We start from the raw sequence: 57,671 nt of genomic DNA, 5'->3' as shown, positions 1-57,671 counted from the left end.
CCCGATGCACCGAAGAGCAGGAAAGGGGAAAGGCGGGGTCTTTTCGCCCGTGCATCATGGGGGATGGACTATCATACGCTTTTAAATAACAGGCTGGAAAAACTCGAGGAGTATATCAAGTCGCTCGACCCGGATGTCAAAACAAGATCCATGGTGGATACAGGCGTGCTGAGCGACAGGGAAGTGGCCAGGAGAAGCGGTCTCGGTTACATCGGCAAAAACGGTTTTATGATCAATCCGAAACTCGGCACCTACTCCTATCTGGGTGAAATGATCACCAGTTATCCGTTTCCGCCGGATGAGGAACTGATCGATTCGTGCGGTGACTGCAACCTTTGTGTAGACCGCTGTCCCACTGGTGCGCTTACGGGTACGGGTCAGCTCGATTCACAGAAATGCATCTCGTTTCTGACACAGACCAAAGGCTTCCTCCCTGAGGAATACCGCGGCAAGATCGGAAACCGGCTCTATGGCTGTGATACCTGCCAGCAGGTATGCCCGAGGAACAAAGGCATAAACACCGACCATCACGAGGATATCGTGCTGGAGCCGGAAATACTGAAGCCGGAACTTACAGGGCTTCTGGAGATCTCCAACCGGGATTTCAAGGAAACATACGGTCATCTGGCCGGTGTGTGGCGAGGCAAGAAACCGATCCAGAGAAATGCGATTATCGCGCTCGCCCATTTTAAAGAAAAGGAATCGGTGGAGGTTCTGAAGCGCGTGGCTGAGAACGATCAGCGCCCTGTGATCAAAGGGACGGCATATTGGGCCATCGGGCGCATCATGGGTAATGATGCGCTTGAATATATTAATGAGAGATTTCAGATCGAAACGGACGGGCAAGTGAAAGAAGAGATGCTGAATGGCATCCAGGAAGCAGTTTAGGAGCGAATAGATATGGCAAATCACATTGTACTCTATCAGCCGGAAATTCCGGCGAATACGGGCAATATTGGCAGGACATGTGCCGGGACGGACACGACCCTGCATCTGATCCGCCCGCTGGGATTTTCGACAGATGACAAAATGCTGAAGCGGGCGGGGCTCGATTACTGGAATCATATGGATATCAGATATTACGATTCGGCTGAACAGTTTTTTGAGAAGACGGAAGGCATTTATTATCTTCTGACAAAATTTGGAGGGAAACTCCATTCAGATGCGGATTTCAGCAATACAAACAAAGCACATTACTTCATATTCGGACGCGAAACATCCGGGCTTCCTGAATGGATCATGGAAAGCTATGCAGATAATGCGCTAAGGATTCCGATGAATGATAAGATAAGATCATTGAACCTTTCCAATACTGCGGCGATACTTCTGTATGAGGCATTGAGGCAGCAGGGGTACCCGGGACTACATTAGGAGGAGCATGAAGATGAACGAAACTGTTGATATTCTGAAAAACCACCGCTCGATCAGAAAGTTCAAAGATGAAAGACTGGACGGTGAGACTGTCAGGGAATTGGTGGAAGCAGCACAGAGTGCGAGTACATCAAGCTATGTACAGGCCTATACGATCATGGGAGTGACGGATTCTGCCAAGAAAAAGGCACTGAGTGAAATAAGCACGCAGAGCTATGTTGAAAATAACGGCCATCTGTTCGTCTTTCTCGCAGACTATCACCGGCACTATGAACTGTCGAAAGATAAAGGGACGCCGATTGCATATGACAAGACGGAACAGCTGATTGTCGGCACAGTCGATGCGGCGCTTGCGGCACAGAATCTTGCGGTGGCGGCGGAGAGCATGGGGCTTGGCATGTGCTACATCGGCTCACTCAGGAACGATATGGCCAAAGTGATCGAAATACTTGAATTGCCAAAAGGCGTGATACCGTTGTTCGGCATGGTCGTGGGCAAACCGGATCACGCGGGCAGCCGGAAGGAAAGACTGCCGTTTGATGTCATATATCATGAAAATGAGTATAAACCTGTCGAGGATGTGAAAGGCAGTATTGACGCGTATGACAAGGAGATAAGTGAATACTACAAAGAGCGGAGCGACGGCAGGCGGGATGATGCGTGGAGCGACCAGGTCATCGGCATGCTGTCGAAGAAACAGAGGCTTGATGTGGACGCAGTCATCAAAGGACAGGGATTTTTAGGACAGTAAAAAAAGAAGTCATGCAGAATATGCATGACTTCTTTCCATAGGAATCAGTTGAGTTTCTCTTCCCCGTTATCCTTATAACCCCACTCAGACTCGCGGCATGCTGTCATGATAGCGGTCATAAAGGAGATACAAACCATAAGTATAAGAAATGCTTTCATATTATTGGCCTCCTGTGTTAAATACATATGTCTATTATAAACTAAAGTGCGGCAGGAAAAAAGCCGTATACGGATAAATTTTATTGTTAGAAACTGTATCGATAAGGGTACAATAGGACTGACAGTGAAGAAACTAGGAGGAATCATCATGGCTATGAATTTCAAAATCTACAAAGACAACGAACTGCTCAGCATATATGCTGCTGATATTCTAAGAAAACAGGTCCATAACAATCCGACCAGCATCATGGCTCTGCAGCTGGATGAAGACCTTGCATGGACATATGAGAAATTTGTCGGGGAGGCGAAGCAGCATCCGGCTGATTTTTCCCAGGTATATCTTGTCGGTGTCGGCAAAGGGGGGGATGCCGATGTATTCAGCAAACTGGATATACCGGACAGCCAGCTGAGAACCGATGGCACAGCGGAGGCACTTAATGATGTGCTGGACAACAAAAAGCGGGTGAACCTTGCATTCCTTACAATTGATCAGGACGGCCGTGTAGGATACGGTGATTCCGGAAGCAACGATGCTTTATTCGATGCGAGGGAAATGATACTTGTCGCATCAGGGAAGGATAAGGCGAAGGCGGTCAGGGAGCTGTACAACGCAAAGGAAAATGGCGGGGATGCCTTCGGCAGCATCAAGCAGCACCGCATGGTGACCGTGGTGCTTGATGAGGAAGCCGCATCTGAACTGGATCAGGATATCGTAGGCTATTACACGTCGGAATTTGCTTAAAGAAGGTGGAAGGATTGAAAAAGGAAAAGGATTTTGACTACAGGAAAGACGTCGAGCCGGAAGAGAACGAGATGACTGAAGATATGGAAGATGTCAGGGCACTCGGTAAAGAGATGGAACAGATCTCCCAAAATGAGGACTATCCGGTTGATTCATCAGATGATGAGTCGCACGGTATGGACCCAAAGGAAAATGAAAAACAACAATAACAGATGAATCCTCCTGGAAATTAGTATAAAATATTCAATGAATACTAATTTTTCAGGAGGTTTTTTAATTGGCATACAGAATAGAAAAAGATACTATCGGTGAAATCAAGGTGCCGAGTGAAAAATACTGGGCTGCACAGACAGAGCGGAGCAGACAGAACTTTCCGGTGGGCAAAGAGAAGATGCCCATGGAGGTCATTGTAGCTTTCGCACATCTGAAAAAAGCTGCAGCGGTAGCGAACAATGAATTGGGAAAACTTTCAGGTGATAAAAAAGATGCGATCGTCCATGCATGTGACAGAGTCATTGCACGTGAACTGGATGAGCACTTCCCGCTCGTAGTGTGGCAGACGGGCAGCGGTACCCAGAGCAACATGAACGTCAATGAAGTGGTCAGCTATGTGGCAAACGAGTACCTGTCTGAAAAAGGGATTGATGAGAAGGTCCACCCGAATGATGATGTAAATAAGTCCCAGAGTTCGAATGATACCTATCCTACAGCAATGCATGTCGCCCTCTATCAGTCTGTCGAAGAGCAGCTGGTTCCGGCACTTGAGAACCTCAAGGGAACATTCCAGAAAAAAGAGGATGAGTTCCAAAATATCATCAAAATCGGAAGAACCCACCTTCAGGACGCTACACCGCTCACACTCGGACAGGAAATCAGCGGCTGGAGATATATGCTTGAAAAATGTGAGACGCTGATCGGCGAGTCAAAAGAGCAGCTTAAGAACCTGGCAATCGGCGGCACAGCTGTAGGCACGGGCATCAACGCGCATCCGGAATTCGGTGACAGGGTTGCCAAAGAGATTTCCGGCCAGACGGGATATGAATTCGTCTCTTCACCGAACAAGTTCCATGCGCTCACTGCACATGATGAAGTCGTCTATCTCCACGGTGCACTGAAGGCGCTGGCCGCAGACTTGATGAAGATTGCGAATGACGTCAGATGGCTGTCCTCAGGCCCAAGAGCAGGTATTGCGGAAATTGAGATCCCTGCAAATGAGCCGGGTTCGTCAATCATGCCGGGAAAAGTCAATCCGACACAGTCCGAAATGCTGACAATGGTTGCAACACAGGTGTTCGGCAATGATGCATCAGTCGGTTTTGCTGCCTCCCAGGGCAATTTTGAACTGAATGTATTCAAACCTGTAATCTTCTATAATACACTCCAGTCCATCTACCTGCTCGCAGACGGCATGCAGACATTCAATGACAAGTGTGCTGTCGGCATCGAGCCGATCGAGGAGAATATCGGGCGCTTCCTGAAAAATTCACTCATGCTCGTTACAGCACTCAACCCGCATATCGGCTATGAGAATGCAGCCAAAATCGCCAAGAATGCACACGAAAAAGGACTTACATTGAAAGAATCTGCAATCGAATCCGGGCTGCTGACTGAAGAACAGTTTGATGAGTGGATCAAACCGGAAGACATGATTCAATCCAGAGATTAAGGGGTATTTTATGAAACGAATCGGTTTAGTGGATATAGGTTCAAATACCATCCGTCTGGTACTTTTCGAATATGATGAAAGTACCGGACTTAAGGAACTGCAGAATATCAAGACGCCTGCCAGACTGGCACAATTTTTGAATGAAGATTATGAGATGGAAGATGAGGGAATAGACAACCTCATCTCCATCTTGAACAGCTTCAAACAGATTGCCGCAAAGTATGATGTTTCAGACATCTATCCTGTTGCCACAGCAGCCATCAGGCAGTCTGTAAACGTTGACGGAATACTGGAGAAGGTCCAGTCGGAAGTCGGTATGAAACTCAAGGTCATCACCGGTAAAGAAGAGGCGTATTACGGATATCACGCGGTCGCTCATACGATCAGCAACACTGATGGCGTGACGATTGATATCGGCGGTGGAAGTACTGAGCTCACTTATTTTGAAGATAAGAAGCTCATACATTCCATCAGCCTGCCTTTCGGTGTTGTGACGTTGAAATCGATGTTTTTCGAAGACAGTGACCATAATGATAAAAAAGCCATTGCCGAGACAGAAAAATACGTCAAGGAACAGCTGAAGGGTGTCAAATGGCTTGCGAAACGGAAAGTACCGATCCTCGCCATCGGCGGAAGTGCGCGTAACATTGCCAGAATCCATCAGTCAGAGACGAATTATCCCATTGCAGGGGTCCATGGGTACTCCATGTCCAAAGGGGACCTGAAGGATGTATACAGCCTGCTGAAGAATACCGACAGTGATGATCTCGATGATATCGACGGACTCAGCAAAGACCGCAGTGATATCATTCTGCCGAGTCTCATCGTGTTCAGGACGCTCTATGATGTCGTCAAAGCGGACGAGTTCAAATTCAGCCGGAAAGGGATACGTGAAGGGATGGCGATTTCAATCATCTCAAAAGATTTTCCGGATGCATTTGACAAGCATGAAGTGTTCAAGGATTCGCTGATTGAACTGGCAAATGACTTCAAAATCAAACCGTCCGCAGCGCAGCGGCGGACCGAACTGGCTGAGAGGATCTTTCATGAGCTGGAAAAACATCAGTACATCGATTTTAAGAAACATGAGAAGAACCTGATGAAAAATGCGGCCTATCTCTTCTATCTGGGGGATTTCATAGATCGTGATGCCACGAGTCAGCATACCTATTATCTGATTTCCAACAGTAACATCAACGGCATTGTCCATAAGGACAGGGTCAGGCTTGCACTGATGGCCAGTTATAAAAACAAGACTCTGCTAAAATTCTACGCGGATGAGACGGATTGGTTTGATGATGATGAAGTGGAGGATATACAGGCCCTCGGCAGCATACTGAAATTCGCAAATGCGCTTAATGTCTCCGACACCGGAGTGGTCAAAGAACTCTACCTTGAGGAAGAGGATGATGAGATGGTGCTGACTGTCGAGTACCAGGGCGACCCGATTGCCGAAGAGTACCAGGCAAACCGTCAGAAGAAGCATATCGAGAAAATAATGGATGAAGATATGGAACTGAGATTTACAGAAACTTAATATTCAGATTGTATAATGTTAAAGGGGAGGATTGAGATGGCATACAAATTGAATGATCGAAAGTATTACAACAACAGGGAGATGAGCTGGCTCCAGTTCAACTACAGAGTAATCCAGGAAGCGATAGACCCGAATAATCCTCTTCTGGAACGTCTGAAGTTTCTGGCCATCACCAGCTCAAACCTGGATGAGTTCTTCATGGTCCGTGTCGCCGGACTGAAGGACCAGGTGAAGATGAACTATCATGAACCCGATACAAAAACACAGTTGACCCCGGGACAGCAGCTGAGGGGGATAGGAGAACTGAACAGGGAAAACAGCAAGGTGCAGTATGAATATTATCATAAGTTGAAAGATGAACTCGGGAAGTACAATATATATTTCAGACGCCCGCAGGAGCTGCCTGAGCATCTTCGTCTTGAGCTTGAGGATATATTCGATTCAGAAATCTACCCTTCACTCACTCCGCTCGGTATTGATGCCTATCGCCCATTCCCGAAACTGAAGAACAAAAAGATAAATATATTCGTTAATCTGTCGGACGATCTCGGTGACCAGACAGCAATCGTCCAACTGCCGACAGTCATCAGACGATTCTATGAAATGCAGGACGGGGAGGACACATACTTCGTCCTCACAGAAGATATCATCGAAACGTATATCGAAAAACTGTTCAAAGGCTACCGGATCGACAGGACCTTCCCGTTCAGGATAACAAGGAATGCCGACCTGACAATCCATGAGGAAGGGGCGGCAGACCTCCTTATAGAGATAGAGCGCTTTCTGAAAGAACGGACGAAAGGGGCGGCTGTCCGTCTTGAAATCGATATCAGCAAAGATCCGACGATAAATGGATCGTTTCTCAGAAGCGAACTGGATCTGCATGATGACGATGTGTACAAATTCGACGGTCCGCTTGACTTGACATTCCTATTTGAATTGTCATCCAGGCTTAAAGAACGGCTGCCGCATCTTGTATATCAGCCATTCGTGCCCCAGGAACCGAAGTTCCTCGGTTCACAGAACATCTATGAACAGGCGCTGGATGAAGATATATTCTTCCATCATCCGTTTGAAAGTTTCGAACCTATTGTGGGTTTCATGAAGGAAGCGGCGGAAGACCCGGATGTACTTGCCATCAAGCAGACACTGTACCGGGTCTCAAGCGATTCCCCCATCATAGAGGCATTGAAGCGCGCTGCCGAAAATGACAAACAGGTCACCGTCCTTGTCGAGCTGAAGGCCCGTTTTGATGAAGAGAATAATGTGCAGTGGGCGAAAGAACTGGAGGATGCTGGATGCCATGTCATCTACGGCATGCATTATCTCAAGACCCACAGCAAAATCACACTTGTCGTCAAAAGGGTGAGGGGCAGGATAGTGAGGTATGTCCATCTGGGTACAGGAAACTACAATGACTCAACTGCGAAGCAGTACACTGACATGGGGGTCATTACTACAGATCCGGACATCGGAATCGACGCAATCAATTTCTTCAACTATCTGAGCGGCTACTCGCTGAAACCGGAATACCATTCACTGCATGTTGCGCCGTTTGAAATACGGGATCTGTTTGGTGAATCCATCGACAGGGAGATAGAACTCCACAAGGAAAACGGCAATGGTTACATTTTTGCCAAGATGAATTCCCTTACCGATAAGAAAGTCATCAATAAACTGCTCCAGGCCTCCCAGGAAGGCGTGAAAGTGGACCTTGTCATCAGGGGCATATGCTGCCTGAAACCGGGGATTGAAGGCGTCAGTGATAACATCCGTGTCATCAGTATTGTCGGACGCTTCCTCGAACATTCGAGAATCTATTATTTCAATCATAATGGAGAGGAAAAGATGTATCTGTCCTCTGCCGACATGATGACACGTAACATGATCAAACGGGTTGAAATACTCTTTCCGATAAACGATCCAAAAATACTTGATGAGCTGAAGTCCATCAACCGGCTCTACCTTATGGATAATATCAAGGCCCGTGTCCAGAAATCCGACGGGACATATGAATACGTGAAAAATGCATATGAACCGGTCAGCGCCCAGGACGAACTTATGAGAAGGGCTGAAAGCTACGGCCGCGAGCAGCAGGTCCAAAAAGAGAACGAACTTCTGCTGAAAGTGAAACGGCGTTTCAAAAAGAAAAGATGATAACTTAAAGGTCAGTATTGGTTTCAGTGAGTCCTCCTGATATACAGATGTCCCAGCAGATCTGTATATCAGGAGGCTTTTGTATTGGATTGACTTTGTTTTCTGAATTGTGTAGACTATTCACATGTATTTCAGTCAATATGAATGAGGTGATGAATTGACCACGTATGAATCGTTCGCACATGATGCTGCGAATTACAGGACAGTGCCGGTGGTACAATCTTTCTATACAGATGTACTGACGCCGGTCCACATGTTCCATGCCCTTAAAGATGAGGCTGTATATATGCTTGAAAGCCAGGAGCCCGAATCACCGTGGTCCAATTTTTCATTTATCGGTATAAATCCGATAATGGATGTGGTGGAAACAGCAGGAGAGTTCATAATCAGTGATCTGCAGTATGGTTCGAAAATGGGAGCGCCTTCCTTCAAAGAGGCATTCGAGCGCGTGCTTCTTGAACTGGACGTGAAAATCCCCGAAACCGATATTCCATTCAAGGGAGGAGGGGTTGGGTACATCAGTTATGATGCCATTTCGGACTATGAACCGGTGCCGGCGAGAACCGGAGCTGAGAAAAAACTGCCGAATTATCATCTTTTATTCTGTCAGACCTTGCTTGCCTACAACCACCGTACGGGAAAGATAACGATACTCACATTTGCCAGGATCGATGACGAAACTGACAGACGGGAGGTGTTTGACAGGTCGCTCCAGCACATCCGGCATATCAGGGAGCGGCTGGTCAAAAAAAGTGGGCTGACCGATATAATGATGCCGGTTGGCCTGTATGATAGTCCGGTCCAAAAAATGGACAGCAACTATACCAAAGAAAAATTCAAGGAAGATGTCGGCAGAGTAAAGAAATATATCAAGGAAGGAGACATTCTCCAGGCGGTCCTGTCGCAGCGTTTCCAGACGAAGACCAGGCTTGACGGATTTGAACTGTACAGAGTTCTGAGGAATGTAAACCCGTCACCCTATATGTATTATTTGAAATTCGATGACGTGGAAGTCATCGGCAGTTCACCTGAAAGGCAGCTCCAGGTCCAGGACAGAAGACTTGAAATCCATCCGATTGCCGGCACCAGGAAGCGCGGTGAGACCCTGGAAGAGGATGAGAGGCTTGCAGAAGATCTTCTGAGTGATGACAAAGAAATCGCCGAACACCGCATGCTGGTGGACCTGGCCCGAAACGATATCGGACGGGTTGCAAAATACGGCTCTGTTGCAGTCAGCGATTATATGACAATAGGACGATTTTCAAAAGTCATGCATATCATCAGTAAAGTGAATGGGGAACTGAGGGAAGGGGTGTCGCCAATCGACGCGTTCATATCATCATTTCCGGCCGGTACACTTTCGGGGGCTCCAAAGGTGCGGGCCATGCAGATTTTGAGAGAACTCGAGCCTACGGCCAGGAACCTGTATGGAGGCAGTATCCTCTATCTCGGTTTTGACGGTAACATGGATTCCTGCATAACTATCAGGAGCATGACCCTTATGGGAAGTGATCTTCATGTCCAGGCGGGCGCCGGTGTTGTCGCAGATTCCGATCCGGAAATGGAATATCAGGAAACGATCAATAAGGCGAGTGCACTTGCAAAAGCCGTCCATCTGGCGGAGCTCGTGTTCAGGGAAAAGCCACTGTCCTTAAAATCTGCGGGAGGAAGATAATATGATATATATGATCGACCACTATGACTCCTTTACCTACAATATCGTCCAGTTTCTTGGAGAGCGCGGCGAAGATATTACAGTCAGAAGGAATGATGCGGTCCGGCTCAATGAAATAGAGGCGCTGCAGCCCGGGCTTATACTATTGTCCCCGGGACCGCGTACACCCGAACAGACAGGGATGACGCTTGAAGTGATAGAAAAATTCAAAGGAATCATTCCGATTTTCGGGGTATGCCTGGGACATCAGTCGATCGCCCATGCCTTTGGTGGTGATATCGTAAAAACAGGCAGGCTGATGCACGGGAAGACTTCACAGCTCCATCATGACGGGAAGGGAATATTCCGTGGGATGCCGCAGGGGACAGAAGTCATGAATTACCATTCACTTGTAGTAGATAGAATTTCACTGCCGGATTGTTTTGAAGTGAGCGCAGAGAATGAGGAAGGGGAGGTAATGGCCATAAGGCACAGGAACCTGCCTCTTGAAGGCGTGCAGTTCCATCCGGAATCCATCGGCTCGGCCGATGGCAGAAAGCTGCTTGAAAATGTCCTGGAAAGTATAAAAGTGCAAATATGACAAAAGGCAGATCTGATTGATCTGCCTTTTGTCATATTGTTTCCCTGTCCAGTTGGACAAGGATTTCCTGTTGTGTTATCGGATGGATGAATGTGATCCTGTAGCTGAAGAGCTGCAGGTCGCGGAGTGTTGCGCCGCCGTACAGTGTATCTCCGATGACGGGCAGGCCGATGTGTTCAAGGTGGACTCTTATCTGATGGGTCCTTCCTGTTTCAAGCTCGATTTCAATTTCGCAGTAATCCTGATGCACTTTGGAACCAAGGATGTGGGTGACCGCCTCTTTGCCTTTCTCCGTTACATGGTACCTGTTGCGCTCTTTCGGATTTTTGGCAACCGGCTGGCTGATCGTCTGCGGTTCAATCAGCTTCTTAGTATCGACCCTTGCAATGTATGTTCTTTTTATCTCCCTTGCGGCAAGCATGTGATCGAGCATCTTTTTGATAAGTGGATGTTTCGCCACGAGCAGTACACCCTTTGTCTCCTGATCCAGCCTGTGGACCGGCTCAAGATAGGGGATATCGAGCGTGTAGATTGCATGATTCATCAGAGTGTTTGTTTCATGCATCTCATTCGGATGGGTTTTGACACCTCTCGGTTTCAGAAGGACTGCCAGGTATCTGTCTTCATACAGTATCTCGCAGGCGCGGTAGCTCGGTTTATAGCTGCTCGGACCGTGATCATCGGGCAGAATCACTATGTCACCTGCCGACAGAGTGCTGTCGAGCGGCATTTTTTCGTCATTGATAACGATGTCCTTTGACATCCTCAGAAGGTGCATTTCTTTTTTCGGAACATGCAGCGCTTTAAGCATATTTTCAAGTGTCATCGAATCGAACCGTTCATTTACAGTGAACTTCATCTATTCTTCTCCGGTCATGGCGTTGATGAATGATACATAATCTTCGGAATTGCCGGGGTTCCCTGTGAACCGGTCGACTTCCTCACCATCTTCGAAGTAGATGAGTGTAGGTGTCGCCTCAATCTGGTAATCCTGCCAAGCCTGCTGGTATTCAAGAACGTTCAGCTGTGTGATATCCTGGTCTTCTGAATTGAATGCGTCCATCAGGAATGGTGTGGCAGCTTCACAGTGCACGCATGTAGGACTCCAGAAATAAACGAATTCGCCTTCACCCGAGCCCACAGACTCTTTTACTTCATCCGGTGTTTTATTGTGGTGATAGTCCTCGTTGTCAAGCTTGTCGATCGTCGAACCTTCAAGTTCACCGGGTTCTTTGTCCGTGTATGGATAATAGCCCGATTCACTGAGGGATTCCGGATCGTCGGAGCCGCTGCTCATGAAGATGAACACTCCGGCAAATATGACGACGACCAGGGCAATGATGCCGTAAAATACTTTGTTTCCCATTTAAATTTCTCCTTTAATCTTTTTTGATCAGAAATGTTAAAATCAAAATGATGGTAAATGCAATGAATGACAGGAAGGGTATGGTGATGAAACCGAACCAGTTTATATATTGAACTGTACATGAGACACCCTCACAGGCTGCCATACCATCCCCTATAAAACTCACTTTCTGGAGTGCGTAATGGTAACCTCCCATGAGGATACCGAGTATACTTAGGGCACGGATATAATATTTTGCACCGAAATCCTGCCTTATCAGGGCAATGAGCGAAATGATGACGATAGGGTACATGAGAATGCGCTGGTACCAGCAGAATTCACATGGAACATACTGCCTGACTTCACTGAAGTAGAGAGAACCCATGGTTGCGATGAGCGAAGTGAAGAACAGCAATTGTAGGTATAATTTTCTGCGGTCCATCCTTGACCTCCTGTCCTGGACTGGTATGTAATTCATACTATATCATTATAAAATATACCTCTGCATAGATGGTAACAATAATTTTACAAATTGAGTAACTTTAAATACGGCGGGGGACTGACTTATGAAAAGTAAACTGCAGCTTTTGAAAGATATTGCAGAATTCCTGAATGAAGAAACCGACAGGGACACCATGATAGAAGGGGCACTGAAACTGCTGGTCGACCATTCTGAGTTTGAAACCGGTTGGCTGTTTTTCATAGACAGTGACGGGAATCCCGAGTTGAAGGCGCACTACCGGCTGCCGCCTTCTCTTGAAAAAGAAGGGTATCATCATCTCTGTGAGGGGAAATGCTGGTGCGTCAACAAATACAACAACAGGGAACTTGAACGGGCGACGAACATATTTGTCTGTTCCCGTCTGGAAAAGGCCAGGATGGCATATCCCGGGGAAAACAACAATATCACCCATCATGCCACAGTCCCACTGCTCTCAGGTGATGAATCATTCGGTCTGCTCAATGTGGCCAGTCCGGACACAGAGCAGTTTGCCAAAGATGAACTGGATCTTTTGGAATCCGTCGCTTTCCAGATCGGTTCGACTTTAAAACGCATTGAACTGAATGCCCAGGAACAGGAAAACATGATAATCCGGGAACGCCAGCGTCTGGCCCGCGATCTTCATGATTCGGTCAATCAGATGTTGTTTTCGATAGGCATCACTTCCCATGCGGCCAAAAATCTTAAAGACAGGGAAAAACTGTCCGATGCGTTTGATTCCATAGAAAATACTTCAAAGCATGCCATGAGTGAAATGAAAGCACTGATCTGGCAGCTGAAGCCGATCGGTCTGGAAGAGGGTATCATCGATGCCATAGAGAAGTATGCAGGGCTTCTCGGTCTGGAACTCGAAGTCAGTGTAACGGGCTTCTATGACGTCCCGGATAATGTGGAAATCGGCCTTTACAGAGTGATGCAGGAAGGACTGAACAATGTCCGGAAACACTCCGGTTCCAATCAGGCGGTAATCAGCATAGTCTCCAAACCGGATGAACTTCTGATAGGGATAAAAGATGAAGGCATCGGCTTTGACCAGAAAGAAAAAAGCGGATACAGCTATGGCCTCGGAAATATGAAAGACAGAGTGAAAAAGCTCGGAGGCATGTTGGACATTGAATCAAAACAGGGTGAGGGAACGTCTATAAAAGTTTCCATACCGAGAGGAGAATCCTAAGATGTATAAAATCATAATGACGGATGATCACCATATCGTCCGGGAAGGCATGAAATTCCTGCTTTCCACGACAGATGATATAAGAGTTGTCGATGATTTCGGCACTGGTGCGGAGACACTGGAGTTTCTGTCCTCGGATCATGAGGAGGTAGACCTGGTCCTGCTTGACCTGGTAATGCCTGAAATGGACGGCATCGAAGTGACAAGGCGGATAAAAGCACAGTACCCGCACATCAAGGTGCTCGTACTCTCAAGCTATACGAGCGAGGAGTATATACGGCCAGTTTTTGCCGCCCAGGCTGATGGGTATATCATAAAGGAAATGGAAGCGGAGGAACTGATAGCATCCATCAAAAGCGTGATAGAAGGGGAAAAAGTCATCCATCCCAATATTCTGGAAGTGATTGACAGGGAGGGCGATATGCCACACGAAAAAAATGAGCTGTCTGCCCGGGAGCTGGAAGTGCTGAAAGAGATCGTCAAAGGGAAATCGAACAAGGAAATAGGCGAAGCGCTGTTTGTCAGTGAGAAAACAGTAAAGACACATGTGAGCCACATACTGAATAAATTGGAAGTTTCAGACAGGACGCAGGCGGTAATCTATGCCATCAAATACAACATTGTGGAGTTTTAGCCGATCCTTACAGGTCAACAGGGTAAACGGTTACAAAATATCAGTTTACAAATATGAATGTATAGTCTTATAATGAGACAAGCACTTTCAAAGTTATGGGGGGATTTTATGAAAGTCGGTAACAGATTGACTCTGTATATCGTATTAGGTTTGATTTTAGGTATCACAATAGGTTCAATTCTAAGTCCCATGGGGGACCAGGCCTGGGTACAATGGATTGATCAATACATATTCAACGTAATCGGGCAATTATTCCTGAACATGATCTTCATGATGGTTGTTCCTGTAGTGTTCATATCCATTGTGCTTGGTGTCTATAACGTAGGCGACCCGAAAACACTCGGGAGCCTTGGCATTAAAACCCTTGGATTCTATCTTGTAACGACAGCGATTGCCATTACAATTGCGATAGTCCTGGCAACTGTTGTACGGCCGGGCGCAGGGCAGGCAGAGCTGCTGGATTCGGACGAAGTTTCAGAATACCGCGACACCGAACTCGAAGGCGGGGAAACCGGTGCTGCTATAGAGCAGACATTCGACCAGACACTGATCAATATCATTCCGACAAATATTTTCGATGCCATGGCGACTGACAATATGCTGCAGATCATTGCATTTGCCATTTTCGTCGGTATCGCGATGATTTCTGTCAAAGATAAGATTGGTGCTGTCGTCAAATTGTTTGAACAGGCCAATGAGGTTGTCATGTGGATTGTAATGGCCATCATGAAATACTTTGCAGCGATCGGGGCATTCGGACTCGTTGCAACAGCCTTTACACAGGCTGGTTTCGGAGCCATCCAGCAGCTGGGCATGTACTTCGTCTGTGTGCTTGCTGCTCTCTTCATCCATATGGCGCTCGTCTATGGTTCCATGGTTCAATTCATGGCCAAGAAGAGTTTCATCTGGTTCATCAAACAGTTCGCGCCGGCGATGGGTGTGGCTTTCAGTACATCATCATCCAGCGCAGTGCTGCCGATTTCCATGGAGACTGCCCAGAAGCGTCTTGGAATCCGTAAAGGTATTTCAAGTTTCGTACAGCCTCTCGGTGCAACAATCAACATGGACGGAACATCGATTATGCAGGGGGTTGCGACCGTATTCATCGCCCAGCTGTCGGGAATCGATCTGACACTAATGCAGATGGTTACGGTGGTCATCATCGCTACAATCGCGAGTATCGGCACCGCCGGTGTTCCAGGTGTCGGCCTGGTTATGCTCGCCATGGTGCTTACAGCGGTCGGACTCGATCCGGCGGCAATCGGTATCATCATCGGTATCGACCGTCTGCTTGATATGACACGGACGATGACGAACATCACAGGTGATGCAGCGATTGCAACTGTCCTTGACCATCAGCAGGATGTCAAGGAAGAGAAAAAAGGTTTGGAAAGCACCAAGCCAAACGCTTGATGGAACTATAACAAATGAATAACTAAAAGGGGCGCATCATGAACACTTGATGAATAATGATGCATGCCCCTTTTATTTTTTGCCGAAATATATTATTATATTAAAAGTGTATTATTATAGCATTGGAATATTACAATATATAAGGCAGATTTGAAAGGAAGAAAGAAATGGATAAACAGGATTTTACTGAGATACTGCAGTCCAAGTTCAAAATGGTCAGGACTGAAGCAGGTTATACACAGGACTCCATGAGTCATACTATCGGGCTCTCAAAGAAGACGCTCGTACAAATAGAGAAAGAACGCATCCTGCCAAATTGGACCACCTGCATTTCATTGTGTGCATTGTTCAGAGAGAGCGAAGTGCTCACAAATACTTTCGGCGGAGACCCGCTCGAGCTTGCACAGGTGATATCAAGAGGTCACTGTGTGTACCCGAACTATGAAGCAGAAGCGGTCTACTGGGAAGAAATCGAGAGGAAAAATGGTTACAGTCTGGAATTCAATAAAAGTAATAATATATACAGGGTCATTGACCCTGACAATCATCCGGTTCATGCCTCGTATATCGAGCGTGAAATTCGTACGTTCTTCATGAGACAGACAGATCTGCAGCCGGTTTAATATATTTTCATAAAAGCACCGGAAGGTGCTTTTCTTTTATCCAGGGGCAATTCACGGATAATGGCAATACTTTGGAGGGGTTATAGTTGAATGCAGTGACAATGATAATTTTCATGGGAATCGTCGGTTCATTCATCGGCGGGCTGACCAACATACTCGCAATCAAGATGCTGTTCAGGCCATATGAGGCAAAATACCTGTTCGGGCGCAGGCTGCCGTTTACGCCGGGTGTCATACCGAGACGGAGGGAAGAGGCTTCCGGTAAACTTGGTAACATAATTATAGGGCATCTTCTGACACCTGATGTATTCATCAAAAAGATAGAGAGTCCTGAAACAAGAAATTTCATCATGCTGTTCATAGATAAGCAGATTGAAACCATTGAGCATGAAAGACTGAGCCCAAGGTATTTCCTGGAGCGGCTGAGCGAAGGTCTGTCCGATAAGATAGCCAACAGCTTCAACAGGGAAATCGAAGATAAAGTGTCATCCGAAGGGGGGAAGCTCTATCATAGGAAGGTCCATGAACTGATTCCGTCCGATGCTTTGAAAACCATGGATGACAAAGTGGAAGCGCTCCAGCCGCAGGCGATGATGAAAGTAAAAGAGTATCTGCTCTCTGAGAAGGGTTACAGGGACCTTTATACAATGACGGATGAATTTATAGAGAACAGGGGAAAGCTTGCGAGATCGATCAAATATATCATGAGCAAGGAGTCCATCGTCGAAAATATTCAGAGTGAACTGATCAAACTGATCCATCATCCCAAGATGACAGATATACAAAACCGGATCATAGAAGAAGAGTACGCGAGGATAAAGGCATATGAACTCAGTGAGCTGCTGAGTGAAAGGGACAGGGACAGACTTTTAGAGAGTGTCTCGGATATACTGAAGGAGCGCATTAATATCGATGCGATCCTGGATCGGCCGATTGCCGACTTCAATCCGGAAATGTTCGAATCCTTCAAAGAGCGTGGCAAGTACAGGCTGCTTGATAACATTGTGGAATACCTCGGGCGCAATACCGGCAGGATATTTGAAAAGCTGCATCTCGCACAGGTGATAAAAAAGCAGATCGACAGTTTTGAACTGAGCTACATTGAAAAACTGGTCCTTGATATTGCAGATAAGGAATTCAAGATGATCAAAGTGCTGGGGTTCGTTCTGGGCGGCATCATAGGAGTTTTTCAGGGAATCATCGTAGCCTTTTTATAACAGGGTCAAGTGTGTTACAGTAGTTATATCTTGTGTAAAAAGGAGTTTTAAACTAATGACAGTCAACGTATATGATCAGGCGAACGCACTTGAGAGTGCACTCCGTCAATCTGAAGAATTCCAGAATATGAAGGAGTTCTACGGCAAAGTAAATGAAAATCCTGAATCAAAAGCACTTTTTGATGAATTCAGGGAGATCCAGATGAACCTTCAGCAAAAGCAGATGCAGGGTGAGGAAATCCAGGAAGAGGAAGTCCAGAAAGCACAGAAATCTGCTGAAGATATTGAGAAAGATGAAAACATCAAATCGTTGATGGAAGCAGAACAGAAAATGAGCCAGCTGATTCAGGATCTCAATAGAGTGATCATGAAACCGATTGAAGAACTTTACGGTCTCGAGAATCAAAATTAATATGGAAAGAGGTCTGTTACAGGCCTCTTTCTTTTCTGTTTTTTGGTATACTATACATAAATGATTTTATGAAAAGTCAGGTGAGACGAATGGTCAAATTCATACATTGTGCAGACCTGCATCTGGACAGCCCTTTCAAATCCAGAACAAGGATGCCGGGCGGAATCCTGAATGCTCTGATGGACAGCACATATAAAAGCGTTGAAAGAATGATCGATTTCGCCATAGAAAACAAAGTGGATTTCATTGTAATAGCCGGTGATGTTTTCGATAAGGCGAACCGTACGTTAAAATCGGAAATATTCATGAAGCGGCAGTTCGACAGGCTCAAGGAAAATGGTATTTTCGCTTATGTCATCCACGGCAACCATGATCCTCTGACGGATGGTTTTAAAACTGTATGGCCGGATAATGTTACTGTATTTAAAGAGAATGTAGAAACATATGAGATGATCAGTTCGAAAGGTGAAAGGATCTTCCTGCACGGTTTCAGCTATTTCCTTGATGACTCCTATGAAAACAAGCTGGACAGCTATCCGGTCAACACGATGAATGAAGGCATCCATATCGGCCTCCTGCACGGCACGTATTCCAAAGGAAGCTACAGGCAGGAAAGGTATACGGAGTTCAACCTCGAAAATTTGAATCAGAAACTCTATCATTACTGGGCGCTCGGCCACATCCATCAGCGCGAACAGCTGAGTGATCTGCCGCCGATCCAGTATTCGGGAAATATACAGGGACGGCATAAAAATGAATACGGGGAGAAAGGATTCATCTACGTGTCGGGGGACGATGTATACCTCGACACGAAGTTCATCCCTGTCCAGGACATCATCTTCTCTGAATATACACTTGATGTCTCTTCCCTCAATAAGCAGGATCTTTACCAGTCGATAGTGGAATTCAAGCACAGGCTCAGGGAGAAAGGGAAACAGATTATACAGCTGACACTTTACCATGATGGTGATGAAATCATCTCGGAACCGGATTTCAATGAAGTCATCGAACTTCTTAAGGAAGACGAGAGGGATCTCAAGGATTTTGTATGGATCGACAATCTGCATCTCAAGTACATGAACCAGGACAGCATAGCACTGCTCAATGACATAAAGGCAAGTTATTCATCCAATGACACATTGTTCAAAGAGGCTGTCAATTCAATGTACATGGATCCGAGGCTTAACCGCTATCTCCTGCCTATCCAGGAACTGGAGCAGGAAGATCTGCTGGATGAGGGCGAAGAACGCCTTAAAATGCTTATGAGGAAGTAGTGGGTATATGAAGATCATATCGTTGAATATATACGGATACGGCAAGATTACAGAAACGGAACTCAATACAAACCAGAAGTTTGTCCAGATATTCGGTGAGAATGAAGCGGGCAAATCAACTATGCAGTCCTTCATCCATTCAATATTGTTCGGTTTTCCGACGAGGAAGGAACAGGAACCGAGAAGGGAGCCCCGTATGCATAATCTGTACGGGGGGAAGCTGACGGTCCAATTCCCCGATGAACCGGGGCCGGTTGAGATAGAGCGCATCAAGGGGAAGGTACAGGGTGATGTGAAGATATACTTCCATGACGGTACTGTGAGAAGCGAGGACTGGCTGGTCAAGAAACTGAACTTCATCGACAAGAAGACATACCGGTCGATATTCTCATTTGATGTACTCGGCCTGCAGGATATCCATAAAAATATGACCGAAGACAAGCTTCAGGAATACCTTCTCCGCGCCGGGGCCCTCGGGTCACATGAATATGATGAAATGCTGAGTGCGATCGATGCAGAACTCAAATCAATCTATAAAAAGAATGGCATCAATCCGAAGGTCAACCAGGAGCTTGAAGAAATCGCAGACGTGAATGAAAAGATCAAAAACCTCGAACAGCACGAAGAAAGGTATAAGACGCTCATCAATGAGCAGTCTAAGACCGAAGAAAGCCTGAATGCAAAGAAGAATGCCCTGCATCAGCTTGAAACCATCAGGAAACAGAAGATGAAGGAAGTCATGTATCACTCTGATATCAAAGTATGGAAGTCGCTCGAAGACAAACTCAACATAGAACCTGTCATGTTCCCTGAACAGGGGGTGGAAAGGTATGAAGGCCTGAAAAACCAGAGCCAGCAGATTCAGAGGGATATCGGATTAAGGGCGGAAAAACTGAAATCACTGAAGAACGAAATTTCATTGATAGATCTGCCTGATAAAGAGCACCTTGCCTGTCTTGAAAGAATCCAGAAGAGGGAACCGGATATCAAACAGAAGAAGCTCGAAGTCACCCGCCTCAATACAGCTGTTGAAACTCTCGGGGATGATATCCATAATCTTCAGAAGGATATCGGCTGGCAGCAGGAACACGATGATGTGGATGACTCCAATATCGTCAAGGAATCCGTCCAGACGCTTCTTTCAAAACTGGATGAGGCAGTACTTGAAGAGCAGTATCTGATCAGGGAGATAGACCACCTGAAGTCCGATATCAGACAGCTTGACCAGGATATTGAACATCTTGAAGATTCACAGATCGGCGAAGAACGGCTGCGCATCAAAAAAGAGCTGATGGACCGAGAGTATGAACTGAAAGAGAAAGAGAAGATGTTCAAGCTGATTGAGAAGGACTATGAGCGGGAAAAGCGCGAGAGGAACAAAGTCAAAAGAGGGCAGTCCGTCCTCATCATCGGGATCAGTGTCATCGCACTTCTGATTGGCATCTATTATCTGTTCTCGTCGAACTGGCTGATGGGCGGTGTATTTGCAGCCATCGGCATCGTTACCCTGCTGCTGCTCATGCTCACCAACCAGAAAGAGGATGAATCACTGAAGACGGACTACCAGAAGGAAGTGCGCGAGCTCGAGGACATCATCGATACAATCAGACGGAACAATGATGTAGACTTTGACATCAATGATGCAAGGGATCTGAAAATGGACCTGAAGACCCAGAACACAAAGCGGATCTCTTCCAATGTGAAGCTTGAAGAGATGAAGGAGGCACTTTCCGTAAAAGAAGCGCTTAATGACTCCCTCAACACCGATCTGCTCAATGTGAAAAAGAATCTCAGGGTAAACCCGGATATTGAAAACAAATATATCGTGGATGCCATCCACACGATCCGGGAGATCAAACAGAAACGCAATCAGATCAACAGACACAAACTTGAGATCGACAATATCCAAAAAGAACTTCGGGAATTCAAGACTGAAGTGAAAAATGATATTTCTTCAATGGATATCCAATATGATGAGAGCAGCATCTTTTATGATATAAAGAGCACGGTTTCAAAAATGTACAAGGACCAGTCGCATTATACAAGGCTGGACGACCAGATCAAATTGCTCGAAAATGAAATCAACGTTCTGGAAGAAAGGAATTCCGTCTCTGCACAGGAAGTCCGAAAACTGCTTGAATATGTGGATGCGGAAGACGAGGAAGAGTATTACTATTACGCGAGGAAACATGAAGAATATCATGACAATGTCGCAAAGTTCAAAGAACTGACTACGAAACTTGATGAAGAACATTTCGACTATGATTCAAGAAATGAACTGTCCCGCTTCCTGCTAGCCGACCTGAAAGAGGAAGAAGAGAATATTTCAACTCAGATCGAGGAGTTCAACAGTAAGATCCAGCATGAGCAGAAGGCGCTTGCGGAAATCAACTCTGAAATCGCAGGCCTCGAAAGCGACGGTAAGCTCAGTGAACTCAATCATATGTTTGAAATGCGCAAAAATCAGATTCAGGGCCTCTCCCGCGAGTATATGTCCCTGAACTATATACGCATACTGATTGAAACCCACATCAAAGCGATCAAGGATGAGCGTCTGCCGATCGTCATAGAGGAGGCAAGGTCCATTTTTGAAAGTGTGACGCGCGGAAGATACATCAATGTGATCTACGATGAGGACGGCATCAAAGTAAGGCACAGCAACGGGCAGCTGTTCCATCCGCTCGAGCTTTCCCAGTCCACCAAGGAAATGCTGTACATCAGTCTCAGACTGAGCCTGATCAAAGCACTCAAGGGCTACTACCAGCTTCCCCTCATCATAGATGATGCCTTTGTACATTTCGACAGGGAACGCAAGAAAATCATCATGGATTATCTCCGCAATGAAGTGACGGATCAGGTGTTGTACTTTACTTGTAATCTTGACAGTTCGATACCTTCCCAGCAGACGATAAAACTAAAAGAAAAAGTGAAATGAGGTGGCTCTGATTAATAATATATCAAAGCTTAAGCCGGGGGACAGCGTGGAAACTTTCTACCTGATAAAAAGGAGCCAGCAGGGAGTGACCACGCAGGGGAAACCCTATATGACTCTATTCCTCCAGGACCGTACGGGAGAAATCGAAGCGAAACTGTGGACAGTTTCAAAAGAGGATATGGAGGTGCTGAAGCCTGAAACACTGATCAAAGTCAAAGGCGACGTCATCGACTACCGCAATAAGAGACAGATGAAAATAGCGACTTTCAGAACAGCTAAAGAAGAGGACGGTCTCAATCCCAAAGATTTTGTCGAAAAAGCGCCGATGGACGAAGACGCACTTTATGAAAGCATAATGGATTATGTGATCAAGATTGAAAACGGCAGTCTCCAGAGGATTGTCCGTCAGCTTCTTAATAAATATGGCAGGGAGTTCCTGACATTCCCGGCAGCCATGACAAACCATCATGACTTCGTCTCAGGACTCGCATACCATGTCCACTATATGCTCAGGACGGCAGAAGCACTCTGTGACATATATCCGTCCCTGAATCGGAGCCTTCTGTACAGTGCGATCATCCTGCACGATATCGGCAAGGTGAAGGAGCTGACCGGCCCGGTGGGTACCACCTATACCGTGGAAGGGAATCTCATCGGCCATATTGTGATAGCAAATGATGAAATTACACGCGTGGCCGATGAACTGAACATCGAAGGCGAGGAAGTCATGCTCCTGAAGCACCTGATACTGAGCCATCATGGTAAACTTGAATACGGTTCTCCAAAGCAGCCTATGATCAAAGAGGCGGAGATCCTGCATTTCATAGACAACATCGATGCCCGCATGATGATGATGGACAAACACACCAGCCAGACGGATAAGGGGACGTTTACCGACCGTATATTCCCGCTCGAGAACCGTGCGTTCTACCGTCCGGAAAAATTTGAATGAAACCAAAAACTGCCGCGGAATTTCCGCGGCAGTTTTTGGTTATTCTGCGTTTTCTTCAGTGGATTCCTCTGCAGAAGCATCTTCGCCCTCTGCAGGCTGTTCCGTCGTCGGTTGCTCAGGTGACTGCTGGGATTCCGGGTTCAGATAAGTGTCTTCGATGAAAGTCCTGATGTCTTCGTTTTCGAAGTCTGCATTATACTCTTCGAGCACTTCTTTGTAGTATTCAAGCACTTTATCCTGGTTTTCCTGTATCTCCTTGCTCACCATCTGCTTTTTAATCTGTGGCAGTTCATCTTCGATGTTTTCCTCATCATGGCGCTTTATGATGTGATAGCCGAATTCTGATTTGACCACATCGGAAACTTCACCTTTTTCGAGTTCGAACAATGCTTTATCGAAGCCTTCGACCATCTGTCCTTTCTGGACATAGCCGAGAGAGCCATTATTTTCGGCACTGCCGGTATCATGTGATTCTTCTTTGGCGAGTTCTCCGAAATCGGCACCTTCGTCAAGCTGCTTTTTAAGGTCTTCAGCTTTTTGCTTCGCCTCTTCATCAGTCAAATCACTTTGGGGTGCCTGCTGCTGCTGCGGTGCGGATTCTTCAGATTCTTCATCCTTCACTGCAATAAGTATATGCGAAGCTTCCCTTGTATTCTCCATCGCCTTTTCATCCGTCACTTCAAACTTCTCTTCGAAGAACTTATCATGGTAGGCGTTTGTTATGCGCTGTTCCTTATATTTGTCAACAGTCATGCCGGGCTGCTGCTGTTGAAGTGCCATGGAGAACTGTTCCTCCCCGCCCATCTGTTCAATCTCTTCATCTGTCTGGGACTCAATCTGTTCAGTGTCCACTGCGTCACTGTATTTGTCTTTCAGGATATTATCGAGGGTGAGCTGGAATGTCTGGTTTGCAACCGTGCTTGTGCCTATCTGGTTCAGGATATCGTCTGTAGTGACATCCCCTGCATCACTCGTTGAGAGCACATTGCCGAATTCCGTTTCACCATTTTCACTGTTTCCGCCTCCATTATCGTCTGAGCAGCCGGCGAGGCCAATCAGTCCGAAACTAATGACAATCGGAGCTAATTTCTTTTTCATTGTTCAAGTCTCCTTTGGTTTAGACTACAAAAGCTAATATATCACAAGAAAGCAGCAGGGTACAAATCTTTGTAACCTGCTGCTTTGTAAAGGCCTATTTAAATTTGAATTTGAAGTTATCCTGGATTTTCCCCACTGATTCCTGAACTTCTTCACCGCGGTTCTGGAGATTTTCGACGTTCTTTTGTATGCGTTCAATATTCGGTGAAATATCCGCCTGGTAGTTGCTGATCATCGTCTTGATCTCATCTCCCAGTGTCTTGAACACTTCCTGGGACTCATGCTTTGTTTTCAGAAAAGAAGATTTGACCTCGTCCGCTTCGATTTTCAGCTGATCCATCTGGGACTTCATGTTGCCCGAACCGGACTTCAGTGAAGCCTGGAGCTCGCTCCCTGATTTCGGGGCATTGAGCATTGCGATCAGTGTTCCCCCGGTTACACCGACGAGGAAACCGATACCTGCGTTTTTGAGTTTCATTAAGTGTCACGTCCTTTTTGCCATTTATGTCTCTTTACCCAAACCGCCGGAATGTTATACATCAAGCCGGTTTTTGATGGCCTCTTCGATCTCTTTTTTCTGTTCATCTGTGCGTTCATCCGGATTCTGTTTCCAGTTGTAGCTGAACCCGTCGTATTCGTCCTCATATCTTGGTATGAGATGGAAGTGGAGGTGGAAAACAGTCTGTGAGGCGTATTCACCATTGTTCTGGACAACGTTCAGTCCGGCCGGTCCGAAAGCATCCTTTATGGCATTTGCAACTTTGGAGACCACTTTCATGATGTGGGCGCCCGTTTCGTCATCCAGGTCATATATATCCGGCACAGGTTTCCTCGGTATGACGAGTGTATGCCCTTTGGAAAGCGGGAATGCATCCGTGAAAGCGATGCATACCTCATCTTCATATACGATGTTTGAAGGGATTTCACGATCGGCTATTTTCTCAAAAATTGTTTTAGTCATTCATTGTACCTCCATAGTTCAGTTATGATATATTAATTTAATATAAGTATACAAATAAATGATCACAAATAAAAGGAAGTCGGTTATGGTACTGAAAATAGAACATCTGACGGGCGGATACTCGAAGACCCCTGTCATACATGATGTCTCCCTTGATATCAAAAAGGGGGAAATTGTCGGGCTTATCGGCCTGAACGGTGCAGGGAAGAGTACGACCATCAAACATATACTGGGACTCCTGCGGCCGCATTCGGGCGAAATCCGTGTGGACGGCACCACAATCAGTGAAGATGCCGAAAGCTACAGGAAGCGTCTCGCATATATACCGGAAACCCCTGTACTGTATGAGGAACTGACACTCAATGAGCATATACTGATGACCGCCATGGCATACGGCATAGAGGAAGAGGATGCACTGGAGCGGGCGGGGGAGCTGCTTGGAATATTCAGGCTGGATACGAAGATCAATATGTTCCCGACACATTTCTCCAAAGGGATGAAGCAGAAAGTAATGCTGGTCTGTGCATTTCTGGCCCGGCCGGACCTGTATATCATCGATGAGCCGTTTTTAGGCCTTGACCCGTTAGGCATAGATTCGCTCATCGACCTGATGGTCAGGGAGCGGGATGCGGGGCGCTCCATACTGATGAGTACACATATACTGGCCACGGCGGAGAAATACTGCGACCGCTTTGCGATCATCGACAGCGGCCGCATGGTTGCGGACGGCACTCTCGGGGAACTCCGCGATTCCCTTGATATGGCAGGTGCCTCTCTTGATGAGGTTTATCTGAAGATTACAGGAGGCACTGCCGCCGATGCCTGATAATCTATTCAGACCGAGGGTGAATGAAGATATAAGGCGCCGCAGCTACTACGGCAAATTCATATTCAACAGCCATTTTCTGATATTCCTCACCATCGCCGGAGGGGTATTCCTTTATTCGCTGCTCGGCATACTCCAGACACTGGAACCGTCGGTGTGGCTGGATCTGATTGCTTCTGCCCTGGTTGCCCTGTTTCTGCTGCCGGGCTACCGGTCGCTCATGAAACCTGCGGACGGTATCTTCCTGCTGCCGTATGAAAGACGTATGGGAACCTATTTTAAAAATGCCGGCCGGTATTCGCTCATGCTCGGCATTTCAAAAGCTGTCGCGGCTGCAGTAATTGCACTGCTGATTCTCACAGTCGGACATGGGCCGGTTGGCATCACACTGTTCCTGCTCCTGTCACTCATCCATTACACCGTCAATTTCCATATAAGGAAGCGCGTCATCAATACCGGGGTTTCCATTGCTTTAACGACCGTCATCCTCTTTGTGATGGATATACTCAGCCTGATGCTCGTGCTGCAGCACCCGGCATGGCTGATACTTTCATTGGTACTCCTTTTTGCGGCGGACAGATATGTAAGGGGGCGTGAATACCCCGCCCTTGACTGGAATGCATATATAGAACATGAGGAAGTGCAGCTCAACCGGTATTACAGAAATGTCTCCATGTTCACCAATGTGAACCATATCGACAAGCAGTTCAAAAGAAGGAAATACCTGGACCCGCTGCTGTGGAAGCCGGGGGGTGCCTCATTCGGCAAAGAGAGGATGTATGAGTTCCTTTTCTACAGGACGTTTGCAAGGGACCATGACCTGCCGATGATCATTCTGAGGCTCATCATACTCTTTGGCATCGTGATGGTGTGGATGGGCAATCTTTATGTCTCCATCGTCACAGGTCTGTTCGGGATATACGTCATCGTACTTCAGATGTCCCAGATCTACTCGGCCCAGGCCTATCTGCTCTGGCCGAAAGTGTGGCCGGTCGACCGATCCTTCATCCAGAAAAGCTATGTCACGTTCTCACACAAGACGGTATTCTCCGTATCACTGGTCTTCGGCATCATTTTTGCCGCCATCCATCCGGTGTTTGCCTATATCGCACTTGTCTTCCCGCTATGGGGATACTTGACAAACAGGGTGTTCAGCAGAACCGTATATAAAAAAGAGCAGGAATTAAGCGACTGATGACATCAGTCGCTTAAAATTCGTCTTCAGGGTCTTCGGCCTGTTCATCGTTGTCCTTAAGCGGCAGGAAGAACCTTGCGGAGATGGATTGGTGGAATAAAGATTCCGCCGTACGGAATTTTTTCAATGCTTCGCTGCTCAGGTATGAGCGATATGCATCCGTGTGTTTGAAATCGCTGTATGTGGAGGCCGCCGCCCACTGGATCAGTACGACAAAAGACTCGTCGTTCACAGCTTCCCCTGTTCTGAAGGCCATCACTCCGTTTGTAGCCCCCAATGCTTCCACCAGGTCGGAAAGATGCCCGTGCATCGTGCCCTTTTTGTTGTCGGGGATGGGGATGAAATGCGCCGACGTGGCATTTTCATCGTCGAGTTCACCTTTTGAATGTTCGATATCGTAGGTGTGGCGTGAAGTGAAAAATGAATCATTGTTGTCGTCTTCATAAAAAAGGATGGCATCCTGGCCCATTGCACCGATATGGACCTCCGGATGTTCGTGTTTGATGCCTTTTAAATACCTCAGTGTTCCTGTTGTCAAATGTAGTTCCATTATGTTCACCTCTTAAATAGTCTTGGTATATACATACCTTAAATCAACTTTCAGTAAACGCAAACCAAATAAATCGATTTTTTGACATTATGCATGTAATTAATAATTATTATCATCAGTATGTTAGAATATTGAGTGATATATAGAATATTGGAGGAAAATACATTGTTCAATGATACTATCATCAAAGCGGCAAGAGGGGAAAAGACGGATTATACTCCTGTCTGGTTCATGAGACAGGTTGGACGCAGCCAGCCGGAGTACAATAAAGTCAAAGAGAAATATTCCCTTATGGAAATTACGCACCAGCCCGAGCTGACCGCATACTTGACAGCGACCCCTGTCGAAAATTATAACGTGGATGCTGCAGTGCTGTATAAGGATATTGTTTCCCCGCTGGCTCCCATCGGCATAGACGTGGAGATAAAGGCGGGAGTCGGTCCCGTAATCCACAATCCCATCCGCCATATCAGTGATGTGGAGAAACTTGGTGAGCTTGATCCGTATAAAGACCTTGACTATGTCTATAAGACGATCGAGATACTGACCAAAGAGAAATTGAATGTTCCTTTGATCGGTTTCTGCGGGGCGCCGTTCACGGTGGCAAGCTACATGATTGAAGGCGGCCCGACAAAGAACTATCACAAAACTAAATCAATGATGTATAATCAGCCAAAGACGTGGTTCAGACTCATGGAAAAACTGGCTGAAATGAGCATCCGCTATCTCAGGGCACAGGTCGAATCGGGTGCGGGGCTTATCCAGATATTCGATTCATGGGGCGGTGCACTGAACAAAGCGGACTATGCACATTACCTTGCCCCTTACATGAACCAGATCATCGACAGTATCAGGGAGATGGGAGTGCCGGTCATTGTCTTCGGTATCGGCGCATCCCATCTTATTCCGGAATGGAATAAACTGGATATGGATGTGATGGGCCTCGATTGGAGAACCTCCATCAGTGAAGCGCGTGAAATGGGCGTGAAAAAAGCCCTCCAGGGCAACCTGGATCCGGCACTGCTTCTCGCCGACTGGGAAGTCATTGAACAAAGAGCGAAAGAAATCCTTGACCAGGGCGGAAGCCATGGTCACATCTTCAACCTGGGACACGGGGTATTCCCTGAAGTCGAGCCGGAAACATTGAAACGACTGACTACATTTGTACATGAATACAGCAAAGGAAAGTGATCTTGAATGGCAATGAAAAAGGGACTATTAGTGATGGCGTATGGTACGCCCTATAAAGAGGAAGACATTGAACCGTATTACACACACATCAGACACGGAAGAAAACCTTCAGAGGAGGCACTTCAGGATCTGAAGGACCGCTATGAGGCAATCGGAGGTATCTCTCCGCTTGCAGATACCACCAAAAGACAGGCGGAAGCGCTAGTCAATAAATTGAACGCATCGCAAAGTGAAGTCGAATATGAACTGTTCATCGGACTCAAGCATATCGACCCGTTCATCGAGGATGCGGTCGAATCCATGAGTGACCATGGCATCAAAGAAGCGGTTTCCGTTGTGCTTGCACCTCATTATTCCGAGTTTTCAGTAGGCTCTTACAACAAACGGGCGAAGGCTGAAGGCGAAAAATACGGCATCAGCATCAAGTCTGTCGAATCGTTCTATGAGCAGGAACCGTTCATCGATTTCTGGACAGAAGCGGTGAAATCTTCGCTCATGGAAATACCTGAAGCAAAACTGCAGGATACAGCAGTCATTGTCAGTGCACACAGTCTTCCGGAAAAAATCAAAGAGCACAACGATCCGTATCCGGCCCAGCTGGAAGAGACTGCGGAGCTTATCAGAAAGCATGCAGACCTCCAGAACGTGCATGTCGGCTGGCAGTCTGAAGGCAACACACCGGACCCGTGGCTCGGCCCGGATGTCCAGGATCTGACCAGAGACCTTCACAGAGCCCACGGCTACAGCCATTTCATCTACCTGCCGGTCGGCTTTGTGTGCGAACATCTTGAAGTACTGTATGATAATGACTACGAATGTAAATTAGTGTGTGATGAAGTGGGGGCGGGCTACCACCGGCCTGCAATGCCGAATACGGATGACCGCTTCATACAGGCGATGATCAACGAAATCAACAAACTGTAGTAAAGAAGGCTGATCAAAGTGAAGAAAGTAGCCATAATCGGAGCAGGTATTACGGGGCTGTCAGCGGCATACTATCTCTCAAAGTACAATGATCTGGAAATAGACCTGTTTGAGAAAGACAGCCGGGCCGGCGGTAAAATCAGGACGTACCAGAGGGACGGTTATACCATCGAGCTCGGGCCGGAATCCTATTTGGCAAGGAAGACGATAATGACCGAACTGGCTGAAGAAATCGGCATGGGGGATGACCTGTTGAGGAATTCAACAGGGCAATCCTATATATATTCGAACAATAAATTATCCGCATTACCAAAAGGTGCTGTGCTCGGTGTGCCGACGAAGCTCTGGCCGTTCCTTACTACTGATCTGGTCTCAGCTTCAGGAAAGCTCGCCGCAGGGCTCGATATCTTCAAGAAACCTTCCCGTCTGTATACGGATGTATCAGTGGGAAGGTTCTTCAGAAGAAGGCTTGGCGACGATGTCCTTGAAAATATGATAGAGCCGCTCCTTTCAGGGATATATGCAACAAACATCGATGAGTTGAGCCTGATGTCGACATTCCCTTACTTCAAAGAGAGAGAAGAGAAGTACGGCAGTCTCATCAAGGGCGCCATTGCGGAGAAGCCGGCTTCATCGGACAAGCCTGCTGGCAGGAAACAAGGCCAGTTCCTGCAGTTCAGGAACGGTCTCCAGTCTTTTATCGACCGTCTTCTGGAAGTGAACATTGGCAACGGGGTCAATGTTCATTTTGAGAGCGATGTGGAAGCCATCACCAAAAATGGTGAATCATATACAGTGCAGGTGAATGACGGTCTGGAAGAGTACGACCGCATAATCATCACCACTCCCCATTTCCAGTACAAGCGGTGGTTCAATGACCTGCCGCTTGAGTATTTCAAACATATGGAAGCAACCAGTGTGGCGACGGTCGTCATGGCATTCGACCAGCATCAGGTGAAGAATGATATCGACGGCACAGGCTTCGTCGTATCACGGAGAATGGATACTGCCATTACAGCATGTACATGGACAAGCAAGAAATGGAAGCACTCCACTCCATCAGGAAAGGCGCTCCTGAGGGCATATGTCGGCCGGCCGGGGGAATTCATCATCCATGAGAAAAGCGACGGGGAAATCGCCGATTTGGCAAGGCGGGACCTGGATAAGATCATGGATCTTGAAGGTGCTCCCGAGTTCACAATCGTTACGAAGATGAAGCGCTCCATGCCCCAGTATAAAGTGGGTCACAAGTCCAGAGTGGATGCAGTCACCAAGCATATGAGGGAACATTATCCCGGCATCGTCCTTACAGGGGCATCCCATCATGGTGTGGGCCTGCCGGATTGTGTCAGCCAGGCAAAGGCAGCCGTGGAAAGCATAACCAAATAAATGGAAACTTCAGGCCGGAATGTTATTATAATAATATCCGGCCATTTTTTTGAGGAGGGAAAAAAGTGAAGTTTATATCAAACAACAATATTACTGATCCGATGATCAACCTTGCCATGGAGGAGTATGTCCTCCGTGAAATACCGACCGATGATTCCTATTTCCTGTTCTATGTGAATCAGCCGTCGATCATCATTGGTAAAAACCAGAACACCATAGAAGAGATCAATGAATCGTACATCAGGGAGAACGGCATCAAAGTGGTAAGGCGTGTCTCCGGCGGCGGAGCAGTCTATCATGACGAAGGGAATCTGAATTTCAGCTTCATTACAGAAGATGATGGAAACAGTTTCCATAATTTCAGTAAATTCACGCAGCCGATTGTCGATGCGTTGAATGACATGGGCATACCGGCAGAACTGTCGGGTAGAAACGATCTTGAGATCAATGGAAAGAAAGTGTCGGGCAATGCGATGTTCAGCCAGAGGGGCAGGATGTTCTCACACGGGACGCTCATGCTCGACAGTGATATTTCAGAGGTGCAGAATGCGCTCAAGGTAAACCCCAAAAAGATTGAATCCAAAGGCGTAAAATCGGTCAGGGGCCGTGTCGGCAATATCAATGATTTTCTGGATGAGAAGATTGATATAGAGGAATTCAAGCGTAAAATCCTGAGATATATCTTCGGCGGTGATGACCAGATCGAAGAATATGTACTCACTGACGCAGACTGGGAGAAAATCAACAAGCTTTCTGAAGAGAAATACCAGACATGGGACTGGAACTATGGTAAAAATCCGAAATATAACTTCAATGTGTCCCATAAATTCCCGGCGGGTCTGCTGGATATCAGGCTGGACGTAAAAAAGGGCCGGATAGAGCATGCAAAAATTTTCGGCGATTTCTTCGGTGTCGGTGAAATTGATGTCATAGAAGAAAAACTGATCGGAGTGGAGCATGACAGGGGAAAAATTGCGGAGGCATTAAAAGATGTGGATATCTCGCATTACCTGGGCCGCATCACCCGTGAAGAGCTTCTGGACCTTATCGTATAATATAAATAAGCTGACTTTACACTATGTACTCAGTACAGGTAAAGTCAGCTTTTTTTATCGTCATTCATCCTCTTCTGTATCTTCATCAGTCAATTCCTTTAGCAGATTTGTGTATTTAATGAACTTTTCCTCGTCTTTTTCCAAGAGCGCTTCCTCAATCTTATCATTGTATGATTTACGATTGTATTCATCCATCGCTTCTTGTAACAGGAGTTCAGCGGAAAGATCATTGATCGTGTTGATGAAGACTCGCAACTGATTAACCGGGTATACTTGTTTATTCATCCCTAATCCCCCTTCATCTAAATGGTTGTTACAAATTATATAACACGTTTTGGGGCAGGTCAAACAGAGTTTTGAATATTTAGACTATTTATTAATGTAATATTACAACTTAGTGCCTTTTATTAACAAATAATTTAATTTAACTATATTATTGTTAACAAAATAGTTAACATATGGTATCATGTATTTAGAATATTTAGACAAGGGGGAGCAGCATGAACAGACTCCAGTATCAGATACATGAAGAAACGATGTACATTGTCTCAGTCAACAATAACGGCAGTATTGAGAGCCGGATAGGGGAAACCTATGGAGACAGTCTCGGCTGCCGGCTCAATCCCAACAAAGTGATAGAGAAGAACTGCCGGAAACATTCCCAGAACTACATCGCCAGAAAAGACCTCACCAAATCCCTGACGAATATTACCAGTAAGATTCCGGTGATTGTGGACCTGTTCGGGGCATACATATATTTCTGCACAAATTCGGACAGAGTCCAGGAGAACAACTGGTTCAATATAAAGCATGTCCAGGCCTACTGGGACAATAACGGCATGACACGCATACAATTTTCCAATAACGAAGAGCTCGAAGTGGATATTTCCTACTCATCGTTCAACAACCAGTACCTGAATGCCCTCAAACTGCATTACCGGTTCAATCAGCAAAAGGAAAAGTACCAGAAGAAAGAGATGGGGATGCACTTCCAGTATCCCGCACTCGGAAGAGGGGAATCCGCCCAGATTAATGAAACAATATACCATTCCTATATAAATTATATAAACGGTCTGCAATCCAGGGGGGGAGTGTAAATTTTAACATAAAACATGCCCTGAAACGCTTGAAAAACCCTGTGGAAATAGATATAATTGTAAATGTTCGATTGAAAAAATAACATTGTTCCACAGTAGCTCAGTGGTAGAGCTATCGGCTGTTAACCGATCGGTCGTAGGTTCGAATCCTACCTGTGGAGCCATGGAGATGTACTCAAGTGGCTGAAGAGGCGCCCCTGCTAAGGGTGTAGGTCGGTTCTGCCGGCGCGAGGGTTCAAATCCCTCCATCTCCGTTACACCCCGTAAACAATTTGTTTACGGGTCTTTTTTATTTTAACAGTTCAATGGTTTGATAATTTCTTTACATAATATTAAAATTATATGTAGAGATATGTTGAGGGGGGATCGCTATAAAGAAATTCAGGATAATATATAAGAACCGGCTGAGGCAGACTATCTATACCAATATCCACACGGTTGAGAGCCTGAGGGAAGCAATCCAGAAGGCCAAGGATGAGGGCCGGGGACACTTGATGCTGAACGGGAATGAAATTTTTCCGAATCAGGTGAAGAAAGTCAAGCGCCTAAAGTAGTCTTTGTATCATAGCCTTATAAGTGAAAGATATTCATCCAATGATGGGGCGACAGTAACTCTGAATGTTTCCATATAATGTGACACAGCCTTTATAAAATAATAGACGAACCTCTTTCAGGGGATTGGTCTGAAATATACGAACGTTTAGGATTTTATCGTCCTTCTACTCATTTTTCAGCCATTCCTGCTTCAGTATGGACATGAATGCAGCATCTTTGTACTTTCCTTTTGCATAAAAGTGTTCTCTCAGGACACCCTCATTTTTAAAACCTTGTTTTTTGTATATTCCTACTGCTTTTTCGTTCTCGACATCTACATACAAATACACTTTGTGCATGTTCAACACTTCAAAAGCATATTTAGTCGCTTCTTTGAATGCGAATTTTGCGAAGCCGTTTCCACTGAACTCGGGCTTGATGATCAGCATGATTTCGCAATGGCGGTGGATAAAGTCGATATAGTCAAGATCCACGATTCCAACCTTGTCCTGTTCATTCATGACAACGAATCTTCTTGCAGATTCTCCGGAATTGTTGTTCCGGTAGTGTTCTGTCAATTTCCCCAATGAATTATAGGGTTCTTCGAACCAATATGACATCAATGAATAATCATTGGCAAGTTCATGGATGAATTCAAGGTCTGTTTCTTCCAACGGGCGTAGTTTCATGTCTGCCTCCTGCATTTGATTGATTTCTTACATACTGCCATTTTAACAGCAACAGCCGCAAAATGGTAAAACAATGATAAAAAAGCTATCCTGTTGAGGATAGCTTTTTTGACTGCATATATATGAAATTAAAAAGCGAGTTCTACGCGGCTTCCTGAAGGATCGGCGGAGAAGATCCTGTCATCTTCGCGTGTGACATCAAAGCCGTTTTCTTCAAGTCTTGAAACTGCAGCATCCCTTGAAGTCTCATCAGGGTATCTGAGTACATAATGATTGAGGCCGACGCTATTTTCATCCGGGGCAGGTGCGCCGATTCCGTTCCATATATTCACTGCGATATGGTGGTGGTATTTTTCTGTGGACATGAACATCGCCTGGCCGGCGAGGTCGCAGACGATTTCAAGTCCGAGGCCGTCTGTGTAGAACTTGACTGCATCATCGATGTTCCCTACATGCAGGTGAAGGTGGCCCATCACAGTGCCTGCCGGCATGCCATCCCATTGTGTATTGGGATCGAATGATTTCAGGAGATCTTCGAAATCCAGCGGGTCGGTTGTCATGTCAACACGTCCGTTTTTCCAACTCCATTCCTCGGCCGGACGGTCGATATATATTTCAATGCCGTTACCGTCCGGGTCGTTCAGGTAGAGGGCTTCGCTGACCAGGTGGTCGGCGGATCCGAAGCGGATGTTCTTATGTGCAAGCTGTAAAGTGATCCCAGCAAGGTCTGAACGCTCCGGAAGCAGGATCGCGAAATGGTACAATCCCGAAGTTCTGCCCTTTGGAGCGGCGTTTTCCGGCTGGTGGAGAGAAAGGATGCTTGTTTCTCCATCTGCGGTCAGGTTTGCAGACTGGTCATTTTTGTCCAACAGGGAAAAACCCAATGTCTTTGTATAAAATTCAATTGAATGGTCCAGATCGGAGACGTTCAGCTTAACGTGTTCTACATGTGCAGCAGGTGGTGTATGAAACTTCATATTTGTATCCTCCATCGATTCTTAATTTGTTACTTTATGTAACTAAGTATATAATAAATAATTAATTATGTAAAGAGATATAATATCTTTTAATTATTTAGTTGTTATGGTACAATGTACTGGAAGGAAGTGATAAGAAATGAAACAATCGACACTTTGCCCAAGGTTTGAAAAAGCTGTTTCATTACTCAGCCAGAGGTGGACGGCGCTGGTCATCTACCAGATGCTTGATGCACCGCAGCGATTCGGCGCTATACAGTCCGCCATCGGTGTAAGTGGCAAGGTACTTTCCGACAGACTTAAAGATATGGAGCAGGAGGGTCTTGTCAAAAGAGACGTATACCCCGAGACTCCTGTCATAATCGAATATTCACTTACAGACAAAGGGCGTTCCCTTGAACCTGTCTTAAGAGATATTGAGCAATGGTCCCAGGACTGGATTCCACCTAAAACATCTGATGAGACAGATTTGACCGAATCCCACCAATGAAATGAGCGTCTCTCTCCATAATGGAAGAGGGCGCTCGTTTTTTTAATTACTTTGAGACCAGATCCCCAAATTTTCCGACCGTGCCTTTTCCTGTGCCTCATAGAGCAGATCAGCATGGGTGTCATTGGGAGGATTGACATATTTCACTTCTGCCAGGCCCTCCCTTACGAGTATTTCATTGATCATTTCGCCATCTGCATACACATATGTCAAATATCGTCCGTAGTCATCCCGGGCGGGTCCCGCATCAAATTCCACTTCGATCTTGTCTGCATCTTCAAGCAGCTCACGGGCGCGTTCCGCGGCCTCTGCACCGAACGGTTCTTCTCTGTGCCTGGAATGTCCTGTCTCCGGTGTGTCAATCATGAGATATCTGAAACTTTCGCTTGCACCTTCATAATTGAATCGTGTCGTATCACCGTCGATGAATTCATCGACAGTCACCTGGACTCTGTCACCGGAGTGGTCATTTCCGGAAATTTCGGCTTCAGAGCGTGGCTCACCCGGTTTCTCTTCCTTTACAAGGGAGGAGGCCACAATCACAATCAGCAGCAGTATTATGGAGGGGATGGTCAATTTCTTCTTTCCACGGGTATTCTGTTCCTTCATAAAAACATCCTTTTAAAGCTGAATCATGCTTATTATATTATATTGACGGGAATTTTAAAGGTTTGTTCATGATCAAACAGGAAGAGGGCCATCATGTTTCACTTTTATAATTCACTAGCCCGCTGATGCCTCCGCCGACTATCAGAATACCGGTATAAAAAATCTTCTTTTGCGGCTGGGAAAGAGGGGAGGTCGACCGAAGCGCTCCAGAATGAATGGTTTTCAGTTGAAAAATCACTCATTATTTAGCCTCCTAAAGCATTTACGGAGTTATACCCTGATTGCACATAATATACTTATACACTTCTGAATTTGATAAAGTGTAAATTTGTCTCAATAAAGTTATGAAAATCACTTGAAAAGATTTAACAAAACGTATAATATATATATCAGACGTTGAAAAACGGCATAAATAATATTAGCGCGGGATGGAGCAGTCTGGAAGCTCGTCGGGCTCATAACCCGGAGGTCGGTGGTTCGAATCCACCTCCCGCAATTTTTTTATTTTATGGAGGTCCCGTGGTGTAGCGGTTAACATGCCTGCCTGTCACGCAGGAGATCGCGGGTTCAATTCCCGTCGGGACCGCCATTTTTATATCATACATAACAAGGTTCAGTAGCTCAGTCGGTAGAGCATGTGATTGAAGCTCACAGTGTCGGCGGTTCGATTCCGTCCTGAACCATATTATGGCGGTTGTGGCGAAGTGGTTAACGCACCGGATTGTGGCTCCGGCATTCGTGGGTTCGATCCCCATCATCCGCCCTTGATAAAATATTATATGCGGGTGTAGTTAAATGGTATAACCCCAGCCTTCCAAGCTGATGTCGTCGGTTCGATTCCGATCACCCGCTCCATTTTATTCCACAGTAGCTCAGTGGTAGAGCTATCGGCTGTTAACCGATCGGTCGTAGGTTCGAATCCTACCTGTGGAGCCATATGGCCCGTTGGTCAAGCGGTTAAGACACCGCCCTTTCACGGCGGTAACACGGGTTCGAGTCCCGTACGGGTCATCAAACAGAAGTGAGCAGCTCACTTCTGTTTTAATTCCAATATGGACAGTTGGCCGAGTGGCTGAAGGCGCACGCCTGGAACGCGTGTATACGGCAACCCCGTATCGAGGGTTCGAATCCCTCACTGTCCGTTTTTTTTATGAAATTCAATCGAACGTCCTACCTGAAACCCTTGATATTAAAGGGTTTTTATTTTTGTTAAAATGTATTTCATTCAATTCTGTGGCACATATCGTCATAAAAAAAAAAGACCTGCTCAGAGTGTGTTGAGTAGGTCTATCGTATGTTTATCTTCTAATAAGTGGGCGTAAACTTGTTGTGTGATTGCAATAGAAGCGGGTCCTGGGCGTTTAGATACATAATTGATACTAACCCCTTCACTGAGTAAAACGCTGCAGTGACTGTGTCTGATGGCATGAGGTGTGACGTTTAGCTTGAGGTTCTGCAGAACCTAGAGCTGAAGCAGCAGTTTTCACGCACGTGTGGTGACGACCTTGCTCATGGTGAGTTTAGTAAGTGGTTGGAGAAGATGGATTTAGACAAATCACAGACTAGTCGTTTTATAAAAGTAGCTGATGAATTGAATGAATCAAAATTGCGCTCGGGCGCAAATATCGGTTTTGAATCTCTATACGAAATCGCAACTCTCCGTGGACCCGAGCGCACCAAAGAACACGTCACTTCTAAAAGGTGAAACGAATGCATTACTTTTGATATTACTTTATAAAGAAAATATAATAGTTATTAATAAATACGTAGAGAAGAGTGATTATATTGTCAATTTATGACTATGAAGTAACAATGGAAGACGGTGAATCATATAATTTAAAACAATATGAAGGACAACCGATGATTATAGTAAATACAGCTACTAAATGTGGTTTGAGCGGACAGTTTGAAGAACTTGAAATGCTATATCAGAAGTATAAAGAAAATGGATTAATTATATTGGGTTTTCCTTCCAATCAGTTTAAACAGGAGTTGGGCAGTGCCGCAGAGTCCGCAGAATCTTGCAGGTTAACATATGGAGTTACTTTCCCTATGCATCAGTTAACTGTAATTAATGGTAAAGATGCTGCCCCACTCTTTAAATATCTCAAAGAACAAGCGCCAGGTACTATGGGGGATTCTATAAAATGGAACTTCACTAAATTTCTAGTTAGTCCTGATGGTAAAAGAGTGAAGCGATTCGCTCCAAAAACAAGTCCAAAGGACATGGTTACAAGTATAGAAGAGTTGTTAAAAAGATAAGTAGCAGGCATCCCTTCAAATTTTGATTTAGGGGTTGTTTTTGTATATGACCGTTTGTCAATTTAAGTGCAACAGTTCTTCCTGAACCCCTTCGTGTGTTGTTTTTGCATCCCAGACATTTCCGGAGTCTTTGATTAATCAGAGACAGCGCCTGGAGAACGGCTTCGCCTGAAATCAATAGCGAGATCTGTGCGCTTTGGAAAGAATTCCCGGAGCAGGCCGTTGGCATTTTCTTTACTGCCCCGTTGCCACGAGGCATAGGGATCAGCGAAATAGACTGAAATCCCCAATGTCTGTTCCAGTGTTTTGTAACACGCGAATTCTTTGCCCCGATCGACGGTTGCCGTCCGGAAGGCACCCGCAGGCAACTGACAATGCAGTGTGCTTACCGCCTGTGCCATGGCGCCGGCGGAACGGTCTTTCATTTTCAACGCGACATACCACCGAGGTTTCCGTTCGACAATAGTGGCCAGGCAGCCCTTACTTTTGCCCCGGCTGGAAACGACCGTGTCGAGTTCGCAATGGCCGAACGTGTGCCGTTTTCTGATCGATTTCGGCCGCTTACGAATGGAAGTGCCGATATTGAACCGGCCCCGTGTCTCTTTGGGTTTCTGCCGTTTGCCTTTATGACGCAGGCTTCGGTGCCTTGACTACATTCGTGCCCGAACTGGGTTCTGATTTATCAATGGGCGGCAGGGTGGCCGTAGGCCTGATCAGCGGGCCGATGGCTACAGGTGCATGGGAAGTTGCGAAAAGAAGAGAAGGGTTTACAACAGACACTCTGAAATAGGGTGTCTTTTTTATTTCAAATTTAAAAAAACCAAGGAGTGTTAAACATGAGTAAAGCAATTGCATTGGATATTGGACATGGAAACAACATATTCCCACCAGGTAAAGGTGTCTACAAAGATGGAAAAGGATATGCGGAATTTGATTTTAATAATAAATTGGGGAAACGCGTAAAACGTCTGCTTGAACATAACGGCTTTAAGGTCATTATGGCACAGCCATTCGACAGCAAAGATGTATATCTGGTGAATCGTACAAACTACCATGACAGCAAGCGGCCAGATCTTGGAATCTCCCTACACGCGAACGCTGGGACAGCAAGTGCAAACGGACGTTGTGCGTTCTATTTGTATACCAGCAGGCAAGGCAAACAGTTCGCAACGAACATCATCAACAATATGAAAAAGAAGGGGTATAGCATCCACGGCAATGGACTGCATGCAGCCCAATATAACTCATGGACAAACCTTCACATCATCAGGGAAGCCACTACTTTCCCGAAGGTCCTGGTCGAGCATGGGTTTATGACAAACAACTTAGATTTTCGATTGATCTTCGGAAATAAACAAGATCGGTACATCAAAGATATGGCGGACTGTGATGTCAAAGCGGTTTGTGACTACTTTGGCGTGCAATTCAAGACACTCTCAAATGTAGGCGCGCCTGCACCTGAAGAAGAATGGCAGACCAATCAATATGGTACACAATATCTCAAAACAAGCGGTACTTTTAAAGTCGGGGGCACACGCATCATGTCCCGCATTGGCAGTCCGTTCTTGTCCGCTCCAAAAGGGGGCTTATGAAAATCAGGAAGGTAGTGCTTAAACTTCAACAAAATATTCCCTTGGCCATTTTTCGACATAAAAGTCAATACCCATTTATTTCATATTTACACTTTTATTTTTGCCCTTGGATATTACATATTCTTATAGTTCACACGCATCTGGAATGCTTGTAAAATAAGGGTTTAAAGCTGAATTAGTACTAGGTTATATAATCAGATATAAAATTTTGTGATGAGAAAATTTCGATATTTCTGAAATGAAAACGTTTACAATTTATAGCCGTGATGATACATTGAATTTGTACGGTCAACATAAACAGGGGGATGTTATATGCTAAAAGTGTTGTTGGAATAAAAAAATGTCGGGAGAATGGGATATGAAGATTATTTCATACAATGATTTAGAGCATATCGTTAAAACAGGGGATGTCATTTCGATAGCTGCTCTATCAGTAGGTAATCTGCCAGTCGAAATTCTTAAAAACTTGGCAGAACAGCATGATGAGAATAAGAAAGTAAATGATCTTACGTTTGTCGTATCGAACGACATCAGTGATTTTGATGATGGCTTCGATTTGGATTCCTTTGTGACACGGGGGATGGTCAAACGCATCATCACAAGTTTGGTGATAGCATCGCCGTTTACAGTTAAGGCTGTTAAAAATAATGAAATAGAAATGTATTTCCTGCCCCAAGGCATTATCGCCACCCAGTATCGCCATCAGTCATCGGCTTCACCAGGCATGATTTCTAAGATTGGGTTGAACACAGTTGTTGATCCAAGGTATTCGGGTGGCAGAGCAAATGATGTGACTAGGGAAGATATAGTGTCAGTCATTGATATCGATGGTGAGGAATATCTGCATTATAAATTCCCCGAAATTGATGTTGCGTTATTGAGGGGAACTTATGCGGATGAGAAGGGCAACATCTACATGACCCATGAATCGCACCTCGGAGAAGGGTATGCTGCAGCTGCGGCAGCGCGCAGTAATAACGGCAAGATAATCGTCCAGGTGAAAGAAATCATCAAGAATGGCAGCTATAACCCAAAAGACGTATTTATACCTGCCGAACTTGTAGATTACGTGGTCGTCAATAAAAACCCTAAATACCATAAGCAGGTGATACAGGACTATTATGATCCGGCCTTGGCGGGTCATTATAGGATTGCAGAGCCTAGACAAGGTTTCCCGGAGTTTGACGCTCGTAAAATAATTCTTAGACGCTCAGCCCAATTCCTTTCACCGGGAGATGGTGTAAGCATCGGATATGGAATCAATAACGAGCTCTCCAACCTGTTGCGTGAAGAGAAGGTGGATGAGCTTGTGAATCTGAACATCGATACTGGTATTTTCGGCGGCATGTTGGGGAGCGGTAATCGTTTCGGCATGAACTACAACTTGGATGCCAGAATACGCCATGACATGACTTGGGATTTCATATTCAATAATGGTCTCGACATCGCATACTTGAGTTTTGCGGAAATCGACCGTCATGGCAATGTCAATGTCTCGGCCTTTGGGGAGAGGCTGAATGGCAGCGGCGGCTTTATAGACATCAGCCAAACTGTCCAGACATTGATCTTTTCGGGCACCATGGTCGTAGGCAGCAAGGCAGAGTGCCGTGAGAAGATTCTTGAAATTAAAGAGGAGGGACATACCAGGAAGTTCGTGGACAGCGTCAAAAGCATGGACTTCAATGCGGCTTATTCAAGACAGCTCGGACAGCAGGTCTACTATGTTACAGAACGTGCGGTCTTTGAGTTGACTGATGCAGGGTTGAAAGTCATTGAAATCGCACCAGGGCTTCAACTGGAAAAGGATGTACTTTCTCAGATGGATTTCAAACCGATCATTGCGGAAGATATAAAAGTAATGGATCCGGAAATATATCAGGAAACATGGGGGAAGCTGCAATATTCCATAAAGGGAGAATAATCACAAACAAAGGGGAAGATAGACATGAATTACGATTGGATTAAGACACGGGCGGACTATGATGAAGCGAAGCCGGCAATAATAGATCCTCTGAAGGGGACTGAGTGGTCTTACCAGGATATGGACAAGCGCGCTGAAAACTTGGCGAATCACCTGAAGGAACAAGGTATTGGCCATGGTGATGTAGTCGGGATATTTGCGCCTAATGATGTAGCAATATTCGATCTGCTATTCGCGACATTCAAGATGGGGGCTGTATTTCTACCGATGAACTGGCGTTTGAGTCCAAAAGAGATTCAGAGCGTCATTTCAGATTCCGGCGTCAAGTTGATCTTATATGCAGAAAAACATAAAGAAAGCCTGACCGGTACTCCTGAAGGTCTGCTTCATATGAATATCGATTCGAAAGAATATGATGACATATGCCACCCTGATAATCATAGGCCCTTCAAAACTGTCGATGTTGGAAGTGATGAGCTTGCAGCACTAATCTATACAAGTGGTACGACAGGACTTCCCAAAGGAGTGATGTTCACATATGATTCATTCATCAGCAATATTGTGAACACGGCACTGACCTATAAGATTAATGCGTCATATAAGACAATCCTAACGACACCGCTATTCCATGTACTCGGATTGAACGATACTGCGCTACCGGCAATCATGGTAGGGGGCACACTCGTGTTGCACCGCTATTACGATGGGGCTCAGTTGAATGATCTGATGGCGGAGCATAAACCGGATTACCTCACATTAATACCGACGATGTACTATGGTATGATTTTTGCGGACAACTTTGATATTAAAAACTTTGAAAATATAAGGTTCCTGATCCAGGGAGGTTCCTCTCCGCTGCCAGCTGTCCAGAGGCACTTTGAAAGCTTGGGTCACACGCTGATCAATGGCTATGGCCTGACTGAGGCACCTCTGGCGATGGTCAATACACCAGAGAATGCCAAAAAGAAACCCATGAGCATCGGCAAGCCAATCATGTATGTCGATATGAAGTTGCTCGATGACGACGGCAATGAAGTTGGAATGAATGAAATAGGTGAACTGGCAATCAAAGGGAAAAACGTAACTCCAGGCTATTGGAATAGGCCGGATCTGACTGAAAAATCATTCCACAATGGTTATTTCCTGACAGGGGACCTCGCCCGGAAAGATGAGGATGGCGACATATTCATCGTCAACCGTAAGAAAGAACTGATCATCACCGGTGGTGAAAATGTTCTGCCATCTGAAGTGGAATCTATATTGTCAGAGCATCCACTAGTGAGGCAATCAATAGTAGTCGGCTTCGATCACCCGAAATATGGTGAATCGATCTCTGCAGCAGTCGTCCTGACGGAGGATGAAGAAGGTTTTGAAGAGGCCTTGAACGCACATATGAGGGAAAAGTTGGCAGGCTATAAAGTTCCGAGGATGTATCTGAAACTGACAGATATCCCGTTGAACTCGACTGCAAAACCGGATAGGATGGCCATCCAGAAACTCATGAACGAAAAAGCGCAGGAGAATGGGCTTGTTCACTAGGCAGTAAACAGCAATTTTGAAAGCGGTATCATAAAATGATGGGGGAAATATAATGACAACTAAAGATGAACTATTGAAGGAATTATATCCAGAAGATCTGTTGAATGTGTCTAAAGAACTCACTGAAGGAGAAGTGAAATTTTTAAAACAACTGAACGATCTGCTTGAGAGTAAATACCGGGATTCGATCAATGACCATTGGATAAATGCAACCATTCCGGAAGGCTTCTTTGAAGAGATGGGCAAACTTGATTATTTCAATAATCCTTTGTTGTTTGAAGGACGGGAAGGCGCCAGGATGGCAAGTCAGATGTTCCAGTTCTTCCTATCCTACACAGTAGCCAGGTTTGATGTATCACTGGTGACTTTGCTTGGTGTCCATCAGGGGCTTGGTCACAACGCCTTCTTGTTCGGAGGAAGTAAAGAGCAGGTTGCGCACTATATTCCAAAACTTCAGTCCCACGAACTCAGAACATGTTTTGCATTGACTGAACCGGAGCACGGATCCGATGTAGCGGGAGGACTGGAGACGACGGCAAAACGTGAGGGCGACAAATGGATCATAAATGGTGCGAAGAAATGGATCGGGGGAGCGAATTTATCCGATGTCATTCCTTTGTTTGCGGTAGATGTTGAAACCGGCAAGCCGAAAGGTTTCATCATCCGGCCCGAGCAGGAAGGTGTCGATATCGATATTATAGAGAATAAAATTGCACTCAGAATCATACCCAATGCCAACATCCATTTAAAGGATGTTGTAGTGGAAGAGGCGGATCGACTGCAGAATATCAATAGCTTCAAAGATATCGCCAAAATCCTTTATTCGACACGTGCAGGCGTGGCATATATGGCGACAGGTGCAATGGCAGGGGCACTGCGTGCCACTCTTGATTATGTGACTAAACGTAAGCAGTTCGGCAAGGAAATCAGCAAGTACCAATTGATCCAAGAAAAACTGGCCATGATGCAAGGTAACCTATCGCAGGCAATCACTTTATCTGCACAACTTGCACGTATGCAGGAGAAGGGTGAATATGACGAAGTGGCGACCTCTACTGCGAAGATGATGAACTCATTACGCCTAAGGGAATCTGTGGCGATGGGCAGAGGCATCACAGGTGGCAATGGTATTCTAGCAGAGTATGATATCGCCAGGTTCTTCTCGGATGCTGAAGCGGTCTACACGTACGAAGGCACCCATGAAATAAATGCATTGGTGATAGGCCGTGCATTGACCGGCGACTCTGCATTCATCTAAAGCCCACAAGGCAAAAGTACATCGGAGATCAAATAATTTGGAGGGTATTTCCATGACGATAAGAAAAGCAACTGTTCTAGGTGCTGGGGTAATGGGCAGTCAGATTGCTGCACTGCTCGTCAATGCCGGCTTGAAAGTGAAATTATTGGATATAGTGGCAGATGACAAAGATCGTAACAAGGTTTCAAAAAAAGCATATGAGATGATAACGGATAAAAAACGTCCGCAGCTGTTCGACCTGGATTTTGCATCAAACTTGTCCTACGGCAACTTTGAGGATGACTTGAAGGGGCAGGATGATTCGGATATCTTCATCGAAGCTGTTAAGGAAGAGTTGGAAATCAAACATGAAGTGTGGAATAAGGTGAAGGGTGTTGCCAAAGATAATGCACTGTTTGCGACGAACACTTCCGGTATACCGATTGCTTATATCGCGAAAGTATTGGGTGAAGAAGAGCGCAGAAGATTCTTTGGAATGCATTTCTTTAACCCGCCAAGGATAATGAAGCTTGTGGAAATCATTCCGCTTGAAGACACTTCTGAACAATCGGTCGATGAAGCGCAAGCTTTCGCTGAAGACAAGCTCGGTAAGGGCGTAGTGATTGCAAATGATGTTCCAGGATTTGTCGCCAACCGGGTTGGGACCCAGACGATGAATGACATCATGTACCGCGCGGAGAACCAGGGAATGTCGATTACAGAAACGGACGCTCTGACAGGGCGAAGCATCGGCAGGCCAAGTACAGGGACCTACGGGTTGAGTGATCTGGTTGGACTGGACATTGCTGTCACTGTAACAAAAGGACTGCAGCAGATTCCCGAAGAGAAAGAATTCTTCCATGATACTAAAATAGCTGAAAAACTAGTCGGACAGGGTGCACTCGGCAGGAAGACCAAGCAGGGCTTCTACAAGAAGGATAAGAAGGAGGTACTCGTCTTCGACCCGGAGCAGAATGATTATGTCTCCCAACAGCAACCACAGTTTGAAATCCTGGGGCAGTTCAGCAAAGACCTCGAAGCGAACATGGATGTAATATTCAATGCTCAAGATGAAGCGGGGCTGTTCATGTGGGAGACGCTCAGAAACAACTTCCATTATTCTGCTTTGAATGTACCGAAAGCTGCTTCTGACTATATAGATATAGACCGGGCGCTTGTATGGGGGTTCAACTGGAAGAAGGGGCCGTTCCAGCTCTGGGATCTTATGGGATTCGAACGCGTTAAAAACCGCATGAAGGAAGAACTTGGTGAATTACCGGACTGGATCGAGGAACGCACTTCAGGATTCTATGAAGCAGGCGAGACGATCGAGCGGACAGCTCCAGTGGCATCGTTCATAGACAGCCAAATATGGGACCGGGAAGATTCCAATCTGTCGGTGGTCCATTCCGATCAGTTGCTGTTGAAGTTGCAAAGTGCCAACAATATCATTTCGGACGGCTTCTCAAGTGACCTGATTGAAGCCATAGACTTGCTTGAAACTGAAGATTTCTCAAGTATGGTCATCTACGCTGATGGCCGGAACTTCAGCGTAGGCGCAAATCTATACATGATGAAGAAAGCGCATGAAATGAAGCAGGTGGATGAGCTCGTCGGTCCAGCCATAGACCAGCTCCATGAAAGTTTCAATCGCTTGAAATATACACTGAAACCGATTGTAACAGCTGTACAAGGTCAGGCACTTGGTGGTGGGTGTGAACTGGTGCTGCACTCCCCGTTTGTCGTAGCTGCAAGCGAAACTTATATGGGTATGGTGGAGACTGGTGTCGGCCTGTTACCGAGTGGTGGGGGGCTTGCTGAAATGGCGGATCGCATATTAAGCACTACTCATAAGCATAACGACAAGCAGGAATCCATGACGGATATACTGATGAACATCGGCTTGGCAAAAGTGTCCACCAATGCCTATGAAGCAAAGAGGTATGGCTACTTGAGAGATACAGATTCCATATTGCTTAATTCAGAAAAACGTGTTGAAGTGGCGCTTGAGAAAGCACGATTTGAAGCCAACACCAATTATATACCGAAACCAAAGGGCCAATATATTGCTTTAGGACGCGATTTCATTGCACTGATTAAAGGTCAGCTTGATGCCCAGCGTCTCGGACATTTCATCAGTGACTATGATTATGAAATTACTTTGAAAATTGCAGAGGCATTGGCAGGTGGAAATCTACCGCGAAACACCTATGTGAATCAAAGATATATCCAGAAGCTGGAACGCGAACGTTTCTTGAGCCTGCTTCAAAACGAAAAGACGCACGCAAGAATCAGTCATATGCTTGAAACAGGGAAACCACTACGCAATTAATGGATCGGTTAAAAAGAAAGGATGAGTCTTAATGCAGGAAGCATATATAGTGGCTTATGGCCGTTCTGCTGCAGGCAGAGCTAAAAACGGCGCGATGTTTCACGATAGGCCGGATGAAGTAGCAGCACAAGTACTTAAAGGCGTGCTGGAACGTGTGGATGGAGGGTTCGAATCTTCCATGGTCGAAGATGTCATAGTGGGCAATGCTTTTCCAGAGGGACTACAGGGTCAAAATATAGCCCGCTCCATTGCATTGCTTGCGGGAATGCCAAACAGCGTACCGGGACAGACTGTAAACCGCTACTGTTCATCAGGGCTTCAAACGATTGCGATGGCAGCAAACCAGATTCAGGCTGGGCAGGCGGATGTCCTGGCGGCAGGTGGAATTGAACTGATGAGCGCTGTACCGATGGGGGGCAACGAGCCTACAAACAGTCCGATTCTTCAAGATGCAGACTCAGGGGTTGCCTATCCGATGGGGTTGACCGCAGAAATGGTGGCTGAGGAGTTCGAAGTCTCCCGGGAAGATCAGGATGCCTACGCAGTGCAGAGCCATCAGCGTGCCAAAGCGGCACTAGATGCGGGCCGTTTTGAAGATGAAATTATTCCGATCGATGTGACAAAAGTGTCCTATGACCAGAATGGACCCGTCGTCACCAAGGAAGAATTTAAAACAGATGAACATATACGCCCGGGCACTACAATGGAAGGATTGTCGAAACTGCCTACAGTATTCAAGGCAGATGGTACAGTGACTGCAGGTACATCAGCCCCATTGACCGATGGCACCGGCTTCGTCGTTCTGATGTCAGGTGATAAGGTGAAGGAACTTGGGGTGACACCAATCGCGAGGTTCGTCGGGTTCAAAGCTGTAGGCGTCGATCCTAAAATAATGGGAATCGGGCCGGCATATGCCATCCCTGAAGTGCTCGAGCAAACCAACCTATCAGTTGAGGATATGGATCTGGTGGAATTGAATGAAGCGTTTGCTTCTCAGACTGTCGCCTCAATTCGTAAAACTGGCTTGGACATCGATAAGACAAACGTAAACGGCGGCGCAATATCGCTCGGACATCCACTCGGCGCTTCGGGTGCGATGCTTACGGCACGTCTGTTATCAGAAATGAAACGCAGGCCCGATTCGAAATATGGCATGGTCACCATGTGCATCGGGGTCGGCATGGGTGCAGCAGGCATCTTTGAATATGTAAGGTAATCCAAACCGCTCCAGCAGATAAACTTTGAAGTGAACCCTAAAAGTTGAACTTTTGGTTAAGCCATTTTATTAAAGGTATGTCTTCTGTAATTCATAGGAGACATGCCTTTTAATTTTGTTTTAATTCTATCATGGTTATAAAAATCGATATATTGGCAGCAGGCGGTGTCGAACTGATGAGTGCTGTTCCAATGGGAGGGAACGAGCCCACAAACAGTCCGGTGCTCCAGGATGAAGATACCGGTGTATCGTATCCAATGGGGCTGACGGCTGAAATGGTGGCGGCAGAATATTCAGTGTCACGAAAAGACCAGGATTACTATTCCGTGCAAAGCCATCAGCGCGCTATAAAGCCCAGGGATTCAGGCAGGTTCGATGATGAAATCATACCAATCGATGTCAACAGCGTTTCATATGATGAAAACGGACCTGTTGTCATAAAGGAATCATTCAGAACAGATGAACTCATACGTCCGGATACAAACCTTGAGACGCTTGAGGAACTGCCGACGATATTCAAAGCAGGCGGGACAGTGACAGCTGCTTCATCAGCACCGCTTACAGATGGGACAGGCTTTGTCATATTGATGTCGGGTAATAAAGTGAAGGAGCTGGGGGTCAGCCTATTGCGCGGTTCGTCGGTTATAAGGCAGTTGGTGTCGATCCGAAACTGATGGGGATAGGTCCTACATATGCCATACCGGAAGTGCTGGAACTGACAGGTCTTGGGGTTGAGGACATGGACCTGATCGAATTGAATGAAGCGTTCGCCTCCCAGACTGTTGCAACAATCAGGGAAGCTGGTCTGGATACAGAAAAAACAAATGTAAACGGCGGAGCGATAGCGCTGGGCCATCCACTCGGTGCTTCAGGTGCAATGCTCACGACTCGACTGCTTGTCGAAATGAAAAAAAGACCGGCATAAAAATATGGTATGGTCACAATGTGTGTGGGAGTCGGCATGGGAGCAGCCGGCGTATTCGAGTTCATCAGAGATTAGTCTGTGATCACATGTGGGGGGGAGACGATCAGGCAGCAATTTTTGCAATGTATGATCTCTTCAAATACTGGCCCGCCCATAAATACACAATAGAATATTCCATGTACGTGGCCCTGGATTACTGAAATAGGATAATTGCCTTAAAAAGGAGCGGACCATGGTTACAGATCGGACCGGTGAAGCATGTGAATCATAATTTCAGGGATTGACGAATCTAATAAAGGCAGTATCACCCTCTATAAAAAATACAGATCCCAACATGCCCGAACACTCATGAAGGCAGGTTACAGGTTCGAGGGATGAACCTTTTTTTATCAGTTGACGGAAGTGATGGTGTTTATTAGACTTCAATCCTGCCATAGTGCACCTGGCTTGTCTTTCTTTTGAGCTGATCGAAACCAAACTGCTCGAATCTCCGGCTTCTCCAGTGGTCTTTCAGTACCACTCTGTGTCTTGCGACTCTTTTCGCTTCCTTGATCGTTTCGCGGGTCAGGCTGTTCTTTTCTGCCTGTCCGCTGATTTTCCGGATGGCGTTTGATGCTTCGATTTTCTCCTGGAACATTGGATCGAAGTATACGATGTCGAAGCTGTCATCGGGGAGCATTCTGAGGTGATCACAGTGGTCTGCATGTACTGTTTTGATTCTTCGCATCGCTTCGTCAACTACCGGAATCTTGCTCTGGTATGTCTTTAACCCTTCGGTGGCAAGCATATGGAGGAGGGGGCTTGATTCCACTGCAGTGACGCGGCCTTCTTCTCCGGTAACAAGGCTGGCTGTGATGCTGTCTGCCGCGAGTCCCATCGTGCAATCAAGCAGACTCATTCCCGCTGTCAGCCGGCAAGCTTCTGTGAATGCATCACTTTCCCCGTTTATCAGACGTTTTGCCCTGATCATCGACAGGCTGGGGTGGAAGTGGATGGGTTCTTTCGAAGAGCGGGGAATGATTGTGAGTTTCTCCCTGCCGACCGTCGCAATGTCGGTTTCGTATTTTTCGAATAAGGCACCGATGCTTCTTTTGTCTCTTTCTATAAAAGGATATTGATATTTGCCGGCGAGTGCTTTTGCACGGGCTGTCGTATCCTGGTCTGTCCTGCCGCCTGTAGTGATTATCATGTTTTACCTGCCTTAAAATATGCCCCCTGGCTTCTGCAGGGGGCATGGGATGATTTTTATCCTTCTGTTTCTCCCGATCCCTCAAGTTCAATCGTGTGGTCGAGCGGGTCGGAGTCTTCTTCGGCCATCGGGTTTTCACGGCTCTGCAGAACAGTTTCAAGTTCAGGATCGAGTGGTCCGTATGCTACGACTGCGGTCGAGGATTCTCCGGGTTCGACCATTTCAGCGGCAGCGCCTGCTTCGTCACTTTTTTCAAAGTCTTCCGGTAGATCCATTGTCAGGTTCTCAAGCGGCACTTCAGATTCACCATCCATCTGTCTGACGGCGAGGTCGAGGCCGAATGCTTCCTGTGGTGAGGTGGCAACATCAGAGTTGTTTGTGAATTCGAATTCGATGACGACTGCTTCTGTCGGTCCGGATTCTTCTTCGTCTTCAGTTTCCTCGCCTTCCGGTGCTTCCATGGTTGTCTGACTGAACTCAACGACATTGAAATCACCGTATTGGCCGGAGTAGGAAACATCCTGGTTTTCTTCGTCAGTACCGGATTCTTCGGTATTTTCCCCGCTGGTGTCTTCCTCACCGGAATCGGCGCCGCCGCATGCACCGAGCAGCAGCGCTGTGGAGAGGCCGCCGGCCAGCAGATACTTTTTCAAACTCATTTCAATTTACCCCCTAGTATATAGATACACTTTAAGTATAATATAATTATAAGAATAATCAATATTATTTCGATAATTGAAATAATGTTTTTATACATCATGGGAATGATGTATAATGGAGTCAAATTCTATGATGAGTATGGAGAATGCCTATGTTTTCTTATCATGAAATCAATTTATATCTGGATGCAATCGAACTCCCGAGACCCATGTTTGAAATAGAGATGGGCGCGCATGATTTCAAAGGGGATGAACTTCTTTTTCTGCAGAAGGTGAAAAAGCATCTGTTTGATGATCTTGACTATGAAAGCTATAAGTCGAAACCGGTGTACTGCATCGGCATCTGCCGGCTGAACCTGACGCGGATCGGGCTTTATATCCTTCTGGAAGATGAGCTCATTTTTGTACATGCTTCTGCCTTTAAATTCAGCGAGGAGAGTGCAAAATGGCTTGTGAGCTACTACCCGTACAGAGAGATCATTTCCCTGGAGTTCAACGATGAGGACTATAATTATGAGGACTTTGAATCCGGCGTGCTGTTCATCAAATTGAAAAATGAAAAAGGGGCGGTCCGCAGCAAGACGATCCGCAATATAAATCCGAACCATTTTGAATGCATCCGGGAATTTCATGAAAAGATGCAGCAGGAGAGGTATATATAGAAGAAATGGCTGAGAAGAATTTTCTCAGCCATCTTTATATACCGGTTACCCCATTGATCACGAGACCGATTGTCAGCAGGAGTCCGAAGACGGTATTCAGTTTTCCCATGGAAGCCATGGCCGGGATGAGTTCGGCCGGGGTATCGCCTTTCCACATCCGGCGCACTGTTTTTAAGAACAGCGGTATCGAGATGAATGTAAGGAGCAGGAATATTGAACCATATGGTTTGAAGAACACGATCCAGAAAATGAAGGCATAACAGAATGCCAGCAGGGCTGCTGTAGTCATGACTGCAAGGGGTTTGCCCACAAGGATGACGAATGTCTTCCTGCCGCTTTCTTTATCCTTCCTGCGGTCTCTGATGTTGTTTGCCATGTTCAACAGACCGATGGTAATCGCAACCGGTATTGAAATCAGCAGCGGAAAGTAGTGCAGCGTTTCTGTATGGATGAAAAATGTGATCATGATAATGACTGTCCCCATGAAGAACCCCGCGAATATCTCCCCGAACGGCGTCCATGATATCGGGAACGGTCCGCCTGTATAGAGGTACCCGACAGCCATTGATACAGCCCCGATGACGAGTATCCAGAGCGATGTGGTTATCGAAATGTAAATGCCTATGATGCCGGCGATGATATAGAACAGGACGGCAATGTTCAGAACAAGCCGGGGCGACATCCCGTTTCGTACTATTGCTCCCGCAATACCCACCGATTCGGCACTGTCCAGACCTCTTTTGAAATCAAAGTATTCATTGAACATATTCGTCGCGGACTGGATGAGCAGTGTGGCGATCATCATAGCGATGAACATATCCCATCTGATCGGCGCGAAAAGCAGGACGCTCGCCGTTCCGACGAGAACAGGGACAAACCCGGCCGTCAGAGTGTGGGGGCGCGTCAGACTGAGGTATTTCTTTATCCCTGTATGTGTTTCTGTACCTTGCATGACCATCTTCCTTTTTGTATAAATATGATTACAATTTTAACATATTTAATTATATACGATACACACATATATGAATAAATGATAAAATGAGAGTAACTATGCTGAAAGAAGTGTGTATTAATGAACTTGGAAGCGTATCAAACTATTCTGGATGATATAAGCCTGGATTCGGATAAAAACTATCTGACTCTCCAACTGCCCATATACGGTATGGATATTGATGAGAGGAAGCTGTTTTCCCACTTCGGATCTGAACTTGGGTCCAGATACTGGTTCCGGTCTAAAGAGGATGCTTATAATATTGTAGGCATCGGTTATCTGGAATCAATCAGAAGAGATAAATATTCTGCATCTTCTTTGTCCAAAGAGAAAGATGCACTTTATGATAAAATTCAAAAAGTCAGGCTTGAAGAGGGTATCCCTTCCCGTCTCAGTCTGTTCGGGGGCACCCGTTTTGACACCAAGGAGACCACTGATGAATGGAACGACTTCGCCATGGTGGAATTCCATCTGCCGAAATGGCAATTCGACCTGAAAAATGAAGTCCTCTTTTACACTGCAGGCATTTCAGAAGTGGATCTGCAGACAGTACTCGGTGATATAGTACGTGAGCTTGAAGCCATTGAAAATGCAGAATTGAAAGCTGACGGCAAACCGGTGATTAATATGGAGAAAGATCTGTTTCCGGATGAATGGAAGGCGCTTGTCGACCGGACGGTTGATGTACTGGATGAAACGAGTTTCAGGAAAGTGGTGCTGGCGAGACAGAGACTGATAACCTTCAAGTCTTCGGCAGATCCGCTTTTTTTGCTGGAAAGACTGGATAATGAAAAAGGCACTTACACAATCTATTATGAAAAGGGCAAGTCCGCGTTCATCTCCAAATCACCGGAAAAACTTTTTGATATCAAAGGCGATAAATTACGGACGAATGCGATAGCGGGTTCAGCCAAAAGGATCCATGACAGTGAACAGGATGAGCTTCAGAAATCGTTCCTTTTGAATGACGAAAAGAACCGCTATGAACACGAAGTCGTCCGCGAATCGATTGTGCATGACCTGAAGCCGTACAGTGACTGGGTCGAGTATGATCCAAAACCGGGGATTCTCGAGAATAAATATATTTACCATCTTCATACCGCAATCAAAGCCACGCTGAACGACGATACAGATGTTTTTGATCTGCTTGATGCCATCCATCCGACACCGGCCGTCGGCGGACTGCCGAAGAAAACGGCCCGGGATTATATCATGGAGGAGGAGTATGGCACACGGGGATTGTATGCAGCACCCGTGGGCATCATCCATGAAGACAATGATTCCGAGTTTGTCGTGTCAATCAGATCGATGCTCATCCAGGCGAACAGTGCGACTCTGTTTGCAGGATGCGGAATTGTCAAAGGGTCTTCAAGCGAAAAGGAATACGAGGAGACACAGGTCAAGTTCACACCGATGCTGAATGTGCTGGAGGCGAATGACGAATGAGCCATCAGGAGGTTCTAACAAAGCAGGTTTTTACACTCATTGATGTTTTGTGGTCCTACGGGATGGAGGAAGTCATCATCAGTCCCGGATCACGTTCAACACCCATAGCGATCGCAGCCGAACTGCATCCTTCAATCAGGACTCATGTACATCCCGATGAAAGGAGTGCGGCATTCTTTGCTCTGGGTCTTGCGAAGGCGGACCGGAGCCCTGTGGGGCTCATCTGCACATCGGGCACTGCGGCCGCGAATTATACCCCGGCTATGGCGGAAGCGGGACTCAGCCATATACCGCTGATTGCCCTGACAGCTGACAGACCGCATGAGCTCCGGGACATCGGGGCGCCGCAGTCCATCACACAGAACAATATGTACAGCAACTACGTAAAGTTCTTTACAGAGTTGCCGCTTGCCGACATGCACGAGTCCCTCGCGGATCTGATAGAATCCAAGATACTCCAGTGCTCCAGGTTTTTCACCGGCACACACACAGGCCCCGTCCATATCAACATCCCTGTACGGGAGCCGTCCATGCCGGATGTCTCAAGGACCGGCCTGTTCAACAGAGAGCAAAAGACACTGCCGGAATATAAAATGACGGATGCGTCCGTAAAACCTTTCCAGGGTACGGGCCTTTTATTGATCGGGGAGACGAGGGAGGATATTTCGGACATCGGCGGTATCATCGACCGTGAAAACCTGACTGTCATTCTCGATCCGAGGCAGCATCTGCGCGGATTCCTGAAAAATGCCGTGACACATCATGATCTGATATTCAATGTACTCAGCGAAGCACAGTACGGTTTCATTGAGGAAAATGTCGATTTCATCCTCCGTATCGGGGAGCCGCTGACTTCGAAGGCGGCCAATAAATTCCTCTCTTCGACCAATGTGCCGCAGTACGTGCTGAGTGAAGTGCAGGAAGTCAAAACGTATCCTGTGGCCCCGGCGGCATCCTATATCGGGAATGTCTCAGATACACTGGAACAAATCGAATTTTCCGGGGGAGCACCGGACTTCAAAAAATGGATGAGCCACATCGATGCCTCCGTCAAACATTTCATTGATGAAAATATCGGCGATTTCACTGATGAGGGACGTTTTACGTATGACATCATCCAGAAAACCGGGCCCGCCACAAACTTCTTCCTCTCAAGCAGCATGCCGATACGTGATGTGGAACGGTACGATACACTCAATGTGCATCCCGTCTATTCAAACCGCGGGGCAAACGGCATAGACGGCGTCGTGTCAACAGCGCTCGGCACGGCACTGAGCCGGCCGGTCACCCTCATCATCGGCGATGTTGCGCTCTATCATGATATGAATGGTCTCATGATGGCGAAACTTGAGGAGATAGATATAAATATAATCGTGTTCAATAACAACGGCGGAGGTATATTCAGCTTCCTGCCGCAGCACGCGGATAAAGATCATTTTGAACGTCTCTTCGGGACGCCGCTCGACCTTGATTTCAGCCATGCGGCAGCACTGTATGGATTCGACCATGTCTCTATTGCGGATGTAGAGGAACTGGATGCGGAGCTTTTGAACAGAAGCGGCAGAAACATGATAGAGATAAAGACAGACCGGGATAAGAATCTGTTTGAACATCAGAAGCTCAAAGAGGAGATCGGGAAAATGGTGAGGGCCATTGGAACTTAATTACAGGTTCGATGATAACGGCAGTGAGGAAACAGTGCTCCTGTTGCACGGCTTCCTGTCGGATATGTCGAGTATGGAACCAGCTGTCGGACACCTGACGGGACATTTCAACATACTGCTTGTTGATCTCCCGGGCTTTGGTGATACGAAGGCCGGGGGGGACTATTCCATGGATGACATCTCGGACGCGCTCGCAGCACTGATCGGATCACGGTGGGGGGCGGTCCATGTCGTGGGCTACTCCATGGGAGGAAGGGTCGCTGTATCACTTCTGACCAATTATCCGGGAGTGATAAAATCGGCAGTGCTTGAGAGTGCATCGCCCGGCATCAGCGATCCGTCAGAAAGAAAAGAACGGCAGGAGCTTGACCGGAAGCGGGCGGACAGCATTTTATCCGATTATGCTTCCTTCATTGACAGCTGGGAAAAGATGGGGATTTTCCAATCGCAGGACTCTGCTGATGCGGGTCAAAGGATGCGCCAGAGAGAAAACAGGCTGGCTCAGGACCCGCGCGGCGCAGCGGAGAGTCTGATCAGTTATGGAACGGGGATCCAGAAGTCATACTGGCAGGATCTGCCGGAAATATCGGTTCCGGTGCTGCTCCTTGCCGGTGAGAAGGACGGGAAGTTCGTAGCCATCAATCAGAGGATGGAGGAGCTGCTTCCGAATGGCCGGTTTGAGATTATTCCCGGCGCCGGACATAACATTCATATGGAAGCGGCGGATAAGTTTGGTATAATGGTATTAGAGTTTTTAATAGGAGGCTGAACAATGGCTAGAGAATGGCAGACATTAAAAGAGTACAGAGAAATCAAGTATGAATACTATAACGGTATTGCGAAAGTGACTATCAACCGTCCGGAAGTTCGCAATGCCTTTACACCTCTTACGGTAAATGAGATGATCGATGCATTCAACAGGGCGAGGGATGATGAAAACGTAGCAGTCATCGTACTTGCGGGCGAGGGTGAAAAGGCCTTCTGTTCCGGCGGTGACCAGTCGGTCCGCGGTCACGGCGGCTATGTAGGCGAGGACAATGTGCCGCGCTTGAACGTACTGGATCTGCAGCGTCTGATTCGGGTTATCCCGAAACCGGTAGTTGCGATGGTTTCCGGATATGCAATTGGCGGCGGCCATGTGCTGCACGTCGTTTGTGACCTCACAATCGCTGCAGACAACGCACGCTTCGGACAGACCGGTCCTAAAGTGGGTTCATTCGACGCCGGTTACGGTGCAGGCTATCTTGCCAGGATCATCGGCCATAAGAAGGCCCGTGAAATCTGGTACCTCTGCAGACAGTATGATGCACAGGAAGCACTGGATATGGGGCTC

General features: G+C 46.4%; 56 protein-coding genes, 10 tRNA genes and 2 pseudogenes (2 of these 68 only partly in view). 51 read left to right on the top strand and 17 right to left on the bottom strand.

What is annotated here, in order from left to right:
* The 10 genes from queG to WN59_RS03485 form a co-directional block, all read left to right on the top strand.
* On the top strand, positions 1-888 hold the 3' portion of the coding sequence (gene queG, locus WN59_RS03530) for a tRNA epoxyqueuosine(34) reductase QueG (protein ID WP_046512634.1). The gene continues 243 nt to the left of window position 1, outside the view; only the last 888 of its 1,131 coding nucleotides appear in the window; its start codon lies off the left edge, out of view; it ends in the stop codon at positions 886-888.
* A gap of 12 nt (positions 889-900) precedes the next feature.
* On the top strand, positions 901-1,371 hold the full coding sequence (trmL, locus tag WN59_RS03525) for a tRNA (uridine(34)/cytosine(34)/5-carboxymethylaminomethyluridine(34)-2'-O)-methyltransferase TrmL (protein ID WP_046512630.1): 471 nt from the start codon (positions 901-903) through the stop codon (positions 1,369-1,371).
* Positions 1,372-1,384: 13 nt separating this feature from the next.
* Positions 1,385-2,122, top strand: a complete 738-nt coding sequence (nfsA, locus tag WN59_RS03520; RefSeq protein WP_046512627.1) for an oxygen-insensitive NADPH nitroreductase — start codon at positions 1,385-1,387, stop codon at positions 2,120-2,122.
* Between the two features lie 306 nt (positions 2,123-2,428).
* Complete coding sequence (locus tag WN59_RS03515; RefSeq protein WP_046512623.1) at positions 2,429-3,022, top strand: sugar phosphate isomerase family; 594 nt, start codon at positions 2,429-2,431, stop codon at positions 3,020-3,022.
* A gap of 14 nt (positions 3,023-3,036) precedes the next feature.
* Positions 3,037-3,231 carry an SAS053 family DNA gyrase inhibitor gene (locus WN59_RS03510; protein ID WP_046512620.1) on the top strand — a complete coding sequence of 65 codons (195 nt, stop codon included), beginning with the start codon at positions 3,037-3,039 and terminating at the stop codon, positions 3,229-3,231.
* A 68-nt stretch (positions 3,232-3,299) separates the two neighbouring features.
* Entirely contained in the window at positions 3,300-4,688 is a 1,389-nt protein-coding gene (fumC, locus tag WN59_RS03505) for a class II fumarate hydratase (protein ID WP_046512617.1), read from the top strand.
* Between the two features lie 10 nt (positions 4,689-4,698).
* A complete protein-coding gene (locus WN59_RS03500) occupies positions 4,699-6,225 on the top strand; it encodes a Ppx/GppA family phosphatase (RefSeq protein WP_046512613.1) in 1,527 nt (508 codons plus the stop codon).
* 36 nt (positions 6,226-6,261) lie between these two features.
* Positions 6,262-8,382, top strand: coding sequence for an RNA degradosome polyphosphate kinase (locus WN59_RS03495; RefSeq protein ID WP_082099117.1), 2,121 nt, complete (start codon positions 6,262-6,264; stop codon positions 8,380-8,382).
* A gap of 157 nt (positions 8,383-8,539) precedes the next feature.
* Entirely contained in the window at positions 8,540-10,057 is a 1,518-nt protein-coding gene (trpE, locus tag WN59_RS03490; RefSeq protein ID WP_046512606.1) for an anthranilate synthase component I, read from the top strand.
* Between the two features lies 1 nt (position 10,058).
* Positions 10,059-10,637 carry an anthranilate synthase component II gene (locus WN59_RS03485; protein ID WP_046512602.1) on the top strand — a complete coding sequence of 193 codons (579 nt, stop codon included), beginning with the start codon at positions 10,059-10,061 and terminating at the stop codon, positions 10,635-10,637.
* A 31-nt stretch (positions 10,638-10,668) separates the two neighbouring features.
* Here the strand turns inward: WN59_RS03485 and WN59_RS03480 are convergent, their stop codons facing one another.
* From WN59_RS03480 to WN59_RS03470, 3 genes are read right to left on the bottom strand one after another with little or no spacing between them, the layout of a single operon-like run.
* Positions 10,669-11,496, bottom strand: coding sequence for an RluA family pseudouridine synthase (locus WN59_RS03480; RefSeq protein WP_046512599.1), 828 nt, complete (start codon positions 11,494-11,496; stop codon positions 10,669-10,671).
* The gene (locus tag WN59_RS03475; protein WP_046512595.1) at positions 11,497-12,003 is read right to left on the bottom strand and encodes a thioredoxin family protein; all 507 of its coding nucleotides are present in this window, start codon (positions 12,001-12,003) and stop codon (positions 11,497-11,499) included.
* A 13-nt stretch (positions 12,004-12,016) separates the two neighbouring features.
* Positions 12,017-12,424, bottom strand: a complete 408-nt coding sequence (locus WN59_RS03470; protein ID WP_046512591.1) for a disulfide oxidoreductase — start codon at positions 12,422-12,424, stop codon at positions 12,017-12,019.
* A 124-nt stretch (positions 12,425-12,548) separates the two neighbouring features.
* Here WN59_RS03470 and WN59_RS03465 point away from each other — a divergent pair, with 124 nt between their 5' ends.
* The 9 genes from WN59_RS03465 to yhaM all read left to right on the top strand — a co-directional run bounded on the left by WN59_RS03465 (position 12,549) and on the right by yhaM (position 23,118).
* The gene (locus WN59_RS03465; RefSeq protein WP_046512587.1) at positions 12,549-13,658 is read left to right on the top strand and encodes a GAF domain-containing sensor histidine kinase; all 1,110 of its coding nucleotides are present in this window, start codon (positions 12,549-12,551) and stop codon (positions 13,656-13,658) included.
* Between the two features lies 1 nt (position 13,659).
* A complete protein-coding gene (locus tag WN59_RS03460; protein ID WP_046512583.1) occupies positions 13,660-14,292 on the top strand; it encodes a response regulator in 633 nt (210 codons plus the stop codon).
* A gap of 108 nt (positions 14,293-14,400) precedes the next feature.
* Positions 14,401-15,705, top strand: coding sequence for a dicarboxylate/amino acid:cation symporter (locus tag WN59_RS03455; protein ID WP_046512580.1), 1,305 nt, complete (start codon positions 14,401-14,403; stop codon positions 15,703-15,705).
* Positions 15,706-15,872: 167 nt separating this feature from the next.
* Positions 15,873-16,328: an XRE family transcriptional regulator XdrA gene (gene xdrA / locus WN59_RS03450; RefSeq protein WP_017549234.1), complete on the top strand. Its 456-nt coding sequence runs from the start codon at positions 15,873-15,875 to the stop codon at positions 16,326-16,328.
* A gap of 95 nt (positions 16,329-16,423) precedes the next feature.
* Positions 16,424-17,545 (top strand): DUF445 domain-containing protein, encoded by a 1,122-nt coding sequence (locus WN59_RS03445; protein ID WP_231577088.1) that lies wholly within the window; start codon positions 16,424-16,426, stop codon positions 17,543-17,545.
* A gap of 55 nt (positions 17,546-17,600) precedes the next feature.
* The gene (locus tag WN59_RS03440) at positions 17,601-17,957 is read left to right on the top strand and encodes a YlbF family regulator (protein WP_046512571.1); all 357 of its coding nucleotides are present in this window, start codon (positions 17,601-17,603) and stop codon (positions 17,955-17,957) included.
* Positions 17,958-18,046: 89 nt separating this feature from the next.
* The gene (locus tag WN59_RS03435; RefSeq protein WP_046512568.1) at positions 18,047-19,231 is read left to right on the top strand and encodes a metallophosphoesterase family protein; all 1,185 of its coding nucleotides are present in this window, start codon (positions 18,047-18,049) and stop codon (positions 19,229-19,231) included.
* 7 nt (positions 19,232-19,238) lie between these two features.
* A complete protein-coding gene (locus tag WN59_RS03430) occupies positions 19,239-22,166 on the top strand; it encodes an ATP-binding protein (protein WP_046512565.1) in 2,928 nt (975 codons plus the stop codon).
* 10 nt (positions 22,167-22,176) lie between these two features.
* Entirely contained in the window at positions 22,177-23,118 is a 942-nt protein-coding gene (gene yhaM, locus WN59_RS03425) for a 3'-5' exoribonuclease YhaM (protein ID WP_046512863.1), read from the top strand.
* 39 nt (positions 23,119-23,157) lie between these two features.
* Here the strand turns inward: yhaM and WN59_RS03420 are convergent, their stop codons facing one another.
* The 3 genes from WN59_RS03420 to WN59_RS03410 all read right to left on the bottom strand — a co-directional run bounded on the left by WN59_RS03420 (position 23,158) and on the right by WN59_RS03410 (position 25,177).
* Positions 23,158-24,216, bottom strand: coding sequence for a peptidylprolyl isomerase (locus WN59_RS03420; RefSeq protein ID WP_046512561.1), 1,059 nt, complete (start codon positions 24,214-24,216; stop codon positions 23,158-23,160).
* Between the two features lie 94 nt (positions 24,217-24,310).
* The gene (locus tag WN59_RS03415; RefSeq protein ID WP_046512557.1) at positions 24,311-24,694 is read right to left on the bottom strand and encodes a YtxH domain-containing protein; all 384 of its coding nucleotides are present in this window, start codon (positions 24,692-24,694) and stop codon (positions 24,311-24,313) included.
* 54 nt (positions 24,695-24,748) lie between these two features.
* Positions 24,749-25,177 carry an HIT family protein gene (locus WN59_RS03410; RefSeq protein ID WP_046512554.1) on the bottom strand — a complete coding sequence of 143 codons (429 nt, stop codon included), beginning with the start codon at positions 25,175-25,177 and terminating at the stop codon, positions 24,749-24,751.
* Between the two features lie 85 nt (positions 25,178-25,262).
* Here WN59_RS03410 and WN59_RS03405 point away from each other — a divergent pair, with 85 nt between their 5' ends.
* On the top strand, positions 25,263-26,003 hold the full coding sequence (locus tag WN59_RS03405; protein WP_046512551.1) for an ABC transporter ATP-binding protein: 741 nt from the start codon (positions 25,263-25,265) through the stop codon (positions 26,001-26,003).
* Entirely contained in the window at positions 25,996-27,198 is a 1,203-nt protein-coding gene (locus WN59_RS03400) for an ABC transporter permease (RefSeq protein WP_046512548.1), read from the top strand. Before WN59_RS03405 ends, WN59_RS03400 begins: the two co-directional genes overlap by 8 nt.
* Before the next feature lie 13 nt (positions 27,199-27,211).
* Here WN59_RS03400 and WN59_RS03395 read toward each other — a convergent pair whose 3' ends face one another.
* Positions 27,212-27,748 carry a hypothetical protein gene (locus WN59_RS03395; RefSeq protein ID WP_046512544.1) on the bottom strand — a complete coding sequence of 179 codons (537 nt, stop codon included), beginning with the start codon at positions 27,746-27,748 and terminating at the stop codon, positions 27,212-27,214.
* 165 nt (positions 27,749-27,913) lie between these two features.
* Here WN59_RS03395 and hemE point away from each other — a divergent pair, with 165 nt between their 5' ends.
* The 4 genes from hemE (at position 27,914) to WN59_RS03375 (ending at position 32,307) form a co-directional block, all read left to right on the top strand.
* On the top strand, positions 27,914-28,939 hold the full coding sequence (hemE, locus tag WN59_RS03390; RefSeq protein ID WP_046512541.1) for a uroporphyrinogen decarboxylase: 1,026 nt from the start codon (positions 27,914-27,916) through the stop codon (positions 28,937-28,939).
* 6 nt (positions 28,940-28,945) lie between these two features.
* Positions 28,946-29,863: a ferrochelatase gene (hemH, locus tag WN59_RS03385; protein ID WP_046512536.1), complete on the top strand. Its 918-nt coding sequence runs from the start codon at positions 28,946-28,948 to the stop codon at positions 29,861-29,863.
* Between the two features lie 18 nt (positions 29,864-29,881).
* Positions 29,882-31,252: a protoporphyrinogen oxidase gene (hemY, locus tag WN59_RS03380; RefSeq protein WP_046512532.1), complete on the top strand. Its 1,371-nt coding sequence runs from the start codon at positions 29,882-29,884 to the stop codon at positions 31,250-31,252.
* A 65-nt stretch (positions 31,253-31,317) separates the two neighbouring features.
* Positions 31,318-32,307, top strand: coding sequence for a lipoate--protein ligase (locus WN59_RS03375; RefSeq protein ID WP_046512527.1), 990 nt, complete (start codon positions 31,318-31,320; stop codon positions 32,305-32,307).
* Positions 32,308-32,367: 60 nt separating this feature from the next.
* Here WN59_RS03375 and WN59_RS03370 read toward each other — a convergent pair whose 3' ends face one another.
* On the bottom strand, positions 32,368-32,592 hold the full coding sequence (locus WN59_RS03370) for a hypothetical protein (protein ID WP_046512523.1): 225 nt from the start codon (positions 32,590-32,592) through the stop codon (positions 32,368-32,370).
* Positions 32,593-32,807: 215 nt separating this feature from the next.
* Between WN59_RS03370 and WN59_RS03365 the strand changes: the two genes are divergently transcribed.
* The 3 genes from WN59_RS03365 to WN59_RS03355 all read left to right on the top strand — a co-directional run bounded on the left by WN59_RS03365 (position 32,808) and on the right by WN59_RS03355 (position 33,658).
* Complete coding sequence (locus tag WN59_RS03365) at positions 32,808-33,404, top strand: competence protein ComK (RefSeq protein WP_046512519.1); 597 nt, start codon at positions 32,808-32,810, stop codon at positions 33,402-33,404.
* Between the two features lie 89 nt (positions 33,405-33,493).
* A tRNA-Asn gene (locus tag WN59_RS03360) sits at positions 33,494-33,568 on the top strand.
* 1 nt (position 33,569) lies between these two features.
* Positions 33,570-33,658, top strand: a tRNA-Ser gene (locus tag WN59_RS03355).
* 465 nt (positions 33,659-34,123) lie between these two features.
* Here the strand turns inward: WN59_RS03355 and WN59_RS03350 are convergent.
* Positions 34,124-34,627, bottom strand: a complete 504-nt coding sequence (locus WN59_RS03350; RefSeq protein ID WP_046512515.1) for a GNAT family N-acetyltransferase — start codon at positions 34,625-34,627, stop codon at positions 34,124-34,126.
* 128 nt (positions 34,628-34,755) lie between these two features.
* Positions 34,756-35,604, bottom strand: a complete 849-nt coding sequence (locus tag WN59_RS03345) for a VOC family protein (RefSeq protein ID WP_046512511.1) — start codon at positions 35,602-35,604, stop codon at positions 34,756-34,758.
* A gap of 139 nt (positions 35,605-35,743) precedes the next feature.
* Between WN59_RS03345 and WN59_RS03340 the strand changes: the two genes are divergently transcribed.
* Entirely contained in the window at positions 35,744-36,094 is a 351-nt protein-coding gene (locus WN59_RS03340) for a winged helix-turn-helix transcriptional regulator (RefSeq protein ID WP_046512508.1), read from the top strand.
* Positions 36,095-36,136: 42 nt separating this feature from the next.
* Here WN59_RS03340 and WN59_RS03335 read toward each other — a convergent pair whose 3' ends face one another.
* Entirely contained in the window at positions 36,137-36,703 is a 567-nt protein-coding gene (locus WN59_RS03335) for a thermonuclease family protein (protein ID WP_052747251.1), read from the bottom strand.
* Between the two features lie 422 nt (positions 36,704-37,125).
* Between WN59_RS03335 and WN59_RS03330 the strand changes: the two genes are divergently transcribed.
* The 8 genes from WN59_RS03330 to WN59_RS03295 all read left to right on the top strand — a co-directional run bounded on the left by WN59_RS03330 (position 37,126) and on the right by WN59_RS03295 (position 37,845).
* A tRNA-Met gene (locus WN59_RS03330) sits at positions 37,126-37,199 on the top strand.
* A 17-nt stretch (positions 37,200-37,216) separates the two neighbouring features.
* Positions 37,217-37,292: transfer RNA gene (locus WN59_RS03325), tRNA-Asp, on the top strand.
* 21 nt (positions 37,293-37,313) lie between these two features.
* Positions 37,314-37,386, top strand: a tRNA-Phe gene (locus WN59_RS03320).
* Between the two features lie 7 nt (positions 37,387-37,393).
* A tRNA-His gene (locus tag WN59_RS03315) sits at positions 37,394-37,466 on the top strand.
* Positions 37,467-37,484: 18 nt separating this feature from the next.
* Positions 37,485-37,558, top strand: a tRNA-Gly gene (locus tag WN59_RS03310).
* Positions 37,559-37,564: 6 nt separating this feature from the next.
* A tRNA-Asn gene (locus WN59_RS03305) sits at positions 37,565-37,639 on the top strand.
* Between the two features lie 3 nt (positions 37,640-37,642).
* Positions 37,643-37,714: transfer RNA gene (locus WN59_RS03300), tRNA-Glu, on the top strand.
* A 43-nt stretch (positions 37,715-37,757) separates the two neighbouring features.
* Positions 37,758-37,845, top strand: a tRNA-Ser gene (locus WN59_RS03295).
* A 125-nt stretch (positions 37,846-37,970) separates the two neighbouring features.
* Here the strand turns inward: WN59_RS03295 and WN59_RS13485 are convergent.
* On the bottom strand, positions 37,971-38,162 hold the full coding sequence (locus tag WN59_RS13485; RefSeq protein WP_082099136.1) for a tyrosine-type recombinase/integrase: 192 nt from the start codon (positions 38,160-38,162) through the stop codon (positions 37,971-37,973).
* 326 nt (positions 38,163-38,488) lie between these two features.
* Here WN59_RS13485 and WN59_RS03290 point away from each other — a divergent pair, with 326 nt between their 5' ends.
* Positions 38,489-38,965 carry a glutathione peroxidase gene (locus tag WN59_RS03290; protein ID WP_046512503.1) on the top strand — a complete coding sequence of 159 codons (477 nt, stop codon included), beginning with the start codon at positions 38,489-38,491 and terminating at the stop codon, positions 38,963-38,965.
* A gap of 57 nt (positions 38,966-39,022) precedes the next feature.
* On the opposite strand, the pseudogene WN59_RS13480 reads toward WN59_RS03290, so the two are convergent.
* Positions 39,023-39,600, bottom strand: a pseudogene (locus tag WN59_RS13480) (IS30 family transposase); the annotation flags it as partial.
* A gap of 11 nt (positions 39,601-39,611) precedes the next feature.
* Between WN59_RS13480 and WN59_RS13590 the strand changes: the two are divergent.
* The 7 genes from WN59_RS13590 to WN59_RS03255 all read left to right on the top strand — a co-directional run bounded on the left by WN59_RS13590 (position 39,612) and on the right by WN59_RS03255 (position 48,802).
* Positions 39,612-39,755, top strand: a complete 144-nt coding sequence (locus WN59_RS13590) for a hypothetical protein (protein WP_156172377.1) — start codon at positions 39,612-39,614, stop codon at positions 39,753-39,755.
* A 46-nt stretch (positions 39,756-39,801) separates the two neighbouring features.
* Entirely contained in the window at positions 39,802-40,557 is a 756-nt protein-coding gene (locus WN59_RS03280; protein WP_046512499.1) for an N-acetylmuramoyl-L-alanine amidase family protein, read from the top strand.
* A 358-nt stretch (positions 40,558-40,915) separates the two neighbouring features.
* Positions 40,916-42,478 carry a fatty acid degradation protein FadX gene (fadX, locus tag WN59_RS03275; RefSeq protein WP_046512495.1) on the top strand — a complete coding sequence of 521 codons (1,563 nt, stop codon included), beginning with the start codon at positions 40,916-40,918 and terminating at the stop codon, positions 42,476-42,478.
* A gap of 24 nt (positions 42,479-42,502) precedes the next feature.
* Positions 42,503-44,017: a long-chain-fatty-acid--CoA ligase FadD gene (gene fadD, locus WN59_RS03270; protein ID WP_046512491.1), complete on the top strand. Its 1,515-nt coding sequence runs from the start codon at positions 42,503-42,505 to the stop codon at positions 44,015-44,017.
* 52 nt (positions 44,018-44,069) lie between these two features.
* A complete protein-coding gene (fadE, locus tag WN59_RS03265; RefSeq protein ID WP_046512488.1) occupies positions 44,070-45,275 on the top strand; it encodes an acyl-CoA dehydrogenase FadE in 1,206 nt (401 codons plus the stop codon).
* A 52-nt stretch (positions 45,276-45,327) separates the two neighbouring features.
* Positions 45,328-47,586: a 3-hydroxyacyl-CoA dehydrogenase/crotonase FadB gene (gene fadB, locus WN59_RS03260; protein ID WP_046512485.1), complete on the top strand. Its 2,259-nt coding sequence runs from the start codon at positions 45,328-45,330 to the stop codon at positions 47,584-47,586.
* A 31-nt stretch (positions 47,587-47,617) separates the two neighbouring features.
* Complete coding sequence (locus WN59_RS03255; RefSeq protein ID WP_046512480.1) at positions 47,618-48,802, top strand: thiolase family protein; 1,185 nt, start codon at positions 47,618-47,620, stop codon at positions 48,800-48,802.
* A gap of 56 nt (positions 48,803-48,858) precedes the next feature.
* On the opposite strand, the gene WN59_RS13935 is transcribed toward WN59_RS03255, so the two are convergent.
* Entirely contained in the window at positions 48,859-48,951 is a 93-nt protein-coding gene (locus WN59_RS13935) for an IS3 family transposase (RefSeq protein WP_408005386.1), read from the bottom strand.
* Between WN59_RS13935 and WN59_RS03250 the strand changes: the two are divergent.
* Positions 48,925-49,802: pseudogene (locus WN59_RS03250) on the top strand (thiolase family protein); the annotation flags it as partial. The gene WN59_RS13935 and the pseudogene WN59_RS03250 sit on opposite strands and share 27 nt — an antisense overlap.
* Positions 49,803-50,142: 340 nt before the next feature.
* Here WN59_RS03250 and WN59_RS03245 read toward each other — a convergent pair.
* Together WN59_RS03245 and WN59_RS03240 are read right to left on the bottom strand one after the other, a co-directional pair.
* Entirely contained in the window at positions 50,143-50,916 is a 774-nt protein-coding gene (locus WN59_RS03245; protein WP_046512477.1) for a class I SAM-dependent methyltransferase, read from the bottom strand.
* A 56-nt stretch (positions 50,917-50,972) separates the two neighbouring features.
* On the bottom strand, positions 50,973-51,575 hold the full coding sequence (locus WN59_RS03240; protein WP_046512472.1) for a DUF5067 domain-containing protein: 603 nt from the start codon (positions 51,573-51,575) through the stop codon (positions 50,973-50,975).
* 152 nt (positions 51,576-51,727) lie between these two features.
* Here WN59_RS03240 and WN59_RS03235 point away from each other — a divergent pair, with 152 nt between their 5' ends.
* On the top strand, positions 51,728-52,237 hold the full coding sequence (locus tag WN59_RS03235) for a hypothetical protein (protein ID WP_046512468.1): 510 nt from the start codon (positions 51,728-51,730) through the stop codon (positions 52,235-52,237).
* A gap of 34 nt (positions 52,238-52,271) precedes the next feature.
* Here WN59_RS03235 and WN59_RS03230 read toward each other — a convergent pair whose 3' ends face one another.
* On the bottom strand, positions 52,272-53,189 hold the full coding sequence (locus WN59_RS03230; protein WP_046512463.1) for a 1,4-dihydroxy-2-naphthoate polyprenyltransferase: 918 nt from the start codon (positions 53,187-53,189) through the stop codon (positions 52,272-52,274).
* A gap of 120 nt (positions 53,190-53,309) precedes the next feature.
* Here WN59_RS03230 and WN59_RS03225 point away from each other — a divergent pair, with 120 nt between their 5' ends.
* The 4 genes in view from WN59_RS03225 to menB are tightly spaced (at most 3 nt apart) and all read left to right on the top strand, a layout consistent with a single transcriptional unit that may run on beyond the window.
* Positions 53,310-54,674 carry an isochorismate synthase gene (locus tag WN59_RS03225; RefSeq protein WP_046512460.1) on the top strand — a complete coding sequence of 455 codons (1,365 nt, stop codon included), beginning with the start codon at positions 53,310-53,312 and terminating at the stop codon, positions 54,672-54,674.
* Complete coding sequence (gene menD / locus WN59_RS03220) at positions 54,671-56,338, top strand: 2-succinyl-5-enolpyruvyl-6-hydroxy-3-cyclohexene-1-carboxylic-acid synthase (protein WP_046512457.1); 1,668 nt, start codon at positions 54,671-54,673, stop codon at positions 56,336-56,338. The genes WN59_RS03225 and menD overlap by 4 nt, the downstream gene beginning before the upstream one ends.
* Positions 56,328-57,107 (top strand): 2-succinyl-6-hydroxy-2,4-cyclohexadiene-1-carboxylate synthase, encoded by a 780-nt coding sequence (menH, locus tag WN59_RS13580; RefSeq protein WP_046512453.1) that lies wholly within the window; start codon positions 56,328-56,330, stop codon positions 57,105-57,107. The genes menD and menH overlap by 11 nt, the downstream gene beginning before the upstream one ends.
* A 3-nt stretch (positions 57,108-57,110) precedes the next feature.
* Positions 57,111-57,671: the 5' portion of a 1,4-dihydroxy-2-naphthoyl-CoA synthase gene (menB, locus tag WN59_RS13575; RefSeq protein WP_046512448.1), read on the top strand. 258 nt of this gene lie beyond the right edge of the window; 561 of the gene's 819 nt are visible here — the first part of the coding sequence; it begins with the start codon at positions 57,111-57,113; the stop codon falls past the right edge of the window.

This window comes from Salinicoccus sediminis (assembly GCF_000986795.1).
In the GTDB taxonomy this organism is placed as follows: Bacteria; Bacillota; Bacilli; order Staphylococcales; family Salinicoccaceae; genus Salinicoccus; species Salinicoccus sediminis.
This window is presented reverse-complemented; position numbering and strand designations above follow the sequence as displayed.

Coding starts and splice junctions, on each gene's coding strand:
- trmL (WP_046512630.1), top strand. CDS start 901: ATGGCAAATCACATTGTACTCTATCAGCCGGAAATTCCGGCGAATACG.
- nfsA (WP_046512627.1), top strand. CDS start 1,385: ATGAACGAAACTGTTGATATTCTGAAAAACCACCGCTCGATCAGAAAG.
- WN59_RS03515 (WP_046512623.1), top strand. CDS start 2,429: ATGGCTATGAATTTCAAAATCTACAAAGACAACGAACTGCTCAGCATA.
- WN59_RS03500 (WP_046512613.1), top strand. CDS start 4,699: ATGAAACGAATCGGTTTAGTGGATATAGGTTCAAATACCATCCGTCTG.
- WN59_RS03495 (WP_082099117.1), top strand. CDS start 6,262: ATGGCATACAAATTGAATGATCGAAAGTATTACAACAACAGGGAGATG.
- WN59_RS03485 (WP_046512602.1), top strand. CDS start 10,059: ATGATATATATGATCGACCACTATGACTCCTTTACCTACAATATCGTC.
- WN59_RS03480 (WP_046512599.1), bottom strand. CDS start 11,496: ATGAAGTTCACTGTAAATGAACGGTTCGATTCGATGACACTTGAAAAT.
- WN59_RS03475 (WP_046512595.1), bottom strand. CDS start 12,003: ATGGGAAACAAAGTATTTTACGGCATCATTGCCCTGGTCGTCGTCATA.
- WN59_RS03470 (WP_046512591.1), bottom strand. CDS start 12,424: ATGGACCGCAGAAAATTATACCTACAATTGCTGTTCTTCACTTCGCTC.
- WN59_RS03465 (WP_046512587.1), top strand. CDS start 12,549: ATGAAAAGTAAACTGCAGCTTTTGAAAGATATTGCAGAATTCCTGAAT.
- WN59_RS03460 (WP_046512583.1), top strand. CDS start 13,660: ATGTATAAAATCATAATGACGGATGATCACCATATCGTCCGGGAAGGC.
- WN59_RS03455 (WP_046512580.1), top strand. CDS start 14,401: ATGAAAGTCGGTAACAGATTGACTCTGTATATCGTATTAGGTTTGATT.
- xdrA (WP_017549234.1), top strand. CDS start 15,873: ATGGATAAACAGGATTTTACTGAGATACTGCAGTCCAAGTTCAAAATG.
- WN59_RS03440 (WP_046512571.1), top strand. CDS start 17,601: ATGACAGTCAACGTATATGATCAGGCGAACGCACTTGAGAGTGCACTC.
- WN59_RS03435 (WP_046512568.1), top strand. CDS start 18,047: ATGGTCAAATTCATACATTGTGCAGACCTGCATCTGGACAGCCCTTTC.
- WN59_RS03430 (WP_046512565.1), top strand. CDS start 19,239: ATGAAGATCATATCGTTGAATATATACGGATACGGCAAGATTACAGAA.
- WN59_RS03420 (WP_046512561.1), bottom strand. CDS start 24,216: ATGAAAAAGAAATTAGCTCCGATTGTCATTAGTTTCGGACTGATTGGC.
- WN59_RS03415 (WP_046512557.1), bottom strand. CDS start 24,694: ATGAAACTCAAAAACGCAGGTATCGGTTTCCTCGTCGGTGTAACCGGG.
- WN59_RS03410 (WP_046512554.1), bottom strand. CDS start 25,177: ATGACTAAAACAATTTTTGAGAAAATAGCCGATCGTGAAATCCCTTCA.
- WN59_RS03405 (WP_046512551.1), top strand. CDS start 25,263: ATGGTACTGAAAATAGAACATCTGACGGGCGGATACTCGAAGACCCCT.
- WN59_RS03400 (WP_046512548.1), top strand. CDS start 25,996: ATGCCTGATAATCTATTCAGACCGAGGGTGAATGAAGATATAAGGCGC.
- WN59_RS03395 (WP_046512544.1), bottom strand. CDS start 27,748: ATGGAACTACATTTGACAACAGGAACACTGAGGTATTTAAAAGGCATC.
- hemH (WP_046512536.1), top strand. CDS start 28,946: ATGGCAATGAAAAAGGGACTATTAGTGATGGCGTATGGTACGCCCTAT.
- WN59_RS03370 (WP_046512523.1), bottom strand. CDS start 32,592: ATGAATAAACAAGTATACCCGGTTAATCAGTTGCGAGTCTTCATCAAC.
- WN59_RS03365 (WP_046512519.1), top strand. CDS start 32,808: ATGAACAGACTCCAGTATCAGATACATGAAGAAACGATGTACATTGTC.
- WN59_RS03350 (WP_046512515.1), bottom strand. CDS start 34,627: ATGAAACTACGCCCGTTGGAAGAAACAGACCTTGAATTCATCCATGAA.
- WN59_RS03345 (WP_046512511.1), bottom strand. CDS start 35,604: ATGAAGTTTCATACACCACCTGCTGCACATGTAGAACACGTTAAGCTG.
- WN59_RS03340 (WP_046512508.1), top strand. CDS start 35,744: ATGAAACAATCGACACTTTGCCCAAGGTTTGAAAAAGCTGTTTCATTA.
- WN59_RS03335 (WP_052747251.1), bottom strand. CDS start 36,703: ATGAAGGAACAGAATACCCGTGGAAAGAAGAAATTGACCATCCCCTCC.
- WN59_RS03280 (WP_046512499.1), top strand. CDS start 39,802: ATGAGTAAAGCAATTGCATTGGATATTGGACATGGAAACAACATATTC.
- fadX (WP_046512495.1), top strand. CDS start 40,916: ATGAAGATTATTTCATACAATGATTTAGAGCATATCGTTAAAACAGGG.
- fadD (WP_046512491.1), top strand. CDS start 42,503: ATGAATTACGATTGGATTAAGACACGGGCGGACTATGATGAAGCGAAG.
- fadE (WP_046512488.1), top strand. CDS start 44,070: ATGACAACTAAAGATGAACTATTGAAGGAATTATATCCAGAAGATCTG.
- fadB (WP_046512485.1), top strand. CDS start 45,328: ATGACGATAAGAAAAGCAACTGTTCTAGGTGCTGGGGTAATGGGCAGT.
- WN59_RS03255 (WP_046512480.1), top strand. CDS start 47,618: ATGCAGGAAGCATATATAGTGGCTTATGGCCGTTCTGCTGCAGGCAGA.
- WN59_RS03245 (WP_046512477.1), bottom strand. CDS start 50,916: ATGATAATCACTACAGGCGGCAGGACAGACCAGGATACGACAGCCCGT.
- WN59_RS03240 (WP_046512472.1), bottom strand. CDS start 51,575: ATGAGTTTGAAAAAGTATCTGCTGGCCGGCGGCCTCTCCACAGCGCTG.
- WN59_RS03235 (WP_046512468.1), top strand. CDS start 51,728: ATGTTTTCTTATCATGAAATCAATTTATATCTGGATGCAATCGAACTC.
- WN59_RS03230 (WP_046512463.1), bottom strand. CDS start 53,189: ATGCAAGGTACAGAAACACATACAGGGATAAAGAAATACCTCAGTCTG.
- WN59_RS03225 (WP_046512460.1), top strand. CDS start 53,310: ATGAACTTGGAAGCGTATCAAACTATTCTGGATGATATAAGCCTGGAT.
- menD (WP_046512457.1), top strand. CDS start 54,671: ATGAGCCATCAGGAGGTTCTAACAAAGCAGGTTTTTACACTCATTGAT.